The following is a 57,671-nucleotide window of genomic DNA, read 5'->3' as shown; positions in this document are numbered from 1 at the left end:
GATAATTTGGTGAAGAATGGTCGTCTAAGTAAACTAGTTGGCACCGTTGTTGGACTCCTCAATATCCGTATGGTCGGTGAAGCTAGTAAGACAGGTACTCTTGAATTGCTTCAAAAAGCCAGAGGTCAAAAGAAAGCCATCAAAGCTGCCTTTGATGAACTCCTCAAGGCTGGTTATGCTGGAGGCCACATTACGATTGCCCACCGCAACAATGAAAAATTTATCGAGCAATTCTCTGAATTGGTTCGTGAAAAATTTGCCCAAGCAAGCATTGAAGTCCTTCCTACTTCTGGACTCTGTAGCTTTTATGCTGAAGAAGGCGGACTCCTTATGGGGTATGAAATTTAAGACGACATTGAAAAGAGGCTGGACTACATGTTCGGTCTTTTAAAAATCAGATTATGCTATTTGATAATCAGCAGAATAGGATTATAAAACTAAAAATTCTTTCTTGACAATCCAACGTAATCGCTTTCATCACCCCCTTCATTTATGGTAAGATGGAAGTGACGCATTAGTGTCATATTCTTAAAAATTAAAATCCCCTTATTAAACATGGAGATGCTTTATGAAACAGAAACATTCACATTTTCTAATCCCTGGGATCCTTCTTCTAGGGATTGTTTTGCGGGCTCCGTTCACAACCTTGTCCACTGTCTTATCAGACATTGCTTCAGGTCTAGGTGTTGAGGTCAGTTCACTCGGTCTCTTGACAAGTCTGCCTCTCTTGACCTTTGCCATATTCTCGCCTTTTGCGGCTAGCTGGGCCAAACGCTTTGGTATCGAAAGACTCTTCCTCGGTGTTTTAATTGTGATGACACTTGGTTCTGCTCTGCGTACCGTCAATCTCCCTCTTCTTTATGTGGGAACGCTTTTAGTCGGAGCTGGAATTGCCTTTATCAACGTCCTTCTCCCAAGCCTAATTCAGGCTAATGAGCCAAATCAGTTAGGATTCTTAACCACACTTTACATTACAGCCATGGGCTTGTCCACAGCCGTGGCTTCATCAGTAGCCGTTCCAATCACTAAGGCAACCTCATGGCAAGGTTTGGTCTGGGTATTGACAGCAGTCTGTGCCTTGGCTCTTGTGGTTTGGCTCCCCAATGTCCGTCACAATCATTATTTAGAACAAGATACTTCTACTAACGAAAATTCAGGCAGTTGGTATAAGAGCGGCAAAGTTTGGGCCATCATGATTTTCGGTGGATTACAGTCACTCTTCTTCTACACCACTATCAGTTGGCTTCCAACCATGGCCACTCAAGCCGGTGTCGGTGAAGCCAATGCCGGAATTCTAGCTTCCGTTTTCACACTGACGAGTATTCCATTCTCTATGATTGTTCCTAGCCTAATCACTAAACTTTCTAATCGTAACCGCCATTTGATGCTAGTGACTACCGTCCTAGCAGGATTCATCGGAGTTGCCATGCTCCTAGTCAATACAGACAGCTTTGTGTATTGGTTAGTCCTTAACCTCTTAATCGGAAGTTCTGCTAGTGTCCTATTCCCTTACATGATGGTTGCCTTTTCAATGAAGGCTAGCACCCCTGAAAAAACAGCCCAACTATCAGGTTTAGCCCAAACTGGAGGCTATATCTTTGCGGCCCTTGGACCAGTCCTGTTTGGTTCAAGCAAACAACTCTTTAACTCTTGGACCCCTGCCGTTTTAATTCTTCTCATCTTGACCCTAATCATGGGAATAGCCCTCTATAAAGTTGAAAAAACAGATGTTATTTTATAAGTGAAAAAATAATATAAGAAAATGCCCCACAAGTTGTAGCTTGTGGGGTGTTATTTGTGTGTGGCAAATGAATAAATGATTTAGTAAAAGCTTATTCTATTTTCATTTAGAAAGTAGCTAGGGCTAAGCATTAGAGTTTTACTCATGTACAACTTTAATCTTTCTTTTATTCGTGATGAGATAACTCAAAAAACTGATAATGGCGTGGACAGATTATAATGGGGAAAAGCTTTCATTAACTTGTACAAAATTTTGAGTTTGAATTCCTCCTACAAACTGTCTGTTTAACTTGTTGTAAACAAAAAAGAATAATTGTAAAATCACATAAAGAGAACACCAACAAAAAATCATCTGTTGGTGTTCTCTTCATTTTTAGATTTCTGAACAAAACTCTTGTCCATGGATCAGTAGGTACCCTTTATCTCTTTTTTCATGAACATTATTTTATAAACAGCAGATTACATTCTTAATATATATGGAAATATACAACTGTTCTATATCAACTTATATTCATACCGCTCTTCATCTACTTTCTGAAATCCCAAAGCCAAAAACATTCTTTGACTTTGAGTATTAAAAGGATATATTTGTGCAGAGACCTTTACCATATTTTGTTCTTTCGCCAGATGTATCATTTCAGAAACACATCGTCTTCCGATATGTAAATTCTGATACTCTTTGCTGATAACTATAGAAAGTTCCGAGTTATCTAGGAGTGTCACATCTCCAACTAACACTCCTTCATATTGGATATAATAGCAAGAACCATGTGAAGTTAGGTAATCATACATTTTATGAAGTTTTGTTAGATTGTAAATCTGATCAGTATTATCTACTTGTTTGCAAACCTCACTATCTTGATACCAAAGAAGGGAGATGTCATCATTTCTATAATAAGGAATAAGCGTTATCTGATCGTCTACTATTCTATTCATCTTTATTTTTCCTTATTTCTTCTTTAAAAAAGGCTCAACCAAATCAACCCAATCTTGAGGCAGATAAGCTGATAAATAGCCATGATGATAGCCCTTTGCTTCATACAAAATCGTATTTGGATGTAGCTGCTGAAATAATTTCGCCGATGCTTTCACACAGTTTAATTCTTTTTCACCATAGATATACAAAACCTGAGCTTTGCTAGCAGAAATCCTATCTTTCAGTTTGTAACGCCCCATATAGTCTTTGTAAATGGTCACCATTGTTTTGACAGGCGTCCTTGGCAGATCCTCCAAATAATAAGCTTTTATTTCCTCTGGATAAGCCAGTTTAGGATAGAGTTTGTTCATCATGCTTAACTGAAGTTTACAAGAGAATTTATTGAACATCAATTTACCAAATAGAGACACTAGAAAGATGCTGATTTTAGCTAATCTTGGTTGAGGAATACAGAGGCTTCCGTCTATGATGGCCTTCTCAGCAATTTCACTGTCTAAAGACAAAAGCTCCATGGCAATTTGACCACCAAGTGAAACACCACCGATTGCTAACAATTTCCCACCACAGTTTGCTTTGATATAGTCTAGAATCTCCAAAGCAGAATCTTCAGTAGAAACATAATCAAGTTGATATTCCTCGCCGTGGCCATTCAAAGTGGGTAGAATAACACGGTATTCTTCTGACAAGATTCGTGCTTGACGAAGATAATTCCACCAAGAACTGCCACCACCATGTATCAGTAAGATAGAAGGCAAATTCTTATCCCCAAATTCATGGAATTTCATGTTTAGACTCCTTACTTTAGGACTTTCACTTGCTAAATCCTTGTTTAATCAGCTCGTAGAAGCAAAGCTACACACTCCACGTGTCCTGCTTCATGTAATTGAACACTAGTTTCCTTGAACTCTTTGGTATATTTTTGGCTCATTTGGACATCTCCTTTGGTTAGATACTATTCTACCAAAACGTGTCCATAAAGTCATACTAACATCAGTTCACTTACTTTGACAAAGTGGAGGTATCTATCCTCAAGACCCTCAATGCATTCCATACTGCTAGTAGCGTTACACCAACATCTGCAAAGATGGCCTCCCACATATTAGAAATTCCCAATCCACTTAGAACCAAGAAAATTAGTTTAACTACAATAGCCAAGGTCATGTTTTGTTGGGCTATTCTGACTGTCTTTTTTGCCAGTCGAATGACTTGAGGAAGTTTTCCAAGGTCATCATCCATCAGTACAACATCTGCTGATTCAATGGCTGCGTCCGAACCTAGCCCTCCCATAGCAATACCAACATCTGCCCTAGCAAGAACCGGTGCATCATTCACCCCATCTCCAACAAAGGCAACAGCCTGCTGAGACTGAGTCAGAATTTCCTCAAATATACTCACCTTATCCTGAGGCAAGCAATCTCCAAATGCATCATTAAAGGCAAATTGCTGTGCAAATTCATCAACCACTGCCTGGCGATCGCCTGAAAGGAGAACCGTCTTTTTAATTCCGACTGCCTGTAAATCCTTCAAGGCCTCGATGCTCGTCTCCTTCACTTGGTCTGTGATAAGGAAATAGCCTAGAAAATGACTGTCCTCTGCCAAATAGAGAACTGTTCCTGTGCTGTCAATAGCTGGATAAGCAATCCCTTGAACTTCCATTAATCTAGCATTCCCAAGATAGAGCTGTCTGCCATCTACCCTACCGGACATGCCCTGCCCTGGTAGCTCGGTAATCTGACTCACCCTATTCTCGTCCACTTCCTGTCCATAGGCTGTTCGAATAGAGTTTGCGATTGGATGATTGGAATAGCTTTCCAGATGGGCAGCGAGGTACAGAATATCATCCTCGACACCTTCTGCGTTGACAACGGTATCCACCGCAAAGATACCTTTTGTAATTGTCCCCGTCTTATCAAATACGACCGTATCCAACTTGGCAAGAGCCTCTAAATAATTCCCACCTTTCACTAAGACACCTAATTTAGATGCTCCCCCTAGCCCGCCAAAGAAACTCATTGGTACCGAAACCGCAAGAGCACAAGGGCAAGAAATGACTAAAAAGGTAAGTGCCCGATAAAGCCAAGTCGACCACTCCCCTAAACCAAGCAAGGGAGGCAGGCTTGCAAGCAGAAAAGCGATTCCGACAACCACTGGTGTATACACACGCGAAAAACGTGTGATCATCCGTTCCGTCTCCGCTTTTTTATTGCTTGCATTTTCAACTAATTCCAAAATTTTGTTGACCGTTGATTGCGAAAAAGTCTTACTCACTTCAATTACCAATGGACTAGTCAAATTGATCACACCACTTGTAATGTCCTCACCAACGCCAATTTCCCTAGGCAGTGATTCTCCTGTCAAGGCTGACGTATCCAGAATAGAACGACCTTCTCTGACCAGACCATCTAGGGGCACCTTCTCCCCAGGCTTAACTAAAATATGGTCCGCAACCCTTACTGTTTCAGGGTCTACTTGAACGGTTTCTCCCCCCTCTAGTCTCCAAGCCTTATCCGACCGAATATCCATCAATCGTGCAATGGACTGACGAGATTGAGAGGTGGCCTTATCTTGGAAATACTCCCCAATCTGATAAAAAAGCATGACGGCTACTGCCTCTGGAAATTCTCCCAAGAGAAAGGCTCCTAAGGTCGCGATACTCATCAAAAAGTTTTCATCAAAAAGATTACCACGTTGAATATTTTGAACCATCTTGATAAGAACCTTATGGCCGATAATGATATATAGGGTCAGATAATAGACCAGACGAATCCAGAAATACTCCTCTGGCAGGAAAAAGCCGAAGGCAAATAGAATCATAACAGCAAGTAGCAGCTCTTTCGCCCAATCTCGTTTTTCTGGAAGTGCCTCTTCCTTTTTCTCACTGATAACTTCGATTCCAGGTTCAATAGCATCCACCAAGTCAATAATTTCCTTATCTATCCCATCTTCGCTTTTTGTTTCCAAAATCAGCTTTTGAGCTATCAGATTGACAGTGGCAGATTCTACCTGCTCCAATTGATTGACAGCACGTTCAATCTTAGCAGCACAATTGCCACAGTCAATTCCTCGAAGTTCATACTCTTTCTTCATGTTTTTCCTCTTTCAAATGTTTCAGTGTCAAAGACAAGACTGCTGCGACATGATCGTCCGCAAGTTCATAATAGGTCATCCTTCCTTTTTTCTCCCCCTTGACCAATTGGCAGTCCCGCAGATAGCGTAGTTGGTGAGAAATAGCAGACTTGGTCATCTGTAACGCAATCGCTAAGTCTCCGACACAAATTGGATTTTGCCGTACTGCTTGTAAAATCCGCAAACGAGTTGGGTCAGAAATCGCCTTAAAAAAATTGGACATATTTAGCAATGTAACGGTATCAAACTCCGTCTCATGGACCCCTTGAATTAAATCTGGATTACAAGCTGTTAAACACTGTGACATATTTTCTATTCCTCCTATACTAAAGTTGTATCAAGTAACATCATGATTAGAAATCCGGCCATAACCCCACTTGTCGCAATATCGGTATTCTTGTGCTCTTGAGCACCTGGCACAAGTTCTTCCACTGCAACATAAATCATGGCTCCCGCCGCAAATAAGAGAGCATAAGGTAGTAGCTGGGTCATAGACATAACAGCATAGGCCCCTAAAACAGCTGCAATCGACTCAACAATCGCTGACATGGCGCCATAGTAGAAAGCTGATTTCCTACTTCGCCCTTCTACCCGTAGTGGCAAGGACAAGGCAGAGCCTTCTCGAATATTTTGGATGCCAATTCCCAAGGCCAATCCAAGGGCACTCATTCACGTAAAGGAAAGTCTAGTTGCGAGATTTGCCACACTAGCAAATGCCACACCAACTGCTAAGCCCTCTGGTATATTATGAAACACTACCGCCAGATAAAGCAGCATGGTCTTTGATAAGGGTCTTTTGGGATTCAAAATCCCTTCCTTATCACTCATCTGATGATTCAAATGTAGGTCGGGAACCAAATAATTAATAAAGCGGATAAATAAGCCCCCGACAATAGAACCAACAGCCGTCGTCAACCAGTAAAATCTGTTCGTAGCTATTGACTGGCTATAGTCCAAAGAAGGGACAAGCAAAGGCCAGACTGCCGCTGCCGTCATAATGCCCGCTGCCAAGCCCATCATCATATCCATGAATTTTTGATGAATGGTTTTGACAAAAAAGACCAAACTAGCACCGATAAGGGTACAAAACCAGTTGAATAAGCCAGCTAATAAAGCTTGCATTACTGGTGATAGAGAAGAAAAATTACATCTCATACCTCAATAATCGATGATTCAGTTGAACAACCACTCAACTATTATCATTATAGTTGAACACTCGCTCAATTGTCAAGGAAGAAAGTAAAAAAGCTATGAGAAATCCCCATAACTTTGTAAATTATTGAAGCAATCTCGTGTTCTTAGAGAATATCACAATGCCATAAAAAGCCCAAAGGACTATTTGGAATTATCATATCATATAACGCTTCGACACAATTTAACGATTACTATATTGAGAAACAAACTTTACTCCTCAAGAAAGTTAGATGTTCCCAATGCTATCCGTAAGAGTACTTAAAACCTTGAAACATACTGATTTCAAGGTTTTTATAACGTGTTATTGTATCACCTAATTTCTACTGATTTCCATAGATCAAACCTTTCGTGATTTTTTCATATAGGTGGGTACGTTTCTATTCCCTCAAACTCCTTGTCAATGGAAATAAAAACGTACCCACAGTGTAAATGGAAATAGAATTTGAGAATTCCTAACTATCACTTCCACTCACTCCAAAAATTACTTACTCTAATACTTCCCCACCATAAAGCAAAAAGCCTTGCAATCAAGGCTTTTCATTATCCCTTTCGTTCAAAGGTTCTAGGCTTTTACGAGCAAAGCTACACACTCCACGTGTGCTGAGAGCTTTCTTCTATACTAATAGACGAAAGGGTGTGAAAATGATTTTTAAATGATACTGTGGAACGGAACAGTAGCCCTAGTATTGACTACTGTCGTTTCTATTCATATTGGCTATTCTAGGACTGAGATGAAAAAATCTATAAATGCTCAGAATAAAATTGAACCCGCAAATCTCCCCAAAACAATGGTGAGTCATGTACTTGTATTATTCCGAAAAAATACACCTCTGGTGCAGTGAGACAAATTGGTGTATCTTATAGTGGCTTCGTAGATGAAAGCTATACTCTACTATCACTCTTTGATGATGTAGAACAAATTGAAAAAGATAATAGACTTCAGACAGCTATTGATGTTGTCAGAGAACAGTTTGGTTTTTTAGCCATACAAAAAGGAACCGTCCTAACTGAAGGTTCCAGAAATATTGAACGCAGTAAACTTATCGGTGGTCATTCCGCGGGTGGATTGGAGGGATTAAAATGAAACAAGAAAAAAATACAGTACAATTTTCAGAAATCCGTAGCAAAGGATGTAATGATATTGAAATGCTTGAAAGATTTTTACATGGAATCGTTGAAACAGCAACTTCAAAACTTCGTCAGAGAAAACTCAAAACAACTGAAATATCGATACGACTAGTACATGCTAAATCTGAAAACCGATTACCATTGGAATTTACATTTAGCATTAAGCCAACAAGCTCATCTGTGATAATCTATACTGAGGTAATCAATCGCTTTAAAGAATGTTACACAGGTGGGGGAATTCAAGGTTTTACGATTCAATTTGATAAAAATACCCTTGCCTCTGCATAGAAAGGATTTGATATGATTGACCGTTCATATTTACCATTTCAATCAGCAAGAGAGTACCAGGATACAAAGATGCAAAAATGGATGGGCTTTTTCCTATCTGAACATGCATCAGCACTCTCTGATGATACAAACAAAGTAACGTACATGTCTGACTTATCACTAGAGAAGAAATTATTACTCCTCAGTCAAGTATACGCCGGGCAGCTACGCACACGCATTCAAGTGATTGAAAAAAACAAGCGTGTTTCCTACACTGGAACAATACCAAGTCTGACCAAAGATTTCATTTTGATAAAAACTACAACAGGTCACATCAATTTGAAATTAAAAGACATTATTAGTATTGAACTTGTCGAGGAGGTGCTCTATGAATCAGCTTGAGTTTCAGCGTAATCACCTACAAATGGACTATTATAGCGAGAGCTACCAAGATTTTGAACGTGACTTCTACCGCTACTCTAACATGAATATTCCATTGACCTTCCTAACTGATGATATCCTAAAAACAATGGCGACTTCACGTAAGAATTACTTTGTCCTCAATAAGGAAAAGTCCAGAGATAACCGCGATCACTTCTTCATATTTGAAGTAAGTACCGTAGATGAGAATCCGCTAATCTATCATTATACATATAAGAAAACTACAATATATTTAGCAGAAAAATAGGAGCAGTTCAATTGACTGTTCCTATTTTTAATATTCATAAAATCTAAAGTCTTTATACTCTTTAACAATGGAGTCGCCAACCAGAACAGACTATACTGACCAGCGACTACCTTAAATTTAATGTTTCAGATTTATTTTCTTATCTCTAATTTCATAAACTACATCTGCTACATTTTCGAGTAATCGTTTATCGTGGGTGATAAACACGATAGTTCCGGTGTACTCCTTCATTAGTATTTCCAAAGCCTCTAAACTTGGTATGTCAAGGAAGTTACTGGGTTCATCCATTATTAGGATGTTATATCTACCCATGAGCATTTTAGCAAGCAACAATTTTATAATTTCTCCACCGCTTAAAACAGATAAACTTTTTCCAATATCGTTCTGTTTGAACCCCATAGATGCTAGCACTGAACGAATTTCTGATATATTGTAGTCACAATCCTTCTGCATAAACTCCATAACATTCTGATTACTGTTGTACTTGTAACCATTCTGTGCAAAGTAACCTATTTTTGCCTTAGGCGAAATAGAAATTCCTTCTTCATGGTTTAAGATCATTTGGATTAAAGTTGTTTTTCCGATTCCATTACCACCAGTTAACGCCACTTTTGCTCCTAACGGAATTTGAAAAGATGCATTTTCAAACAGAGCCTTATCCCCAAATACTTTATTAATTTCTGCACCGACTATAGGGTATGGATTATGGAGCTCCAATGCTTTACTTTGCCTGAAACGAATTCTGCGAATGCCTTCCGGAGCTTCTACTTTTCCTAAGGCCGCAATCCTGTGCTCTAGGGTTTTAGCAGCATTATACATCTTTTTTTCCTTACTTCCTATTGATTTTTGATGAGCTAAACGCCCTCCGTCTTCAGTACTTTTTTTCTTTGAAGAACCTTTTGCCTTCTGTTCTATTTTACGAGCCTGTTTTCGCTTTTCCTCCGCAGCCCTTTCCAATCGGGCACGTTCCGCAATAAATTGTTCGTATTCTGCAGCTTGGCTCTTACGTTCTTCCTCTTTCTGACGAAGATAATCAGAATAGTTTCCCCAATACTCAGTGATTTTGCCATCTTTCAGTTCCCATATTTTATCTACTATTTCATCAAGAAAATAGCGGTCATGGCTAATAACTAACAGTGCACCTGTAAAATATTTTAGCTGTCCTATTAGAAAATCAATTCCTTCACGGTCTAAATGGCTCGTAGGTTCATCCGCTAAAATACCATGAACCTGTGCCGATAAGGCCTGTGCTATTTTAAGCCTTGTTTCTTCACCACCGCTCATAGTCTGTATATTTAATTGCTCAACACCTAGCTTGCCTACAAGTGCAAAATCTTTTTCCTCCTGCAGAGTTACTTCGTCCAACTGGGGAATATAGGCAAGTTCACCCAGACGATTCATTTTACATCCTGGGGGAGTTAATTCTCCTAAAAGTACCCTGAGTAAAGTGCTTTTTCCAGCACCATTTGCTCCTACTAAACCAATACGGTCATAATCATATACTTCTAATTCATTTATATCTAAAACATCGCGTCCTTTGAATTCCACACGAATGTCTTTTGCTTTTAATATTAATTCCATAACATTTCCTCCTGTCTATAATCGCATGCTTTCATTTGCTTGTATGCAGGGAAAACCCTGCGATTTTAGCAGGAAGAGTTACATGAAAATAAGATACATAAATATTCCTCCAATATTGTTTATTTTAAATCTAATTTTCTAACCTCAGTTATCATTTGGCAAACTATAGCAATGCCAATAATTAAAATACCTGATAGTAAAAACCAATGATTTACACCGATTTTATCAGCAAAGAATCCAGAAAGAATTAACCCAATTGGCATAGCAAGTGACATGATACTTCCGATCAAAGAAAATACACGTCCTAAATATTCAGGCTTAATTTTCTCCTGAAAAAGAGCTGTTTGCACACCGCTATAAAATGGCACCGAAAGCCCCATTATTGCACAGCAAACTACGAATATTACAAATCCATTTGGAGGAAGTATTCCCGAAACGGCTAAACTGGTCCCCATTATAAAAAATGAACTTGTTATTAGTAATACATGCTTTTCGAAGCCCCCTAATCTTCCTAATAATAAGCCTCCTGCTAGCATCCCAAATGCAAAGGAAATTTCCGTAATAGAAATATGCACAGGTGTTCCATTAAAGTGTTCCATGCTTATTAAAGGAAATAGTGCATTGATTGGCATATAAACAAAAGTATATAGTGTTCCTAAGAGTAATAAGGCAAACAATCCTTTGTTTTGTCTCAGAACCACAACTCCTTCTTTCATCTCCCTTATGAAATTTGGTTCTAAACTTTGCACTTGATTACCCAGCTTAGGTATACGTACAATTGCTACCGTAATAGATGCAATCACAGCACCCAATACGTCGATGGCAATAATAGCATTTAAATCCCAAACGGAGTATAAGAGTGCTGCAACTGCCGGACTAACAATATAGCTTATAGACTGCAAAGACTGACTATAGCCTGCGCATTTCGTTAGCTGTTCTTCTGGTACTAAAAGTGGTGTAACCGCATTGAGTGCTGGGGTATGAAAAGCTGTTCCAATGCTACGGATAAACAATACTATCATAATCATCCAGACAGGTAGCTCCATACAGAATGCAACAATAGCAAGCACTGCACCAGCTGCTGCGATAATTAAATCGGCACCAATCATTATCTTCTTCCTATCATGACGATCCACTAGCACACCAATGGCAGGTCCCAAAATCGCATAGGGTAAAAAACCTACTAATGAAGCCATAGACAAGACCATCGCAGATCCTGTTTTTTCTGTAAGGTAAAAAATAATCGCCATTTGCAGGATGGCACTAGTGATTAATGATACTGCTTGCCCTGCCCATATTGCATAAAATTTTCGTTTCCAATTGTTGTATTTTTCCATTTATATTATCTCCTGCATATTATTTTGCTTGAATTTCTATTTTGAATAGCATTCTAGGCAATAAAAAATGCAGGCCAAACCCCACAATGTGGCTTTTGGTCTGCATACATACAATTTGGAAACATTCATATTAAAGACATAGTTAAATAAAGGTATAGTTAAATAACCAATATCCTCACCGTAACTAATGAATGCTCAATATCGTATAAATAAGCACAACAAAAAAGCCTATCATCGGGTATAGATTCTGCTTTTTTTATTGCCAGCTTATCTTAAACGCATTGAGGCTGTCATAGTTTCGGTTCCTCCTACATCTTTGTTTATATCAATTTATAGTATAACACAACAAGATGATATGTTCAATATAAAAGTTATGGAATGAGACTCATACTTCCAATTCGATGCCAGATTTAAAGGATATGACGAAGTTTTCTTCATAGACTGTAACGCTCTGGATTATCTTCCTTAGTAGCAAGCGATTAGCTTTCACAAAATCTTCTGTTTGTAGTTTTAAAAATTCATCAGGATTTTCTAACTCAACCTCAAAATATTTCATTTTACATTCCCTCATTTCATTTATTGATAAATTGAGTTTGCAAAAAAGAGTGGACAATTTTTGTCTACTCTTAACCTTTAAAATAGTTTTTTTTAATCGATTTGAAGTTGCCTAAATTATTACTTATTCGGTAAAATGAAGTATTGCTTTCAACAGATTTCCTTCAACTACACTTCACTTGATTCAAACAAGGTGGGTACATTTCTATTCCCACAAACTCCTTGTCAATGGAAACAAACACGTACCCACAGGGTAAATGGAAATAGAATTTGAGAATTCCTAACTATCACTTCCACTCACTCCAAAAATTACTTACTCTAATACTTCCCCACCATAAAGCAAAAAGCCTTGCAATCAAGGCTTTTCATTATCCCTTTCGTTCAAAGGTTCTAGGCTTTTACGAGCAAAGCTACACACTCCACGTGGTGCGTTTGCGGAAATAAATCAACCGGTTGTACTTTCTTCAATTCATATCCCAATTCTTGGTAGAGTTTGATATCACGCGCCATGGTTGCTGGGTTACATGAGACGTAAGTAATCTTCTCAGGTTGCATGGCAACACTGGCTTTGATGAAGCTTTCAGTCAAGCCCTTACGTGGTGGATCCACAATGATGACGTCTGGTTTGATGCCATTCTTACTCCACTTAGTCATGGCATTTTCAGCTGAATCAGCCACATAGTGGGCATTAGTAATGCCGTTGCGTTCTGCATTTTTCTTAGCATCTTCGACGGCTGTTTCGATGACTTCAACGCCATAGACTTCCTTGACCTGTTTGGCGAACGACAAACCGATTGTCCCGATACCTGAATAGGCATCAATAACAATGCTGTCGCTGTTTAGGTCTGAGAAGTCAATGGCTGTTTGATAGAGTTTCTCAGCCATTTCGGTGTTAACCTGATAGAAAGACTGGGCAGAAATCTCATAGTCATTACCCAACATACTGTCTGTGATGGTGTCTTGACCATAAAGGGTGCGGAACTCCTTGCCAAAGATGGCGTTAGTGTTCTTATCGTTGATGTTTTGGATGATAGAAACAACATTTGGGAAGGCTTCCGTAATCTTAGCAATGACTTGGTCAATACGGAAAATTTTTGGTCTAGTCGTTACAAAGACCAGCATCATCTGACCTGAATAGTGGCCACGACGAACCACCAAATGACGAATTAACCCTGTCTGCTCCTTCTCATCATAAGGTTTGAGGTCATAGCGGCGAAGAAGATCACGGACAAAGACAATGAGTTTATCAATTTCCTTGTCTTGGATGAGGAAATCTTCAATTGGAATCAAGTCGTGAGAATTCTTGCGGTAGAAACCTGTTTCAAGCTGACCTTTAACACGGCGAACGGGCACTTGCGCCTTATTACGGTAGGCGTAAGGCGTCTCCATCCCCAATGTTTCAGCGACCTCTACGTCTGAGATACCTGCTGTCTTATAGAGGTTGTCCACAACTTGTTTACGCTTGAACTTGAGCTGCTCCTCGTAGGTCATATGGCCAAAATCAGCAATCCCTGAACGGAGGTAGGTCGCATCAATATCCTGATTACGATTTGGTGAAAGGGTCACATAATCCTCAACCTTACCAAAGCCGATATTTTTCTTGAGCTTAAGCACGCGCATCTTGATGACTTCACCTGGAAGGGCATTATCCACGAAAAAGACAAAGCCGTCCACCTTGGCAACACCTGCTCCTTCATGTGTCAAATCGACAATTTCAACTTCTACAATATCGTTTTTATTTAACATAATTCAACTTTCTTTACTTTTATGGGGCTTAAACATACCTTCAAAAGCCTTTTACTACCCTCCATTATAGCACATATAAATTAAATTTATGGCTGGCCATAAATAATATAGATTTTTCAGAAAAGTCATACAGTGCTATCATAGGTCCATGACAAAAAATTAAACGACTCAGCAACTTGTCTAGATGTCGTTTCTATATAAAGGAGAATAATCATGCCAGATATTACCATTCATACAATCGAAACTGCACCAGAAGAAGTCAAAGACGTCCTTCAAACAGTCAAAGATGCTAATGGGGGATACATTCCAAACTTGATTGGTCTCCTTGCTAATGCGCCAACTGCGCTTGAAACTTACCGTACTGTCGGTGAAATCAACCGTCGCAATTCATTGACACCAACTGAACGTGAGGTTGTTCAAATTACAGCTGCTGTTACTAACGGATGTGCTTTCTGTGTGGCAGGTCACACAGCCTTTTCAATCAAACAAATCCAAATGACACCTCAACTCTTGGAAGCTCTTCGTAACCGTACACCAATCGAAGACGATCCAAAACTTGATACCCTTGCTAAATTCACTATTGCCGTGATCAATACCAAGGGTGCTGTTGGTGACGAAGCCTACAATGACTTCTTGGAAGCTGGCTACACTGCTCAAAATGCCCTTGATGTTATCTTGGGTGTCAGCCTTGCTAGCTTGTGTAACTACGCTAACAATCTCGCACAAACACCGATCAACCCTGAACTTCAAGAATTCGCTTAATTCAAAACCAAAGGATAAACTAGAGGAGGACCTAAGCCTATGTCACATTTTTCAAAAGAATTCCTTACTTGGTTGGATACCAACGCTGACCATATTGACCAAGAGTCTGGACCCATTGCGGACCAACTTCTTGAAAAAATTGCTGCAAACGACGTCTTTAAAATCGGCGTACCTGCTGAGTTTGATGGCCTAGGTGGTGGTCCTACTCAAGTTGTTGATGTGCTTGATGAATTGGCACAACACTCTTTGACAGCTTCCTTTATTTCTTGGGGACACCGTACTTTCATCGAGTATATCCTAGCTAGCGACAATGCTTATCCTCGTGAAACATGGTTGAAAGAATTGTATACCGGTGAGCGTGCTGGTGGAACTGGCTTGTCAAATGCGGTCAAATTCTTGTCAGATATTGAAGAATTGAATGTTACCATTAGTCAAGAAGGTGATGACTACTATCTTGATGGTCGTTTGCCTTGGGTAACTAACCTACGTTCTGATAAATTCGCTGCTCTCTTTGCTGCTGACTTTAAAGATGGTAGCCAACCTTGGATTATCACCATTCCATCTGAAGCTGAGGGTCTCAGCCGTTCTGAAGATTTGGAATTTGTTTCCCTTCAAGGTGCTAACACTGCCTCTCTTACTTTCGATCACGTTAAGTTAGATCCTAATTGGATCCTTTCAAAAGAAGGTACAGACTATATTGCTAAAACACGTCCGAACTTCCTTGGTTTCCAATTTGGTCTTGCCTTTGGTTTGGCCAAACGTTCTCTTGATGAGGTTGAAGCTAGTCTAAACAGTAACCGTAGCGTTCTTCGTGAGGAATTTGAAGCTACACGTGAAAATCTTCTCGCTATCCAAGACCAACTCTTTGCAGGTCTTAATGATGCCGATTATTTCATTGACAAACCACGTGAACTTTTCCAATTGCGTATCGATATTGTCGACGTCGTAGCCAACAGCCTGCTCCTCGAACTTCAGGCTAGTGGTGGTCGTGGCTATTTGAAAGAATCAGAGTCAAGCTTTATCCGTCGTTGGAATGAAGGCGTCTTCCTTCCAATTGTATCTCCGAGTGCGGTGCAGCTTCGTCACATTCTTGCAGCTAGCTAGAAAGGCCGGTGGACCAATGATGGTATTTTTTAAGAAAATTCCCTTGGCCCTATCTAGTCTAGTTCTTGCCCTCTTTAGTTTATCCAATCAAATAAGCCACTATACCCTGATTGCTCAGGGTATTTGGTGTTTAGCCAGTATAGGTTTTATACTTATACTGGGACGCTTGATTCTTGGATTTGAACAAATAAGAGAAGATTTGCGAAATCCAGTCATTGCTTCGGCCTTTGCTAGTTTCTTTATGGCTGCCTTTCTATTTGCCAGCCGCCTCCCACTAGCTCAAACAGGATTGAGTGTGACTTGGCTTGGACTCCTTGGACTTTATATTGCCTATATTATTTTTTTCAGTCTGCGTTTTTTACGCCCATTTTCTTTGAATCAAGTCTATCCAAGCTGGTTCGTGGTCTATGTTGGCCCTGCTATCAGTCTTGTGACAGTACCGGCTAGTGTTCCAACTAGCATCAAGGGACTTATTCTGGGAGTAACGGGATTTGCGACTCTAGCCCTCTTTCCACTTGTTTTATGGAGAATGAGACAGATAGCCATACCTCACCTATATCAGCCTATACTTGCTATTTTAGCAGCACCTCTGGCCCTTCTCATTACCAGCTCAATCAAGAGTAATCAAAGACCTGCAACTATCATTTTACTTGCCCTACTTTTATTCTCACAAGTATTCTTTTTCTATGCTCTTAATCTCTTTGTAAAACTGGTTAGAAAAGGCTTTATACCACTTTTTGCAGCTTTTAGCTTTCCCTTGGTCAATAGTGTCAATGCTTTTAAGGCAGCTACCACCAGTCTTGGTTTAGTCAATCTTGCTACCCAATTGATTTATAAGGTAGAGTTCGTCATTATTCTTCTTATCATGACCTATTTGCTCTATCATTTTCTAAAACTCTTATACAAGGCGCTTATACAAGCTCTTAATACCAAAAAAGAAGCAGGTTCAGTGTGAACCTGCTTCTTTTCTTATCTAAATCCTAGTTCTTTTAATTTTGCCTGGTAAGTGTCAAAATCAATTTCGATTCCTTGACCGCCATACAAATCATAGCTGTCAATCCAATCACCATCTGAAGGAATGGTTTGCGAATTAATACCTTTTTTGAAACTACCGGCATTTGAAAGTCCCAAGTCCAACATGTCTGTCATACTCATATTGGTTGAGGTTAGAGAGTAGACCTTCCCCAAAGCCTCAGGCCCTTTGAAGAGGCTAAGTGGATTCTTAAGCTGCTTCATGACAGCCTGCATCACTTGTTGCTGGCGCTTGGTACGGCCATAATCTCCCTCGTCATCCTTACGGAAACGGGCATAATTCAGAAGGGTGCGGCCATCCATATCTTGCTTACCAACTTTAATGGTTTGATTTGGCACGTGACCGTTCTTGTCCATCTTCAAATCATCTGGAACTTGAACCGAAGATACTTTTTTACCATCGATGGTCGCAAACTTCGCATTGATTTCTACACCATTTGGAAACAGGGTATCAACCCCTGTCGCAAAGGTTTCAAAGTCAACCATGGCATAGTACTTGATATCAATATCAAAGTTGCGTTTGAGCGTCTCACGCATGAGCTCTGCCCCTTGATGATTATTTTGCTCACCAATATTGAAAGCCGTATTGAGTTTCAAGTCCTGAGAATAGTCGGTTTCTGAAGCCCCCTTGATATTGACCAAGGTGTCTCGCATAAAGCTAACCATCTTAACCTTACCTTCTTTATTGCCCACATTGACTACCATAATGGAGTCTGTTCTGGCATCGGTAGATTCTTGGCTAACACGTTGGTCAGAACCAAGAATAAGGATATTAACCCCATCCTTGCTATCCTTACCATTAAAGGTCTCAACTATGGCAGGCTGGTAGGATTTACCATTATTACCTGCAGCAGAAAGGTCTGTTCCCTTGTAAAATTGATAAGCCATGGCTATCACTAGGAACACAACTCCTAGACTCAAGCAACTAAGTACTAGCTTGACAACCTTCTTGAGCCTTCTCTTTTTCTTTGGCCGCTTCTTCTGGGCTACTTGCGACTTGGACTTTGGAGCCGACGTTGATGAAGGTGCTGCTTGTCTTTGAACCTTTTTACGTTTAGGTTTACTTTGAGCAACTTCCTCTCGATAGACGGGTAGCCCTTCCTCAGTTAGCTGATTGGCAGCCTCATAATCACGCTCTTGATAATAGTCAGAACGATTGTCATAAGGCTGGTGCCATGCTGTTTGATAGTCCTCTCTTTGCGCTTGATACCTCCGCTCAGCTTCATAGGCATCTAACTTTCCTTGGAGATAATTGAATTCTGAAGCCTGCTGTCCATTCAGGTGAGCAAGATTTTTTAAAAGATAGCTGTAACGTAACCGTTCATGATGCGTAAACGGCCCATTGTTAGATTTGGTCATAAGATTTCCCTTTAAATTTCATAGACTTGGTAAGCACCCAAGATTTTATATCCAATTCCAACTGCAGTCAGCTCTTCAAGAGCGAACTGAGCCAACTTTTCCTTTGTATAATCACAGTCAATAATAAAGAAATACTCGCCAAGTACCGTCTTCAAAGGACGACTTTCTATCTTGGTCAAGTCAATGCCTCGCCAGGCAAAGGTCGATAAGGCCTTGTAAAGTGCCCCTGGCATATTGTCAGGCAGGGTCAAGGCCAGCGTTAATTTGCAATCAATCTGATTGAGCGGAATCTCAGGAACGGTGTTCCCCAACACCCAAAAGCGGGTATAATTCTTTTCAATCTCCTGAATATCCTTAGCCAAGATTTGAAGACCGTATTCCTTAGCAGCTGCATGCGGAGCGATGGCCGCATATGGCTGATCTGGATTATCAGCGACAAAACGCGCCGCAAAGGCTGTACTGGCTGTTGTCTCAATCTTGGCATGTGGAAAATGCTGTTTAATATACTTTTTCCCTTGGGCAATAGCCTGTGGGTGTGAGAAGATTTTCTCAATTTTCTCATGATGTTTCGTCGCCATCAACTGCTGCTTGATGGGCTGAACAATCTCTGCCACAGCACGAATATCGGCCTGATGGAAGAGATAGTCTAAACTCTCATGAACAGAGCCCTCAATGGAATTTTCCACCGGAATGACCGCATAATCCACACGTCCCTCTTCATAAGACTTGATAACCTCGGTAATGGTACCTAGAGAAACCAATTCTGCCTCAGGAAAAGCCTTTAAGGCTGCATTATGCGTAAACGACCCACTAGGGCCCAAATAACCTACATACATTTGATAAACCTTGCTACTTCTTCTGGCGTTCGGTTATCAACTGTGACAACCAAATCTGCTAAATCTTGATAGAGTGCCATTCGACCGTCATAAATAGCCTTAAAAACCTCTTTGGAATGATTGAGAAAGAGTGGGCGCTGATTCTTGGTATCCTTTTCAATGCGATTATAGACCACATCGAAAGAAGCATGGAGCCAAACGTTATGCTTACGATTTTTCGTCAAGAGCTGACGATTGCGCTCCGTCACAACGACACCACCTCCAGTAGAGATGATGACGTCATCTCCCTCTTGAAGGAGTTCCTCCAAAGTCTCAGACTCAATCTGACGAAAGGCTGCTTCACCTTCTTTTGCAAAAAAATCAGCAATGGACATGCCGATTTTCTCCTCGATGACCTGATCCATATCCACGAAACGACCATCCAGGTATGGGGCGACGGAACTCTTACCAACTCCCATAAAGCCCAATAAAACCTTAGCCATGGAGCAATCCTTCCAAGTCACTAAAGAAACTTGGGTAACTTGTATTGATAGCTTCCGCACGTTGCAAGTCAACCTCACCATCTTGAACCAAAAGGGCAGCAATAGCTGTCATCATACCAATACGGTGGTCACCCAAGGTATTAACCTCTGCCCCATGAAGAGCCGTCTTACCAGTGATAATCATACCATCCTCAGTTGGTACAATATCAGCACCCATAGCATTCAAGGCATCCGCTACCACCTGAATACGGTCAGTCTCTTTGACCTTAAGTTCTTCAGCATCACGAATCACAGTCTTACCTTGGGCTTGTGTCGCCAAGAGTGTAATAATTGGAAGTTCATCAATCAAACGTGGAATGATATCTCCACCAATTTCAGTTCCTTTAAGTTCTGAAGTTTCAACCGTAATGGTCGCAGATTTAGCAACCTGGTCAATATCTGAAAGGGTAATCTTACCACCCATGTCTTTGATCACATCAATGATACCCGTACGCGTCTCGTTGATACCAACATTTTCCAAGACAATCTTAGAGTTAGGTACCACAAGCCCTGCTACCAACCAAAAGGCAGCTGAAGAAATGTCACCTGGAACCACAACTTCTTGAGCAGTGAAAGTTTGGCCACCAGAAATACGAATTTCCTTGCCATCTACCTGAAGCTGACCACCAAACTGCTGAATCATATCTTCCGTATGGTTACGTGTTTTTTCCTTCTCGATGATAACAGATTCGCCATCAGCTTGAAGAGCTGCAAAAATAAGGGCAGATTTAACCTGAGCAGAGGCCACAGGCAATAGGTAATGAATAGGTTTAAGAGACTTGCTACCATGCATTTTCAAAGGTGGCAAATCGCGGTCCGTCTGACCTGATACCTCTACACCCATCTGACGCAAGGGAATGGTCACACGGTCCATAGGGCGTTTTGAAAGGGAATCATCCCCAAACATCTCTACATCAAAATCTTGACCAGCGAGCACACCTGAAATCAAGCGAATGGATGTTCCAGAGTTACCCATGTCCAATTTGTTTTGAGGAGCCTTGAGACCATCAAAACCAACACCGTGAATGCGAACCACATCACCGTCATCCTCGATAGTCACACCCAGATCACGAAAGACCTGCATGGTTGAGAGGACATCCTCACCTCGTAAAATATCACGAACAGTTGTCACACCTTTAGCAAGACTTCCGAACATAATCGAACGGTGACTGATTGACTTGTCACCAGGGATACGCAAGCTGCCATGAAGACCTTGTGCCTTGGTTTCTAGTTTCATAGGTTACTCCTGAAAATTTTATAGTTGCTCTCATTATACCATAATTAAAAGCCTAACCATAGACTGAATTGTCAAAATATTCACTCTCTAGTATTAGTATACTTTTCTCTTAGAAAGGCAACTGCCTCTTGAACACGGTTCCGAATTAAGTTAGCAGACTCCTCCAAAAGACGATCTTCCTCAGCCGACAAAGACAAGTGAACAGGAGCAACCACCCCTTGACGTCCTAAAATAACTGGATAGCCAAGGTAGGTCTGATAGGCTGCTTGATAGCTAGATACCGCCACTTCTTCTTGAGCATCAGAAAGGATAATGTCCACTAAACGAAGAGCAGCACTGGCAATGCCGTATGAAGTATAGCCCTTACCATAAAAGACCTTGTGGCCACCCTTCATAGAAGCCATAAAAAGATTTTGACGCTCTTCTTCACTGGTCAATGCTGTAATATCTTGACCTTTGACCTTGACTTGACTCCAGGCTGTAAATTGGGAATTCCCATGTTCGCCAAGATTGTAGCCGGATACTGATTTTGGATTGACTGATAAATCATCTCCTACCGCTGCCTTCATTCTAGCTGTATCGAGTAGAGTCCCTGTCCCAATCACACGTTCTCTTGGCCAACCTGTGAACTCTTGATAGAGGGCTGATACGGCATCTACAGGGTTTGAGATAACCAAGAGTATGCCTTTAAAATCCAATTTTTTGAGTTCCTGAGAAACCTGATAAACAGCTTCTCGGGTAAATGGAAATTCAGCAAAACGGTCCTCACCGGCATTATGCTGTAACTGAATATTTCCAAGGGATGAAATAATCACATCAGCATCTTCAAGTGCTGCATAATCATTAACCACGATGTTGGCATAGCTAGGCAGATTGGCCATAGCATCTTTAAAATCCTGGGCATCCGCCTCAGCCTTTTTCTCATTGATATCTATAAAGACATAACTATCAGCTAAACCTTGAGCAATAGCTCCATGAGCTACCGCAGCTCCAACATTTCCCATACCAATAATTCCAATTTTACGAGCCATCATTTTCCTCCTTAATATTTGATCTTCATTCTTAGACAATCTCTTTTGAATGCAGAAAAGGGCCTGTCAACTGACACACCCTCTCTGATTAGCTATTCAATTCTTGCAAAGGTTTGAAGATGATACGTTCAATATCATTCAAATAAACAGACAAGCCTTGTTGTGCAGCCAAGTATTCTTTCAAAAGGGCATTAGCTTCCACTTTTTGCCCCAATTCTTGAACAGCTGCTTGTTCTTCTGCTGTTGGCATTGTACCAGCTTGCATTTTAGCATAGAAATCCTCTTGGAAATCAGTGAACTCTTTGAAAAGAGCACTAGCCTCAGCATCAGCTGCGATAGCTTCTTTTTTCTCTACCAAAGTTTTGTACTCAGGAAGGGCACGAATGCCACGTTCCAACTCATTTGCTAAATCATAAATATTTGTCATTTTATTCTCCTAGGCGATCACCACATGATAGTCTGTATTGGCTTCAATAACAGTCTTAGCATGTGTACGATCTTTTTCATTTTTAAAAGTAATTTGAAGGATACCATGAATATCCTCGCGATTTTCTTCATTGATACGAAGGTTAACCAAAGACGTTCCTCGCAACAATTCCATAATGCTAAGGATAACGTCCTCACGGTCGGGCACATCCACGAAAATATCGAAGGCACTTTCCACGCCACCCTTTTTGTGGATTTCCATCTCTTTACGCTTCTTACGACCATTGTCAAAGAACTCCCAAATGGCATTCTCATCCTCAGCCTTAATCAAGTCAGCCACATGGTCCAAACGTTTTTTGAAATCTTCAATACGATCCAAGACAGCAGGCCCATTAGTCATGAGAATGGAAGCCCACATACCCGGTTCACTCTCAGCAATACGGGTCATATCTCGGAACCCCCCAGCCGCAAAGTGATTGGTCATCTCATGGGCCTGAGCATAATCAGCCGCCTGTTCCATAAGACCAGAAGCTAAAAGGTGGGGAAAATGACTGATTTGACTGGTTACACGGTCGTGTTCAGCCGCATCAATCTCCACAAAACGTGACTTAAGCCCAGACAAGATGTCCTTAAGCTCTGGGATAGTTGTCTCTCTTGTCAGACTTGTCGGTGTGAAAATATAATAGGCATTTTCAAAAAGCGTCACGTCGGCTGCAATAGCCCCTGATTTATGGGAACCAGCCATAGGGTGGGAACCTACAAACTGAACATTTTTACCTGTTAGGTAACGTTCAGCTGCCTCAACGATATCCAACTTAGTAGACCCTGCATCTGTGATGATGACATTATCTTTGAGATCCAAGTCAGCCAATTCGTGCAAGTAGGCCACAGTTTGCTTAATTGGCACTGCAAGGATAATCACATCAGCAAGTGGGGCAAACTCTTTGAAATCACTGGTTGCACGGTCAACGATACCACGCTCAAGCGCAATATTTCGAGAATAGTCAGAGCGATTATATCCAAGAATCTCATAATCAGGGTGGTCTCTTTTAATCCCTAAAGCCAAGGAACCACCAATTAAGCCCAATCCTGCGATATAAATTGTTTTCTTACTCATTACTACTCCCATCTATTGTCTGATGCTGCTTAAAAGTTTTTCACATAGTCACGATGACGTGCTACCGCTTCTTTCAATTCTTCCATGTTATCGGAAGAGAATTTGTCCAAGATTTCATTAGCTAGGACTGTAGCAACTACGGATTCCATAACAACACCTGCTGCCGGCAAGGCCGTTGGATCTGAACGCTCAACTGTTGCCTTGTAAGGTTCGTGTGTTTCGATATCTACTGACATCAAAGGCTTGTAAAGGGTTGGTATGGGTTTCATAACCCCACGCACCACAATCGGTTGTCCATTGGTCATACCACCTTCGAAACCACCAAGATTGTTAGTGCGACGTGTATAACCATCCTCTTCATTCCAGAGAATCTCGTCCATCACTTGGGAGCCCTTGAGGTAGCCATCTTTGAAACCAAGACCAAATTCCACACCCTTGAAGGCATTGATGGATACAACTGCTTGAGCAATCTTAGCATCAAGTTTTGTATCCCATTGCACATAAGAACCAAGACCAACAGGAACGCCACCAACGACAGTTTCAACGACACCACCGATTGTGTCTCCCTCTTTTTTGATTTGATCAATGTAGTCTTTAATCTCTTGTTCACGTTCTTGGTTAACAACTGAAATCTCTGATTGTTGAGCCAATTCCTTGATTTGAGCTACCGTCAAATTCTCAGGCACATCAATTTCCTTACCACCAAAGACAACAACATGGTTAGCAATTTCAATATCGAGCTCAGCCAAGATACGTTTAGCGACAGCACCTACTGCCACACGCATAGTTGTTTCACGCGCACTAGAACGCTCCAAGGAATTACGCAAATCATCGAAACGGTATTTCATTCCACCAACCAAGTCAGCATGTCCTGGACGTGGGTGAGTGATTTTACGTTTGGTTTTCAAACGGTCTTCAATGTCTTCCACAGCCATGATGTCCAACCATTTTTGATGGTCCTTATTGATAACATGAAGGGTGATTGGAGCCCCTGTTGTTTTCCCATGACGCACACCAGAAGTGATTTCAACCTTATCAGACTCAATTTTCATACGGCCACCACGACCATAACCACCTTGGCGACGTTTCAAATCATCATTGATATCTTCAGCCGTCAAGGGAAGACCAGCTGGAACACCTTCGATAATTGCTGTTAAACGTGGGCCGTGAGACTCACCTGCTGTTAAATATCTCATTTATTTCTCCAAGTACTCTTTCATTTCGACTAAAGGAATCTGATTGATAGCTGCCTTACCAATCTCTGGAACGATAACTGTCTTAATGCTATTGCCACGAGCTTTTTTGTCATGTGTGAGGGCTGTATAGAGCTCTTCAACACGCCATGGCTCATAGTCTACTGGCAAGCCAAATTTGACACACATCTCAGCGATTTGACGTGTGATCCCCTTAGGCATCAGACCTTTTTCCTCAGCAACTCGTGAAATCTGAACCATTCCGATAGCTACCGCTTCACCGTGCATGACTTTACCGTAACCAGCTGTTTGTTCAACGGCATGCCCAATCGTATGACCAAAGTTTAGGTACATACGGACACCACCTTCAAACTCATCTTCAACCACAATTTTACGCTTAACGTTACATGAACGGTAAATAATGGTTTCTGAGTTTTCTAGGATACTGTGAACCGAACCATCAATGCTTTCAAGAAGCTGCCAAAGCTCAGGATCATCAATCAAACCGTATTTGACAACCTCACCCATACCTTCGATCAATTCACGTTTACCAAGTGTTTCAAGGACATTAGGGTCAATCAAAACCCCATCAGGCTGAGCAAAAGTTCCCACGATATTTTTAGCAAATGGTGTGTTCACACCCGTCTTACCACCAATAGATGAATCCACTTGGGCAGTTAGACTGGTTGGAACCTGAACGAAGTGAATGCCACGCATATAAGTTGAAGCAACAAAGCCTGCTAAGTCTCCAACAACGCCACCACCAAGAGCAACAATGCCATCACTACGAGTCATGCCATTCTTAATCAAAAACTCATAAGCCTTGTTAACAGTCTTAAGATTTTTACTCGCTTCACCTTCTAGGAAATCAAAAACGACAACCTCAAAACCTTCGTGCTCCAGGCTAAGCTTAACTTTTTCTGCATATAGAGCTCCCACATGATTGTCCGTAATAAGGGCAATCTTTTGTGGTTCCCAAAGTGACTTCACCCATTGACCGACAGTCTTAAGGGCTCCTTTTTCAATAATAATGTCATAAGGGTTATGTGTTAAATTTACCTCTAGTTTCATAGTCGTCCCCTCCTAGCTATTGTATATATTTTCTAATTCCTGCCAAATGGCGTCTGTTGGCATGTCCTTGCCTGTCCACAATTTAAAGGCACCTGCTGCTTGATGAAGCAACATGCCAAGTCCGTTCACAGCCTCTATTCCCTGTTTTCTAGCCAAGGCCAAGAAAGGTGTTTCAAAAGGCTGATAAATGATATCAGCAACCAAGAGTCCCTTAGGAAATTTTGTATCTGTAGGAATAGGCAAGGATGCACCATCCATACCTACACTCGTCGCATTCACCAATAAACTAGCCTGGCCTAGTTCCTCTTGAAAATACTTAAGATCATTTAAAGCATGAAACTCCAAGTGGCAAGTTGCCTGTTCAAGTAAGGCTTTAAAGCTCTCTTTTGCCTTATCCAATGACTGAGGGCGAACATAGACACTAACTTTTTTGGCACCATCAAGAACTGCCTGCGTCACAATAGCTTTAGCCGCACCACCAGCACCCAAAATCATCAGATGGGCATCTTTAGGGCTAAAGTTCTTTAGACTAGCAAAAAAGCCAAAACCGTCCGTATTATGACCAATCAAACGCCCATCACAATTAACAACTGTATTGACAGCACCAATCAGTTGAGCTGCAGGACTAATCTCATCCAAAAAAGGAATAACTGCTTCCTTATATGGCATGGACAAATTGATACCGAACATGTCGTAACGTCTAATATTTTCAACTGTCTCGGCTAGGTCTGATTCCGGAATCTCCCAGGCCACATAAATACCATTAACTTGTGTCTTCTCAAAGGCCGAATTATGAATGAATGGCGAAATCGAATGCTTGATAGGATTGGCAACAACAGCTGCTAGGCGTGTGTGTCCATCAATCTGCATCCAAAAACTCCCTGATTCTACGCATGTCTGCTAAACTAATTTGTCCTGGAGCACTTGCATTATCAAGACTGGCAAAGGTCCATGATGACCCTATCAAGTCGCCCGCAAAACGTGACAAACGACCTAGTTTACCCATTGACATGGTCACAAACTCCTGCTCAGGATTAAAGGCCTTAAAGCCACGTGTGAAGTTCATAAGGTCGAGAACATCCTGCTCATGCTTAGGCATAACTGCCACCTTAACCACTCGTGGTGTCAAGTTTGCCATCTCAGACAAAAGTTCCATAAGGTTTTCAGGTGTCTCCTCAAAGTTATGATAAGACAAAACCAAGTTTGAAAATTCGAGCATTTGATCAAAGACAGCCTTACGTGTGAAATACTCAAAATCAATATAATCTGGCGAATAAATCGCAGCTACATCCTTAATCAGTGCGACATATTCTGCATCCGTTAACTCAAGCCTACCACCCTCACGCGTTGTACGGATGGTAAAGACAATCTCAAAGCCTGCGAATTTCTCGAAAATAGCCGGAGCAACCGTTAAGATACTATCCTTATCTAAAAAATCTGCACGCCATTCAATAATGTCTGCCCCCTCAAAACGAGACAGTTCAAGCGCTTGTGCCTCCTCTAAACTAGTTGGCATAATCGGAACTACAATTTTCATTTATTTACCTTTATTGTGTATACTTTCAAATAATTTGATGTTGGATCATTAGGATTGACGGTAAAATCCGCTGGTAATTGTTGCAGGTTAACGAAGTCCGCTGAAACATCTCCCAAGCCCTTACGTAGTTGTTTCTTAAACTGTTGCACTGTCATATTAGCAGCATTGGTACTTGCGATGATTGTCCCATGCTCTGATAAAATATCAAGACTTTGTGCAATTAACTTGTGGTAATCCTTATTTGCTGAGAAAGTACGTTTCTTATTTCGAGCAAAGCTTGGCGGATCGATGACGATAAGGTCATAAGATAAGCCTTTTTTCTTGGCATATTTGAAATAATCGAAGACATCCATCACGACCAAGCGATGATTTTCCATACTGAAGCCATTAGCTTCAAAATGAGCCGTCGATAATTCACGTGAACGCTTAGCCAAATCAACCGATGTCGTTTCAACCGCTCCTCCCATAGCTGCAGCCACTGAAAAAGCTGCCGTATAGGAGAACATATTCAAAACTGATTTCCCCAAAGCTAAGCCATTAACTAAACCATCACGCACTTCATGCTGATCAAGGAAAATCCCCGTCATTAGCCCATCATTGAGGAAAACTTCATAAGTTACCCCATTTTCTAAAATGGTGAAGGTATCAGTCGCCTCTTGCCCAAAAAGATGGTCTGATTCGAAATCAAGACCCTTGAAGCGGATTTTCTCATAGCCTCCCAAGACCTCAGGAAAGACCATTTGGAAAGCCTCTACAATATCATTTTTCAAGGAATAAACAAAGGCATTGTACCATGAAAAGAGGGCATAATCCCCATATAAATCAATTGTGAGACCACCAAAATCATCACCATCTTGGTTGAAAAGACGAAAAGCTGTCGTCAACTCATTATCATAATAGGATTGACGTTTGGCCTTAGCCCTTTCAAAAAGTCCTTGAAAATAAGTCACTGTCAATTGTTGTTTTTTAGGGGACAGAAACCATCCTATCCCCTTATTTTGACTTGACAAATAGCCCGTTCCTAAAAAGTCTTTGGATCGGCTATACAGATAAACCAACTGATTATTTTCAGTTATATTTGGAAAATCTTCGGCTAAAAGAAGCTGTTTTCCTTGTTTGATTTTTTTCTCCGCAAAGGGACTTACCGTCAATATACTCATGTTACTATTATACCAAAAAAATGCTATTATTTCTGTTTCGTGACTAGATTTTATCAATTATATGTCAAGGAATATCACACTCAATGGCAGTAAATTTTTGAGAGTCATTATCTTATTTGGTATAATGATTAAGATAATATAGAATCAAAGGAAGTATTACTTTGAAAAAAATTACTGAAGCCTTTTGGAAAGGAGTTTCATCAAGACTTGGATTTATCCTCTTGTTACTCTTCTTTTACTGGCTAAAAACCATATTCGCTTATTACGTCAACATTAATCTTGAGTTGGAAAGCAGATATCAGGTTATGCTTTCGCTGATCAACCCTATTCCACTAGGATTAATGCTTCTGGGTTTAGGACTATACTTCAAGAAACGACGTTTCTTTTACAGCATTACCATTGCTATCTATGTCATCCTTAACCTCTTACTTATTGCTAATGTGATATACTTTGGAGAGTTTACAGACTTCATCACTGTAAATACCATCCTAGCAAGTTCTAGTTCGGCAGCAGGACTAGGAGACTCAGCCAAGAACCTTCTTGAGCCAAGCTATCTTTTCTACCTGATTGATGTTCCTTTCTTCATCTATGCTGGTTTCAGGAAAAAGCTTAAAATGGACAGCAAGCCATTTAACAAACGAGCTAGTTTTGCCGTTACTGCACTGTCGACACTCCTTCTCTCAGTTAACCTCTTTTTAGCGGAAGTTAACCGTGGCGAGTTGTTGACACGTGGTTTCTCAAATAACTATATTGTTCGTGCTATGGGGCTCCCCTTCTTCACAGCCTATTCTGGTAACTTAACTTATCAGGCCTCACAGGCTCGTTCATCTGCAACAGCTGAGGATATGAAAAAGGTTGAAGCTTACGTTAAAGAGCATTACGCAGCACCTGATCCTAAGTATTACGGAATTGCTAAAGGAAGAAACGTCATCGTTATTCACCTGGAAAGCTTCCAACAGTTCCTCATTGACTACAAGCTCAAAGTAGACGGTCAAGACTATGAGGTTACACCATTCATCAATTCCATTTATCACTCAAATGAAACTCTAGCCTTTTCAAACTTCTTCCACCAAGTTAAATCAGGTAAAACTTCTGATGCTGAAACCTTGATGGAAACGTCTCTCTTTGGACTAAGCACAGGCTCATACATGGTAAACTATGGCGGTACCAATACAGCCTATGCTGCACCATCTATCCTAGCTCAAACAGGCGATTATACATCAGCTGTTTTCCATGGAAACACTGGATCCTTCTGGAATCGTAATAATACCTATAAACAATGGGGGTATAATTACTTCTTTGACTCATCAGCCTTCACTGAAAAAACTGATGAAAACTCCTTCCAGTATGGTCTAAATGACAAGTACATGTTCCCAGATTCCATCAAATATCTGGAACAAATGCAACAACCTTTCTACGTTAAATACCTTACAGTATCTAACCACTACCCATATACTTCTCTCTCAGGCGATGAAAAGGAACAAGGTTTCCCACTTGCCGAAACAAAAGACGAGACAGTCAACGGATATTTTGCAACAGCTAACTATCTTGACTCAGCAATCAAAGACTTCTTTGATTACCTCAAGGAAACCGGTCTTTACGATAACTCGATTATTGTCATGTACGGTGACCACTATGGTATCTCTGATACACGAAGCAGCAATCTTGCTGAACTTCTCGGTAAGAACCCTGAAACTTGGTCAAACTATGATAAAGCCATGCTTCAACGTGTTCCTTACATGATTCATATTCCAGGCTATACTGGTGGTGGTATCTCTAACACCTTTGGTGGTGAGGTTGATGCCCTTCCAACTCTCCTTCACGTTCTTGGAGTTGACACTAGCTCTTATATCCAGATGGGACAAGACCTCCTATCTCCCGATAATAAGCAAACCGTCGCATTTAGAACCTCAGGTCAATATGTTACTCCTCAATACACCAGCTACTCTGGTCGACTTTATAACACTCAAACAGGGGAAGAAATTACCAACCCTGATGAGACAACTAAAAAAGATAACGAAGCCATTCGTAAGGCAGTAGCAACTCAGCTTTCGATGAGTGACGCTGTTCAAACAGGTGACCTTCTTCGTTTCTATACGCCAAACGGTTTGAAGCATGTTGATTCTAGCAAGATTTCCTACACTAAACAGATGGATCAACTAAAAGAAATCAATAAAAAGCTGAAAGATAAATCAACCAGCCTCTACAAACAAAAAGGCAATAAATCAACAGCTGATCTATTCAAGACCCCATCTTACAAGGAACTACATCCTGCAGAATCTGAATCGAGCTCAAGTTCAAGTGAATCAGAGTCAAGTAGTTCTTCAACGGAACAACAATAAGCCTTAAAAGCAGTCCTGTTTGGACTGCCTTTTTTAGATTAAACAATTATCAATCGTACTTAACTGGAAAATCATAATCCTCATAGCACTCGCCTCAAACATATTTCTTGCTAGTTTGCTATAAGCGTGATTAAATAGTTTTTGTAAAAAAACTTATAAAGGAGAACAGATATGAATCCAATGGACCTATTTAACCAAGTAAAAGAAATGATCGAAAAGAAAGATTTCGAAGCTGCTAAAAAGTTTGTCGATGACAATAAAGATGATTTGGGCGAATACTTTGACCAAGCTAAGTCACTTGTTTCAGGTAACGAAATGGTTAGTGGAGCTTTAGACAAGATTAAAGGTCTATTCTAAGACGAAGTCCCCTAAATCAATAGGATTGAGGGGGCTTTTTATGTTTAGAGTTTCTATTTAGAGACAATGCATAACACAATCTAAGATTCTTTAGAAACACAAAAAAGAGATTCCTAAGGAACCTCTTTTTATTCTATATGACTATAGAATTATTTTTTCAAGTTGTAGAATGATTTCAAACCACGGTATTCTGCAACTTCACCAAGTTGGTCTTCGATACGAAGCAATTGGTTGTATTTAGCGATACGGTCAGTACGTGACAATGAACCTGTCTTGATTTGACCAGCGTTAGTTGCAACTGCGATATCAGCGATTGTTGAATCTTCAGTTTCACCTGAACGGTGTGATACTACTGCTGTGTATCCAGCTTCTTTCGCCATTTCGATAGCGTCGAAAGTTTCAGTCAAAGTACCGATTTGGTTAACTTTGATAAGGATTGAGTTAGCAGCGTGTTCTGCAATACCTTTTTCAAGGTAAGCTGTGTTAGTTACGAAGAAGTCGTCACCAACCAATTGAACTTTACCACCAAGACGTTCAGTAAGAGCTTTCCAACCGTCCCAGTCGTTTTCGTCCATACCATCTTCGATAGTGATGATTGGGTATTTGTTAACCAATTCTTCAAGGTAGTCGATTTGTTCTGCAGCAGTACGAACAGCAGCGCCTTCACCTTCAAATTTAGTGTAGTCGTAAACTTTACGTTCTGCATCGTAGAATTCAGATGATGCACAGTCAAATCCGATAAATACGTCTTTACCTGGTACATATCCAGCAGCTTCGATAGCTTTGATGATAGTTTCAACACCATCTTCAGTTCCGTCGAAACGAGGTGCAAAACCACCTTCGTCACCTACGGCTGTTTCAAGTCCACGTTCTTTAAGGATTTTCTTAAGTGCGTGGAAGATTTCAGCACCCCAACGAAGAGCTTCTTTGAATGTTGGTGCACCAGCAGGTACAATCATGAATTCTTGGAAAGCGATTGGAGCGTCTGAGTGAGAACCACCGTTGATGATGTTCATCATTGGAGTTGGAAGAACTTTAGTGTTGAATCCGCCAAGGTAGCTGTAAAGTGGAACTTCAAGGTAGTCAGCAGCTGCGCGTGCTACAGCGATAGACACACCAAGAATAGCGTTGGCACCAAGTTTACCTTTGTTTGGAGTACCGTCAAGAGCGATCATTGCGCGGTCAATACCTTGTTGATCACGTACGTCGAATCCGATGATGTGTTCAGCAATAACGTTGTTTACGTTATCAACTGCTTTTTGAGTACCAAGACCACCGTAACGAGCTTTGTCACCATCACGAAGTTCTACTGCTTCGTGTTCACCAGTTGAAGCTCCTGAAGGAACCATACCGCGACCGAATGCACCAGATTCAGTGTAAACTTCTACTTCAAGTGTTGGGTTACCGCGTGAGTCAAGGACTTCGCGTGCGTAAACATCAGTAATAATTGACATTACAATACTCTCCTTATGAGTTAAAATTTTTTACACCTATATATTACCATAATATCAAGGCTTAAGCAAATTAAAACCAGAATTTTCTAGCGATTTTCTATTTTTTAATATTTTCAATTGTTTTTGAAAATCTCAGAAAGCAACTCAAATGAAAAGGAATTCAAAATATTGTATAATACAAGTAGAAAACTAAGAGGAGATTCCTATGACTTCACTTGAAAACAAAGTGCTCCAATGCGCTAGTGGTGAAAAACGCCTAAATCCCGATGAACTTCGTCAGTATTTTGGAACCTATGCGGAACGTGTAGTCCTAGCTGTTCTATTGGAAAATGCCGAAAAGAAAACTGTAATTGACAATTTTCCGCAAATATTAAAAGACTTATTAGCCGTTTACCCTAATCTTAGTCTCAAACTTTCGCCAAAATTAGCCGACCAGACACAATTTACCTATATCAAGACCGCTCAAGCACTAAATATTTCTGCAACTATCGTTGACGAGGCCAAGGCCCACTCACCATACGGTCTTATCGTACATAGTAATCAAGCAGAGAATCTTGATAAAGTGTTATTTTCAGAACTCTATCCTGATATCCTTGCTCCTAGTGAAACTGAACCTATCCTTGAAAAAAAGGGATTTTTTGCTAAACTATTCGGAAAATAAAAGCTGATGCAAAGTCAGCTTTTTCTTATATCACAATGTTTTACTGAGCTTGATGACATTCCCAATATTGAGTCCTGTGCGATAGAGATTCTCCTTAGCGGTAGCTAAAACTTGGTCTAACTCTAATACTTGTCCAATGATAGGGAAAGCAGCTGTGATACCTGCTACTGGAAAATCAGGCAAGTCATCCTTCAAACTACCACAGATAGCAATGACGGGAATAGCTGATGGTGTCCGCCTAGCCACCCCGACCGGTGCTTTACCAGACAAGGACTGGCTATCCATACGTCCTTCACCAACTATGACCAAATCAACTTCCTTCACACGTTGATCAAAATCAACGCAATCAAGTACAAAGTCAATCCCTGATTTAATTTCTGCACCTGCAAAAGCTACTAAACCCGCTGCCATGCCTCCTCCGGCTCCTGAACCAGCCAGTTTTAAAACCTCAGGAGCAAAGTTTTCGTAGAATTGTGTCATGTCTTGGTCAACCTTTTTAAATTGTGAAGGAGCTAGGCCTTTTTGTCCACCAAAAATATAGGTCGCTCCATCTTGACCACACAAGGGATTATCTACGTCAGTAATCAGATGAATAGTAACACCAGACAAATCAATCTTATTTTTAGAGGATACCTTTTTAATAAGACCAAGATTAGCACCTATTGGCTCAAGCTCCTGTCCCTGAGAGTCATAAAAACGATAACCCAATCCATATGCCATACCAATACCACCATCATTGGTAGCAGACCCACCTACGCCTATGATAAAATCTCGGATGCCAGATTGAACCAAATGAACAATTAGTTCACCCACGCCTTGTGTCGTTAGAGCTAGAGGATTTCGTTTATCCTTAGGAATCTGTTCCAAGCCACAAATCGCAGCCATTTCAAAAACGGCAGTCTGGCCATTGCTGGCAAAAGAAACACTTCCATCACTTGTATAGGCATGAGGAATCTCGATACTTTTCTTCTCAAGATTTAGATTTTCAGCAAGAGCATCTAAGGTGCCCTCGCCACCATCACCTATTGGCATGAGGTCAAAATCAGCGTCGGGTAAGGCATTTTCAAAGCCCGATTTGAGAGCTAAGGCGACCTCTTTTGCAGACAAACTTTCCTTAAAGGAATCAGGTGCAATCAAAATTCGCATGATGTCCTCCTTCTATTTTTCTTTTAGGTAAGGGGATAAGGCCTGAACTAACTCATCCGTCATATGTCTTGGACCTCGCACAGTTTTGATACCTAAACTCTTTAGCCTATCACTGTCAAATTCGGTGTCATTAAAGGTGTATAAGGGTTTAATCCGCATCAACTCCTTAATACTCGCCTCTTCACGATAACCTTGATTAGGGATATTCGCTTCTAAAACCTGACAGAGGTAACGTATGGTCTTGGTAGGTGCCGTAATATAGATAGCCACCAAATCTCCCTTTTGCATACTAGCTTTCTGTGTCCAAAGGATCTCCTCATTTGCGGAGAACTCCTCTCCAATATCGTAGTATTTCAAATTTACCGGGATAATCCAATAATGAGGCTCAAAAGCCTTTCTAAGATGTTTTGGGGCCACTAGGGAGCGACTGTCACTAAGAAACTCAATAATGGTTTGGTCCGACAATGTCTCGTCTAAAACAAGACTAATCCAGGTCTTCTTGGACATATGGTAGCTAGGAAAAACCCCATCCATTTCCAAGAGCTTATCCATTTGCTTTGGATTAACCTTCAGGTTAACCACATCATAAATTAAATCCGCCTTTTCTCCATCAAGCCCTAGTTTTTCTCCCTTAAGAGGAAAAAACAAGGCATACCATTTACCATCAACCCTAAAGGACAAATAGCTTGGTTCCTTTTCGAAAGGATGGTCTGCTTGGTCTGAAAATTCTTGAACTAAAAACTGAACTAGGCGATTAGCTTGTGGAGATGAGAACAATTGATTTTCATAACAAGAATCAGCTAGCTGTGAGAGAAGTTCTCCATAAGCTTCTCTGACTTGACCAACGTAAGTTCCAGTGGCCTGAGGACTCCTGAAGATATCATAAGGCTCATCAAGATCGATATCAACAACCTGTCCCGTCAACTTACCTTCTAAATCAATAAGCAATCGAGCTTCAAGTTCATCCGCCATCAGTGTTTTTCTGAACTCGTAACCTTGCTCAGTAGTTGTAAAACCAAAAGGCTCTAGGCTATCCTGTTTTAGGATCTTCTGTTTAAAATAAGCATCCTCAAAAGTCATTGGTTCTCCCTTTTTCTAAAAAAGAGAAGTTGAGACAAACTTATGTCCCAACTCCTTTTTTATTTTGTTGACTGACGTAAGGTAAGACCGTGATTAAGAATAACATCTTTTTCTTCGAGCTCTTCCTTATTCATGATTTTAGTCAACATACGCATGCTAACTGCCCCTAAATCATAGAGAGGATGATTAATACTAGAAAGGTTTGGACGTGTGTAGCTTGTAATTGGTGAGTCATTGCTTGTGATGATTTCGAAGTCTTCTGGAACTGATTTACCTGCAGCAAAGAGGCCATTCAAGAGACCTGCAGCCAATTCATCTTCTCCAACATAGGCAGCAGTGGCACCAGAGTTCAAAACACGTTGTGCTAAATCAAAGCCATCTCTATAGCTATATTTGGCTTCAAAGACAAGACCTTCATTGTAACGCAAATTATTCTTTTCAAGTCCAGCCTTATAACCAGCTAGACGGAGTTTGCCATTAATATCATCAATTAGTGGTCCTGATACAAAGGCAACCTTTTCATTATTCTTGGCAAGTTGCGTTACAGAATCCTCAACGGCAACTTTATAGTCGATATTAACGCTCGGTAATTGGTGCTCGAGGTCCACTGTTCCTGCTAGGACAATCGGAGTACGGGTACGAGAAAATTCTGCACGAATTTTTTCCGTCAAGTGGTAACCCATGAAGATGATACCATCTACTTGTTTGGCAAATAGAGAGTTAATCACGGTAACTTCGTGATCGTCATTTTCATCACTAGAAGCAAGGACAATATTGTACTTGTACATCGTTGCAATATCATCAATCCCCCTTGCTAAAGTAGCAAAATAGCTATTTGCAATATTTGGGATGACAACTCCTACAGTAGTGGTTTTCTTACTCGCCAAGCCACGCGCAACCGCATTTGGACGATAATCCAAACGATCAATGACCTCAAGCACTTTTTTTCGGGTGTTTTCTTTTACATTTTTATTTCCATTTACCACACGAGACACAGTCGCCATCGAAACGCCTGCCTCACGCGCAACGTCATAAATAGTGATTGTTTCATCAGTATTCATAAAAACACTTCCTTTCTCATTTTACGCTCACTCTTTCACGCTAATTGTATCAGATTCTGAAAACACTTTCAATTATTTTGACTGATTTTTTACAAAAAAATGAAAGGGATTCCTTCTTTGTGGTTATGAGGAAGAAAGCCATTTCAGAAAAAGGCCTCTCATTTCGTGTTTCCAAGACTATCCATCGCTTACAAAACTAGCCTAAAAAAGTCTCAATGAAAGTAAATGATTTAATGAAAAGCCAAAAAAACAGCTTGCATTTTCCTTATAAAAGTGACAGAATGAGTGTAAGAAATACAAAGGAGTTTTTTTCTATGTCTAAACTTGATCGCATTCGTCATTTTTTGAATGAAAATAAAGCAGGGCTAGCTATTGTTTCAGATCCTGTAACTGTCAATTATCTTACTGGTTTTGATTGTGACCCACATGAACGCCAAATGTTCCTCTTCGTCTATGAAAATCGTGAGCCTGCCCTATTTGTACCTGCTCTTGAGGTTGCACGTGCCTCTGCTGTACTCGACTTCCCAGTCTTTGGTTATGTAGACTCTGAAAATCCATGGCAAAAAATCAAAGCTGGCCTAGCAAGCACAGACAGCCCTATTATTTATGCAGAGTTTGACAATCTTAATGTGACCAAGTTCCAAGGATTGCAATCGGTCTTTGAAGGTCGCTTTGAAAACCTGACACCATTCATTCAAAAAATGCGCGTTATCAAGTCAGCTGATGAAATTCAAAAAATGCTTGTTGCCGGTGATTATGCTGATAAAGCTGTTAATATCGGTTTCGACAATATTTCTCTCGATGTTACTGAAACAGACATCATTGCTCAAATCGAATTTGGCATCAAACGCTTGGGCTATGAAATGAGCTTTGAAACTATGGTCTTGACTGGTAACAATGCAGCCAACCCACACGGCATTCCTGGAAGCAACAAAATTGAAAAAGATGCTCTTCTTCTCTTCGACTTGGGCTGTATGGTGAATGGCTATGCTTCAGATATGACGCGAACAGTCGCTGTTGGAAAACCCGATGATTTCAAAAAAGAAATCTACCACTTGACTTTAGAAGCTCAACAGGCTGCCCTAGATATGATTAAACCAGGTGTAACTGCCAGCGAAGTCGATGCTGCAGCACGTAATGTTATTGAAAAAGCTGGTTACGGCGAATACTTCAACCACCGCCTCGGACACGGTATCGGAATGGATGTGCATGAATTCCCTTCTATCATGGAAGGAAATGACATGGTCATTGAAGAAGGAATGTGCTTCTCAGTTGAACCAGGTATCTACATTCCTGAAAAAGTTGGTGTTCGTATCGAGGACTGTGGTTATGTTACAAAAGACGGCTTTGAAGTCTTCACACACACACCAAAAGAATTGCTCTATTTTGATGTTTAATTAATCCAGAAGGGTCTTCAATTAAGTTGAGGACCTTTTCGTTTGCACTCAAATTCAATAGCCATATAAAAAGCTGACTCATCGTGAGTCAGCTTTTGCTATTTCTCCTCATGCTCTTGTCTAAGATAGTCAAGTCCTTCTTCAATCCATCCTGGCATTGCTTCTGCCAAAGGTTTAAAGCCATAGTTCAAACGACTATCAGAAAAACGATGACGATGAGGGATTTTATTTTTTTCTTCCTCAAGGGTTCTCAAAGAAAGACTGGCCTTTTGTGTAAATTCATCAAAATCAACAACTTGAACTAAGACCTCCTGGTCTACCTTTAAGGTATTGTAGATATTGTCGATATAACCTGTCTTAATCTCTGAGATGTGAATCAAGCCTGTGGTACCATTTTCCAATGAAACAAAGGCACCGTAAGGCTTGATGCCTGTGATAACACCCCTAAGCTTGTCTCCAATCTTCATCTTAGTCTGCTACCTCAACTGTTTCAATTACAACATCCTCAAGTGGCTTATCTTGAGCCCCAACCTCAACATTGGCAATTTCATCAAGCACCTTGTAAGAGTCTTCATCCACCAATTGACCGAAGACTGTGTGACGACGGTCTAGATGAGGTGTTCCCCCATTTTCAGCATAAGCTTCTGCGATTGGTGCTGGCCATCCACCACGTTCGAGTTCCTTTTTAGCATAAGGAATTTCAGACGTTTGAACGATGAAGAATTGGCTACCATTTGTATCTGGTCCAGCATTAGCCATAGAAAGCGCACCACGGAGGTTATAGAGCTCTTCAGAAAATTCGTCCTGGAAGCTACCACCAAAGCTTGACTCACCACCCATACCAGTACCAGTTGGGTCACCACCTTGAATCATAAAGTCCTTGATAATTCTGTGGAAAATCACACCATCATAGTAGCCACTCTTGGCCAAATTGACAAAGTTAGTAACTGTTAATGGTGCATGATCAGGGAAGAGTTTGATGACCAAATTACCATGATTTGTTTTAATTGTTGCGACTGGACCTTCTACTGTATCCAAGTCAAGTTGTGGGAAATGAAGTTCTTTTTCTACCAATCCGAGTTCCTCCAAGGCATTGAAAATGCCATCTTCTTCTATTGTTCCTGTAACGTAATCTGCTTTTTCTTTCAATTCTGGTGTGGCATTACCCATCGCAATCTTAAGTCCAACATAGTCAAAGATTTCCATATCGTTTGGACCATCACCAAACATCATGGCATTGACTGGTTTAAGATTTTCATGCTCCAAGACATGCTCGACACCAGAGGCCTTTGAGATACCATTTGCTACGACGTCAGAGGAATGTTCGTGCCAGGGTACCATACGGACATGGGATGCGAGTTCTTCTGGTAATTCAAGGTCACCATCATTTTCCGCAAAAGTCCACATATGGTAAACATCATTCGACAAGTGAAAGTCTGGCTCCACATCACAAAGACCATAGACTGGTTTCATAGCATTATCAATCAAATCTGAACGCTCTGAGACAACTGGCTTATCCTTACCAGCAAAGCCCCAAGCAATCCCAATCTCTTTGCACCAAGCAACAAAGGCTTCTGTAACCTCACGAGCGAGGGGTTGGTTATAAATTTCTTCCCCTTTTCGATTAATCACATAAGTTCCATTGATGGTTACAAAATAATCGGGCTCTAGGTCTCGAATGTCCTCAACGACACCATAGTAGCCACGTCCTGTGGCAATCCCCGTCAAGATTCCTTTTTCTTTAAGCCCTTTGAAAACAGCCTTAATAGATTCAGGAATGTAGCCTGTCTTTTTAACACGAAGGGTGTCGTCAATGTCAAAGAAAACAATCTTAGTCTTCTTGGCCTTGTATTTTGTTTTAGCATCTACTGGCATCGCTAATCTCCTTTACAGTATCACAGCTAGAGTCAGGTATAGCTAGTATCCTAACTAAAGACCGCATGGTACTCTCATTATATCATGTCTTAAAGCCAAAAACAAAAAATCATCTAAGACTATAGTAGTCTTAGATGATAGGCAGTTTAACGATTAACACTCTTGATAATACGTTTAATATCACGCTCTTGTTCACGACGCTTGATAGACTCACGTTTATCGTAATCGTGTTTCCCTTTGGCAATACCGAGCAATACCTTGGCAAAACCGTTTTTTAGGTAGACCTTAAGAGGAACTAGGGTCATTCCTGTACCCTTAAGATCATTTTGAAGTTTGGTGATCTGTTTTTTCTTAAGCAACAACTTTCTCGTACGGTCTGGATCTTGATTCCAAATATTTCCTTGCTCAAAAGGAGCAATATGGACATTGATTAACCAGGCCTCACCATTCTTGATTTGGGCATAGCCATCTTTTAGTTGGATGCGGGCCGCACGAACAGATTTAATCTCTGTTCCTGTCAGCACGATACCTGCTTCAATAGTATCAACGATACTATAGTCATGTCTAGCCTTTTTATTCTGAGCAACAACATTGCCTTCACCCTTTGGCATAGCAGTCCCTCCATTCTCATCCTATTTTCGTTTTTTAGCAACGTCCTTGTAAAAAGGTTTGTTCCCTTTTTTCTTACGACGACCACTCTCACGTCCCTTGTTATCATTATGAGGACGGTTTTGATTTTTACGTTTGTCTGGTTTCTTAGATGACTTACGTTTTTCGTCATAAGAGCCTTTACGACCATTACCATCTTGACGGTTACGGTTATCCCCACGTTTACCACGATGTTCGAAGTCTCCATTTTGACGGTCACGACGTGGACCTCTATTGCGGAAGGTTTTCGCCTTCTCTTCACGTTCCTGACGTGCCTTGTGGTCTACTTTTTCAGTGATGTCATACTCACTTGGAAGGTATTGGAAGTCAATGTCTCCTGTTTCCTTATCCGCACGTGTTAATTTAACACGGATAGGCTGACCAACTCGGAAAGTCTTACCAGTTTTTTCACCCTGAAGTGTCATGGTACGTTCATTGTAATTGTAAAATTCTGGAAGGGTGGTGATGTGAACCAAACCTTCGATGGTGTTTGGCAATTCCACAAACATACCGAATTTAACCACACTTCCAACAATACCGTCGAATTCTTGACCAACAAACTCTTCCATGTATTCCGCTTTTTTCATAGCTTCAACGACACGTTCGGCATCAATGGCACGACGTTCAAGAGTTGAAGATGATGTCGCTAACTCAGGAATAACCTCTTCAAAATGTTCACGTGTTTCTTGAGACATATTGTTAGTGTACTCACGAATCATTCGGTGAACCAAGAGGTCTGGGTAACGACGGATTGGACTAGTAAAGTGGGTATAATACTGAGCCGCAAGTCCATAGTGTCCGTGGTTGTGTTCTGAATAGCGGGCTTGTTGCATTGAACGAAGCAGCATCATGTTCATGACCTCTGCTCCAGGTTTTCCCTGAACTTTGGCCATAAACTCTTGCAAGTCTAGCTGATCCATCTTATTGGCAGTTCCTTTGATTTGAACACCAAAAATAGAGGCATAATCCATGAAGCGTTGCAATTTCTCAGCTTTTGGCTCTTCGTGGATACGGTAGATAAATGGCAACTTAGCCTTAGCGAAATGCTCTGCCACACATTCATTGGCAGCCAACATGAAGGATTCAATCATTCGCTCGGCTGTTCCACGTTCACGCACCACGATATCCACTGGCATCCCCTTCTCATTTACCAAGATACGAGCTTCAGATGTATCAAAGTTAAGGGCACCACGACGCTCACGCATGTCTTCTAAAATCTTATGCAGTTCTGCCATGGCTGATACAGACTCCATGATTGGCTTAAACTGCTCAATCTTTTCTGGATTTCCAGCCAACATCTCATTGACATCACTGTAGGTCATACGGAAGGTTGTATTAATCACAGATTGGCAAATCTTATGATTAACCACCTTACCTTTTGGAGTAATCTCCATAATGGCTGACTGAGTCAAGCGATCAACATTGGGATTTAGTGAACAAATACCATTTGAAAGACGCTCAGGCAACATTGGCACCACACGGTCTGTCACATAAACCGAAGTCCCACGTGCTACGGCCTCACGGTTAAGAGCTGAACCTTCAGTGACATAGTAGGACACATCGGCAATATGAACACCAAGCTCAAAATTACCATTTGGCAAACGTTTAATATGGACCGCATCATCCAAGTCCTTCGCATCAGCTCCATCAATAGTAAAGGTTACCTCTTGACGAAGGTCAACACGACCAAGGAGGTCTTCCTGACTAGGTGCATCTGGTACAGCTTCTGCTTCCGCCATGACATCCTCTGGGAACTCTGAAACAATATCCATTGATTCTAAGACTTCCAAGACATCAATACCAGCATCCCCTTGATGACCAATAATGTCACGAACACTTCCTACGAAATAATCATAGTGACGGTTAGGGTATTTTTCAATATCAACCTTGATAATTTCAGTACCGTCTAGGGCAACTGGTTCTTTCTTAATATAAATTGGCTGCTGAATTTTTTGATTTTTAGACTTAATGTAACCAGCATAAGGTTCTTTCTCGTCGCTAAGGATAAATTTCCCTACAACAGTCTTAAGCGAACGTTCTACAATTTCAACAACCCGTGCTTCTGCTGCCGTCCCACGCAAACGATCCGCTGGCTTCTTGATAACAACAGCAACAGTATCACCGTCAATAGCATGGCCAACATCATTACGACCAATGAACATATCATCTTCACTGTCATCGACATGCAAGAAACCAAAACCGTTCTTATTGGCACGGAAAACACCTTCAACAGTCACCTGATTTGGATTTTCTTTCTTAGGACGCAAGGAAACAGAGCCATCTCGATTAAAACGCAACTGCCCCTTACTTTCCATGGCTGATATGGCCTTGATGAGCTGAGGAAACTTTTCTCCCCCAGCATGATTAAGAGCCTGGGCAATGTCGTTTACACTGGATTTCCCATGCTCCTTCAAATAATTTATAATAGATTCTTTCATGATTTCCTTTTCTTTTATTTATTGACTATAACGCAAAAAATGAGCCAACCTCAGTCAGCTCATTACTTACTTGAGAGAATGGAAAGGACGATTGCATCTACAATCCATAGAAAAACCATGATTCCTGTAAAGCGTTGCATAAAGGCTTCAAAACCACGTGGTTTACTACGTTCAAATAGTGCTTCTGACCCACCACCATCAAAGACATTGCTACTTGGATTCTTTTGTGGCTGCATGAATACCGCAATCACAATAATAGCTGACATCACCAAGAGCAGCGTTAATAATAAGTCGTACATAGTTATTCCTCCGAAAAAGTCCTTTTTATTCTACCATAGAACCCTTTAAGATTCAACATGTAAGGTTACTTTTCTATCCTTGGGGCAGAATTTGGGTACCTGAATTTTCTCAGGATGATTTTGTTTATTTTTACTTGTGAGATAGTTGATGCTCCCACATTCACTACACTTTAAATTAATTTTAACTCTCACCTATATTCTTGACTCCTAGCAATTTTCTAAAGATGATTAAGGACCAGACAAAATTTCCAAAGACAATCATTGCGGTCACAAAGAAGACCCAGCGATAACCTAGTCCAGTCGCAACTGCTGAACCAACAAAAGGACCTAAAACTTGTCCAATGTATGAAAAGCTTTGATTAAAGCTAAATATTCTTGAGATTCCTTCCTTGGGTGTCATCTTGGTCAATAAAGAATTGACACTAGGCATAAGGGCACCCACACCGAAGCCATAGGCAAAACGTAAGATACCCAATTGCAAGGCTGAACCGGCAAAACCACAGAGGAAATACAAGAGGAAGCTATAAAATAGTCCTATTAAAAGCAAGCGATGATTCCCAATACGGTCTCCTAATTTTCCCAGAAAAGGGGTACTCAAGAGACTAGAGAAGCCCATAGCAGAAACAATTAAACCTGAGTAAAACAGGATATTGTCCCTCTGACCTAAATAACGAATATAGAGGGCCAACATAGGCGCAATCGATTGGGCAGAAATCTGGATAATCATACTGGTCACAAAAAGGCCAATTAAGATAGATTTGCTGGGAATTTTCGCAAAAACCTGAGAAAGGGTCATCATCTCTCCCTTTTCGATAGGTTGAAAATCCTCTCGCAAACCAAAGACAGTTAAGAGGCAACAGATAAATAGAATGAGGCCCACCAAAAAAAAGGTCCCTCTCATACCAAACGCCTCAGACAGGGTACCACCTAACAAAGGGCCAATCAGAACACCTGCCGTTAGGCCCGTAGATAAGGTCCCCAGGGCATAGCCAGAACGGTTCTGAGGAACCTGACTAGCAATTAAAGCTGTGGCATTTGGAACATACCCCGCAAACAAACCATTCAGCGTTCTTAAGAAAAGCAGCCAGAAAACATTTGGGACTAAGGCAAGACCTCCCATTGTAAAAGTCATCACCATGCTGGCTCTAATCATCATGGGCTTTCGGCCATAACGGTCAGCTAAGCGTCCCCAAACAGGAGAAACCAGAGCTGAGGCTAAAGCAGAGACGGCAACAGACAAACCAGTATACCATTCAACCATGTCTCCTTTAACACCTAGTTCCTCAATGTAGAGGGCCATGAAAGGCATAACAATGGAGAAACTAGCTCCAGTAAAAAAGGTTCCTATCCATGCAATTTTAAGGTTACGTTGCCAATCAGTACTTTTAAGCTCTTCTTGGCGCAAATAATCATCTTCTTTCTAAAATTCACTATCCATTATATCACAATGACTAGCTATGAGGAGCTAGGTAAATCATTTATTGCGCTCTTCACTTTCTCCTTCAAATCATCGAGACTAGCATTATTATCAAGAACCAAGCTGGCATAAGGCTTTTTCTCTTCTAAAGACATTTGGCTATCAATACGCATCTTAGCTTCCTCAAAACTTAAGTGATTACGTTTCATCAAGCGTTGGCGCTGGACCTCAGGTAACACTGCCACCAACCAAATCTGGTCAAACCAGTCCTGATACCCATTCTCAATAAGTAAGGGAATATCCATGAAAAAAACATCTTCTTTCTTAGCCAAACAATCCCTTTGAGTTGCTAGTTCCTCTCGAATAATTGTCCCTTGAATCTCAGCAGACCGATGTCTCATCTCCTCATTCGAAAAAATCAGTTGCCCTAGTTTAGGACGATTCAATTCTCCATTAGGAAGGAGAATCCCCTCTCCCAACCAATCAAGCAAGGCACGATACAAACGGCCTCCTTTGGCCTGCATATCGTGGACAAGCTGATCAGCATCAATGACCTTGTAACCTGCCTCTTTAATCATTTCAACAACCGTTGATTTTCCTGAAGCAATACCACCTGTTAACCCAATAATCATCGTTTCTGACAATGAGGACACAAATGTGTCCCTCTCCCTCCTAACTTGATTTTCTCAATTGTGCTTGCGCAGCGTGGACAAGGCTGTCCCGTTTTTCCGTAAACCTGCAAATAGTTCTGCATGGTTCCGTCCTCACCAAGGGCATTACGATAGGTCCTTATGGTTGAGCCGCCTTTTTCAATGCCAAGCTGTAAAATGGCAATCGTTTGATCATGGACCCGCTTCATGGCTGCCTTGCTGAGTTCCTTTGCTGGCGTTTCAGGATGAACCTTGGCCGCCCAAAGCACCTCATCAACATAGATATTTCCTAGACCAGCCACCAATTTTTGCTCCAAGAGGAGACTTTTAATGGGCTTTGCAGAACTCATCAAGGCTCTCTCAAATAGAGCGTATTTAAAGGCCTTCTTAGTAGGCTCAGGACCAAGCTTTTTCCTTGTAAAATAAGCCTCCTCTTGACTTTTAGCCAATAAATCAAAGGTCCCAAACTTGCGGATATCTTGATAGACGAGGGTGGAGCCATCATCTAACTTAAAAAATAAGTGAAAATGCTTGTTGCTAGGAACTTGATCTGTAAACAGCAGGTATTTTCCCTCCATACGCAAGTGGGAAATCATAATCAACTGTCCAAAGTCAAAAATCAAGTACTTGCCTCTTCGTCGCAGGGCTTGAATGGCTTGACCAGGTAAATCAGTCAAAAAACTATCGTAGGAGGTCTTAATCATTTTTGGAACCTTGACCTCAAGCGACAAAATAGTCCGACCTACTACTAACCTTTCTAAACCTCGTCTAACAGTTTCTACCTCAGGTAACTCAGGCATCTGCTCCTCCTTCTAGCAAGAAAGCCGAGCAAGTGCCCAGCTTTTTAATATTCTTTTTCATTGTAACCAAAATCGGCCAAATCAAGTTTTTTATCACGCCAATTTTTCTTAACCTTAACCCAGGTTTCAAGGAAGACCTTGTCCCCGAGCATGACTTCAATATCTTTACGAGCAAGGGTACCAATTTTCTTGAGCATGGAACCTTGTTTACCAATAACAATCCCTTTTTGGCTGTCACGCTCAACCATGATTGTCGCACGAATATGAATCTTATCCGTGTCTTCATCACGCTTCATCTCATCAATGACAACCGCAACAGAGTGTGGAATTTCTTCACGTGTCAACTGAAGGACTTTTTCACGAATCATCTCTGATACCAAGAAACGCTCAGGGTGATCGGTGATTTGGTCCGCTGGGAAATATTGGAACCCTTCCTCAAGGTTATCACTCAAGACATCCACAAGGTGGGAAACATTGTTCCCTTGGAGGGCAGATATCGGAATAATCTCCTTGAAATCCATTTGTGTACGGAAATCGTCAATCTGCTCTAGGAGCTGATCTGGATGGACCTTGTCAATCTTATTGATTACCAAGATAACTGGAACTTTAGCTTGTTTGAGGCGTTCGATAATCATATTATCACCCTTACCACGAGGCTCATCCGCTGGTACCATAAAGAGGACTGTATCAACCTCACGAAGGGTTGAATAAGCAGATTCCACCATGAAATCCCCAAGAGCCGTCTTAGGCTTGTGAATCCCTGGGGTATCGATAAAGACAATCTGTTCCTTATCGGTTGTGTAAATTCCCATAATTTTATTGCGGGTTGTTTGAGCCTTATCACTCATGATAGCAATCTTTTGCCCCATAACATGGTTCAAAAACGTTGATTTTCCTACATTAGGACGGCCGAGAATAGCCACAAATCCTGATTTAAATGTCATATAACTTCTTTCCTATTTCGTTTTAATTGAAAATTAAGTGCCAAATTTTAGGTATGAAAACAATCATCCCCGTAATAACTGCATAACAAGAAACCACTAAAACAGCTCCAGCGGCCATATCCTTGGCATTTTTTGCTAGCATTGAAAAGTGATAATTACTAGCTAAATCGACAACATTTTCAATGGCAGAATTAACAATCTCTAGGGCAATTACGAGAAAAACTGCCATCAAAAGAAAGAGCCATTCTGTCGCAGACACACGGAAAATCAAGCCAGCCAATACCACCAAGATAGCTGAAACCAAGTGCTTGCGCATATTGCGTTCTTCTTTAAAAGCCGTTATTATTCCTGTCAGAGCAAACTCAAAACTAGCTGTAAATTCTCTATTTTTCCACTTTTTTTGTGGATTATTGTCGCGTAAGTCCATAAGCAGTCAAAATTTCTTCCTGTAATCCAAACATTTCCGCTTCTTCTTCTGGGGTGTAATGGTCATAGCCATTGATATGGAGAAAACCGTGAACAGCCAAGAAACCCATCTCACGTTCAAAACTATGTCCATAATCCTCAGCTTGTTCATGAGCCTTATCAACGGAAATAAAGAGTTCACCGATATAACTATCAAACTCTCCCATCATTTCAGCTAATTCAGGATTTTCAGCCAACTCTTCCTCATCAAAGCTAATATCTAACTCAGGCTTATACTCCAAACTAATGACATCCGTTGGACGGTCTGTATCACGATATTCCAAGTTTAGTTCGTGGCTGCGTTCGTTGGTTACAAATGTAACAGCCATTTCCTTGTCTTCCTTGCCAAGTTTTTGTGCTGCAAAATCTAGCAACTCCAAAGTTTGTTCTTTTAATTTCTCAGAGACTTGTCCAGTCTCGTCAATCATTTCAATATACATAAGATTCTTTAGGAACGGCTATGCTCACTCCAAGCACAGAACCGCTCGCTTCCTTTCACTAACTCATTAGCTTTTTATAGAAATACTCAAATACATAGAATCCTAACTTTGAGTATTTTTAGTTTAATATTAATCACCTCATTATACCATAAGGACACAGAAAAAGCAGACTTAAGTCTAATTGTCTGCTTTTTGTATGGCCTCTCCGTGAATCGCTTACTTATCCAAACTATCCTTAAGACGTTGAATATGAATGGTTAAATAGACCTGTTCGTCCAAACTCAATTCAAAAGTGTAACCTGTCTTAATATAGTTAGCAATCTTTTGGGTACAGATAAAGGATTCTGGATAATTTACCCTAACCTGCTCGTAAAGAAAAGCATCATTTTTACCACCACTAACCCCACTCACAATCCGTTGGGCTAGGTATTGGAGATGGGTCATAAAACGGTTATACGAGAAACTATCCTCATCCAAATCATAACCAAAATGAAGACGGACAATGTCACTAATCCCAACCACAATTTGAGTCATCTGTCGGTCTTTTTCATGGAGACCCGCATCCTTTTGTGCATTGACAAAATGTAAAGCGACAGAGGCAGCCTCATCATCTGCCAATTTAACTTCTAAATCCTTGGCAATCAAACAAAGAGCTTGTTTTCCAATCTCATACTCCCGAGGGTAAAATTTTCGAACCTCCCAAGCCAAGGGATTCTGCAGAGAAATACCTTCTCCACTTCTTTCAATGGCGTAATGTAGGTGGTCAGCTAGGGCGATGAAAAAAGAGGGGTCAAACTTGGTTTGTAAGACAGCTTCAGCAAAAGTAAGGATATTCAAAAAGACCTGCATTTCACCTTCAGGCAAATTGACATAAACACGAGACCATTCATCTACTGCCTCTGTATTTTCTAAAACAAAAGTCTTTTCAATCTTTTCCTTATCAACAAAGTCTCCGACCTTCTTTTGAAAGCCCAGTCCCTTGCCCATGACAATGTATTCCACATTATTATCCAAAGCCTGAACAACATTGTTGTTTAAAATCTTTTCAATCTGCATCATGATCCCTCGTCATTAAAGCGTTTACTTTATTTTACCAAATTTTTAATGAGAAACCTACTTACTGCAAACGAAAAGCGCTGGACTTACCAACACTTTTCCTAAAGTTCTGTTCGATTTTCGATAGCTCTTAGCAAGGTCACTTCATCAGCATACTCGATGTCAGAACCAACAGCCAAACCACGCGCTAAACGAGTCACTTTGATTCCCGCAGGTTTGAGGACACGTGAAATATACATAGATGTTGCCTCACCATCTGCTGTTGCATTAGTAGCAATGATAACTTCGTCAACCTCGCTATCCATAAGACGAGTAATCAAACTTTTCAAGTTAATATCATCTGGTCCAACACCATTCATAGGGGAAATAAGCCCTTGAAGCACATGGTAGAGACCACGGTATTCCTGAATCTTTTCCATAGCTGAAACATCTTTGGAGTCTTCAACAACCAAAATCTTAGTACGATCTCTCGTTTCATCTGTACAAATGTTACAGGGATCATCATCTGTCAAACGACCACAGACCGAACAATAAGTCAATTCACGTTTGGCTGCTAAGAGGTTTTTTGCGAAATCATTGACATCTTCATCAGACATGCTAATAGTATAAAAAGCTAGGCGTGTCGCTGTTTTAGCCCCAATTCCAGGGAGTTTTGAAAAACTATCAATCAGCTTCGCAATTGGAGTAGGATAAAGCATGAAGGTCTCCTGTTCTTTATATGATTTTATTCATCTCTTATCTTTTGTCACTGTCATGGATATGTCTTTACCCAAGAACAAATACTCAAACACTATATCACAGAAAAATCCCTCGTGCAAGGCACAAGAGATTTTCATATTTAGTGAGTATTTTGATAAAGTTCCATGATAGCTTTGACCGCATTTTGATGAGCCTTACTCTTCCAGTCTAGAGCATGTGGATACATAATCCCAACTGCCAACTTAGTACCATCTTTGGCAGTCGCATAGGCCACTGCATTAAGGTTAACCGTTGTTACAGAGTTACCGGAAGCATCCGTTGCATAAGTTTCGGCTGTCCCTGTTTTACCACTAATTGGAATAATAGAACTTGCCATAGCTTTACCAGTCGCAAGGCTAGAACCGGAATTAACGACATCATTAAAGCCTTGTTGGATAATCCCCATCTGCTCAGAATCAAGAGGTAAGGTATTTAATACACGTGTATCTACCGTTGAAGCTAGAGTTCCTAAGCTACCATTAGTACCAGCATCATAGATACCTCCCACAATATGAGGTGCTACACGTTTACCACCATTTGCAATTGAAGCAACATATTGAGCCAATTGAATAGTTGTATAAGAGTCGTACTGACCAAAAGCTTCTGTCAAGACGTTGGCTACATTGTAATTCTTAGAAATATAACCTTCTGATTCTCCAGGCAAATCAAGCCCTGTAGATACCCCCATACCAAAATCAGCGTAGGTATCACGAAGTGTCGTCATGGCCTTATCCATATTGTCAGTCGACAAGGCCATGCCTGGAACATATTGTTGGCCAAGTAGTTTGATTGCAATCTGCACCATATAGGTATTTGATGAATATTCTAGAGCCTGTGTCGCGGTAATAGGACGGCTACCTTGATCTGTAAACCAAGACGTAATCGAGGCTGAACCAGCAATGTTGATTGGTTGGTCAGTCAAGACCTGATTTCCATAGATGGCACCTGAACGCCAACCAGCAGTTAGGGTCGCTCCCTTAACAACAGATCCTGGAATAAAGACATCAGTGATTGTTCCTAAGGCATTTGCTTTAAAATCTTGTGCTCCTTGTTCATGTTTTTGCCCCGCCATGGCAAGTACAGCACCAGTGTCAGCATTCATAACAACGGCATACATTCCTTCAGAATAGGTAGCTTTGTTCTCTGAAATCTCTGAAGAAAGCTGTTGACCTAAGATATCTTCAACTCCCTTTTGGAAATCAAGGTCGATGGTCAACTGCAGATTGTTACCCTTACTTCCCTTTTGAGTGATTTTATCACTAGCAACTTCGCCTTCCTTGTCTACTGTAATCTCACGAACAGTATGTTTCCCTTGTAGTTTCTCCTCGTATTCTTTTTCTAGATAAGAAGTTCCTACACGGTCATTAAGGGCATAACCTTTTTTGAGGTATTCCTTGGCATCTTCTTGTGGCAAACCTGCTTCTGAACTTGAGACTTTCCCGATGAGAGGAGACAAGGCTGAATCAACCGTATGACGCTCCCAATCCTTAGCAACCGTAATACCATTAAGTTCCTTCTGTTTAGCTGCTACAATCGCAATTTGTTCAGGCGTCAAGTCTCCTGTTTTCAATGTGACTGTTGAGAAATTAGAAACAGCATTCATCTGTGAGTAAATGTAGACAATCTTAAGCTCATCCTCAGTGTAATCCACTGCTTCATCAGGAACGGCATCAACAGCATTGTTGTAAATAGTAGCTTCAGCTAATTTATTACCAAACTTATCTGTTTTCTTGTCCTTTGGAAGGTCATTAACCACACGTTTGTAGGTGGCAGAATCCGCTAGATAGAAATCGCGTTTCTGGCGTGCTGTTACCTTCGTCTCCGTTAGTGTTACCATGGTCGCTAACTTTTCAGCGACCTTCTTCATAGTATCTGATGACACCAAATTGCTACGTGTAAAGGTAATAACGTCCTTACTCTGGTTGGTTGTAAGAGCAACCCCTTTAGCATCAAAGATTTGCCCACGCTCGCTTGCAATTCTAACCGTATACTTGGAGTTATCCTCTAATTTCTTAGTATAAAACGATTTGTTATAAACCTGCATATAGGTCAAACGTGCAAAAAGCAACAAAAAAAGGACAAAGACTACACCAAAAAGCAAGTAAACACGACGTGAAATGTTTACTGGCTTTCTAGGCTTATTCGCTCGTTTTTCTTTTTGTTTTTGGCGCCGTTTTTCCCATTTTTGACTGAGTTTTTTCGAAAATGATGTCACTTTTTTTCCTCTATGTTCTCATAAAAATTCTCTTTTATTTTATCACAAATAAGCTTTAGCAAACTTAAAAAAATGTCGAAATCTAAAAAAACTTGCCTCAATACAAGACACGTTTTTTAGATTATAATGACAACTTTTTCATCCAGCTAGGAATGGCTTTACTGATAAGAGTCGGCAAAACCACATAGGCATTTTTAGCCAGATCATCAGCGATAGCTGAGTGAAGCCAGGTAGCTACTGTAACAGCCTTATAGCGATCAATTGAAGCGAACTGGGCCAGAAAACCAGTAATCATACCAGCTAAGGTATCTCCCATTCCTCCTGTGGCTTGATAAGGCCCACCAACTTCTAAATGAGCTACTTTTTCACCCTGATAGACAGCCGTCTTATGACTCTTGGCAACCAGGATTGTCCCAGCTCGGAACTCTCCCAAGGCTTTTTGAGTGTTGGAAACTGTCTGCTCTGGAATCCTTAAACCAGATAAGCGTTCCCATTCTTTTTGATGTGGGGTGAGAGTAAGATGACAATCTGGTAGGTTCTTCTTATTTTTCTTAGCCAAAAGATTGAGAGCTGAACCATCAACAACCAAATTTTGATCTGCCCTAATATTTGCCAGAACCAAGCCCATAGCCTGACTAGCTGCACCATCTTCACCTAGGCCAGAACCGATTAATACCACATCAGCTGCCCTAAGATTCTCAAGAAATCTTTCAGTCTCTCTAAGGTCAAAAGCCATGGCTTCAGGGAGATGAGCATGAAGGGCTGTGATATTTTCACGATCCGTAGCCACTGTGACCAAGCCTGCCCCACTATTGACACAAGCTATGGCAGCCATAATGATGGCACCACCATAAGGATAAAGCCCACCAACTAAAAGCACTCGACCGTAAGAACCCTTGTGAGACTCTCTCAAGCGAGGTGTTATCACTTGCCTAGCTAAATCGTCATCAACTTTCATAAACTATCCTTTCGCACTACGAAGAGCAGCTTGATAGGTCTGTTCCATCAACATAGTAATAGTCATAGGGCCTACACCACCTGGAACAGGCGTGATCATGCCAACCTTATCTTTCACTTGATCAAAATCAACGTCACCACAAAGTTTGCCTTCTTCATCACGGTTGATTCCTACATCAATGACAACAGCACCCTCTTTGACATATTCTTCCGTTACAAATTTTGCACGTCCAATAGCTACAATCAAGACATCTGCCTTGCTACAAACCTTAGCCAAATGCGGTGTTCGTGAGTGGGTCAAGGTAACTGTAGCATTCTTTTCTAGAAGAAGCTGAGCCATAGGTTTACCAACAATATTACTACGTCCGATAATAACTGCTGTCTTACCTTCCAATTCAACATTGTACTCACGAAGGATTTCCATAATCCCAGCCGGTGTACAAGGCACCATTTGACGGCGACCATTCCAGAGATTACCAGTATTCATAGGATGAAAACCATCAACATCTTTTTTAGGATCAATAGCCAAAAGAATACGCATTTCATTAATATGATTAGGCAGTGGCAATTGAACCAAGATACCATGGAAAAGCGGATCCTGATTATAGCGCTCAATAACTTCAATCAACTCTTCCTCACTAATACTCTCAGAAAGATTGACCGTCTGACTATGGAAGCCAGCCTTTTTAGCAGCACGTTCCTTATTACGCACATAAACCTGACTGGCAGGGTTATCACCGACCATGATTACCACGAGTCCTGGCACAATCCATTCCTTTTCTTTTAGACGTGCTACCTTATCATGCAATTGATCCTGCATTTTAGCAGCTAGGGCCTTACCATCCATTATTATCGCCATGGGTGTTCTCCAATACATACTTTTTTTCAATTATACCATAGTGAGGACTCTTTGTGACTAAATTTTCTAAATTTTCAAAAAGACGTCTCAAATGAAAGCTAAAAAAGCTGGAATTGCCTTCCAACTTCTTTTGATTATGTTTCGTGACTAATCCACAAAACCATTTTGCTGACTCCAACCCTTAATAACCTTCAAGGTCTTCTGCTGGTATTTGCCACTTTCATACATGTGATCTGCACCTGTTAAGGAAACGAGAACAGAATCACGGTAGTTCTTAGCTGTTCTTCTAGCAATATTAGGATGAGTCATCTTATCCTTGGTTCCTGAAATGACGAGAACAGGACATAAAATGTTACTAAAGTCCACATAAGCTGCCTTTGTCTTATCAAACCAATGAAGAGCCATCTGAGTATAAACTTTTCCTGATTCAGGAACCAGATTAGCAAAAACTTCCTCTTTCAAAGCTTCCTCTTGTTCATTCATGCAATACTTGAAAAACTCCTTTTTATAAGGGGGCATGGCTTTTTTCCAAAAACCCCAGCGTAAAAAGTGTTTGCCAAAACAAGCTAACATGGTTGGATAAAAGGCATAAATATCTGCTGTCGGAGCAGGTCCCATGAGAATCATACCAGCAACTTCTGTCTTTTCAGCAACCATTTGAGCCACCAGACAGCCTAAAGAGTGCCCTAAAATAAGTGGTGGTTGGTCTAGACTTTCAATCAAAGCCACTAAATCATCTCGATAGTCCTGCAAAGTAACAGTCCCAACTTTAGCTAGGCACTCTTGATAAGGTAGGTCATGGTAACGAAAGCTAGGTGTATGCACCTTGTATCCCATTTGACGTAGACCTGTCGCAAATTCTCCCCAAACATTGCCATCGCACCAGGTCCCATGAATTAGGACAATCTCCCTGTTCAAAACCATTCCTTATACATCTCCCTTTTTTGTTAAAAAATTAGATTATTTATCTATCCTATAGTATCATACTTCCAACCTACATACCTTTATACATTTCTTACAATCGTAAGAAAATGGTCTCTTATTCATTTAAGAGACCATTTTTCTATATATTATTAGCGATTAGCCTTATGCATTTCTTCCTTAACCGGACAAGAACACTCACAATCGCCACAAGAACCTTTTCCTTTGATATAGTGACGGATGCCAAGACCAGCCAAAGCAAAAATAATGAAGGCAATGATAAACGTTGACATAACAATTCCTCCTAAACCTAAATATGGGCTTCTTGAAGATTATCCAAGCTAATGATTTGATCCTTAATCTGACGTGGTTTACGAACCACAAAATAAATCATGGTCACTAACAGCAAGAAGGCAACAAAAGTCCAAATTGTCATTGACTTGCCGTATACGACAACTTGGCCAAACTGATAAAGAATTAAACTCACACAATAAGCTAGGCCTGTTTGAAAACCGATAGCACCAATTGTCCATTTAAGATTGGCCATTTCACGCTTAATAGCTCCAATAGCCGCAAAACATGGAGCACAAAGTAAATTAAAGACTAAGAAGGAATATGCTGCTAGGGAAGAATAATCTCCTCGTAAAGCCGCAGCTAAACCAGCTTCACTGCTATTATGATAGAGAATACCAAAGGTGGCAACAACAGTCTCCTTGGCAGCTAAGCCTGTAAGAGCCGCAACTGTTGCCTTCCAATTTCCAAATCCAAGTGGATCAAAAATCCAAGACAAACTCCTACCGAGAGTCGCCAAAATACTGGCTTCCGTATCTACCGTATGTAGCGTAAAGTTGTAGTTAGACATAAACCAGATAAGAACTGTCAAACTGAAAATGATGGTTCCCGCACGTTTGACAAAACTCATAGCCTTACCAAAGGCATAGCGCAAAACTGACATGGCTTTAGGCCAATGGTAAGCAGGCAATTCCATTATAAACGGACTGGTTAGGCCACCCAAAAAACTCGTCTTTTTGAGGGCAATACCTGATAAGATAATGGCAGCCATCCCAATAAAATAAGTACTTGGTGCTACTAATGAGTTACTAGGGAAGAAAGCTCCAGCAATCAAGGCAATTACTTCCAACTTGGCCGAACAAGGCATGAAGGTTGCCGTCATAATGGTAATGCGACGGTCCCTTTCATTTTCAATGGTTCGACTAGACATAACCGCTGGCACCCCACAACCTGTAGAAATCAACATGGGAATAAAGGATTTCCCAGAAAGACCAAAACGACGGAAAATACGGTCCATAACAAAGGCAATACGACTCATATATCCAATGTCCTCAAGCACGCCCAAACAGATAAAGAGCACAAAAATTTGAGGAAGGAATCCTAGTACTGTCCCAATCCCAGCGACAATCCCATCAACAATCAAAGACTTAAGCCAGTCCTGAACTTGAAGATAGTCAAGACCAGAAGTTACCAAATCTGGAACATACTTACCAAAAAGCACATCGTTAGCCCAGTCTGTCCACATGGTTCCAACAGTTTGGATAGATAAGAAATAAACCAAATACATAACTGCTGCGAAAATTGGCAAGGCCAAAATACGGTTGGTGACAATCCTATCAATCTTATCCGACAAGGTCAGGGCAAAATCTTCTGTATGACTTTGAGCCATCTGACAAACTCGTTCGATAAAGGCATAACGCTCATTAATGACAATTGACTCCGCATCTTCGGTGAAAACTTCCTCAGTGATTCGAATGATGTCTTTGATTTCTTTTCGTTGGAATGGGGACAAGTCTAGCTCAGCCTCAACTAAAGCATCGTGTTCAAAGAGTTTAATGGCGTAAAAACGCGCAGACCTTTGCGGCACCGAATTTCCCAAGACTTCCAAAATTTGTGAGATGGCAGCTTCTAATTTATCGTCATAAATTGGAAAGGCAATGTCACCGACTGTAGAAGTCGTTGTATGAGCTGCCTTCCTCACTACCTGATCCACACCAGTTTGTTTGAGAGCACTAGTAGCTACTACTGGGACGCCTAGATGATAAGATAATTTATCAACATTAATCTGTTTTCCCTGAGCCTCCAAAACATCACTCATGTTAAGTGCTAAAGTGACTGGTATACCTGTCTCAATCAACTGCGTCGTCAGATAAAGGTTACGCTCCAAATTAGTCGCGTCAACCACATTTAGAATGCTGTCAGCTCTTTGGCTCAACAAATAGTCACGCGCTACCTTTTCTTCAGGGCTATAGGGCGACATTGAGTAAATCCCTGGTAAATCCTGGATTTCTAAATCCTTATTTTTTTTTACCAGACCACTTTTTCGTTCTACAGTTACACCCGGCCAGTTACCAACACGCTGATTGGTCCCTGTTATCAGGTTGAATAAACTGGTTTTACCACTATTAGGATTACCTATTAATGCAATTTCTGTCACTTTTCCTCTCCCTCGTCCAGCATGACCACACTAATCATTTGCGCTTCCGACTTGCGTAAGGTTAATTCATACCCTCTCAAGCTAATTTCTAGAGGATCTCCCAAAGGGGCTACCTTACGCAACAACACTCGAGTACGCTTTGTAATTCCCATATCCATAAGACGCCGTTTGGTCTCATTTGCTGAAAAAATATCAGTAACGATAGCCGAACGTCCAACTGGTAATTCAGAAAGAGGTATCTTTTCCTGATTTTCCTCCGCAGGTGCCAAATCAATCTTATCTAGAATCGAAGCATCAAAGGCTAAGCGACTCCCTTT

Annotated in this window: 58 protein-coding genes and 1 pseudogene (2 of these 59 cut by a window edge); 13 read left to right on the top strand and 46 right to left on the bottom strand. The window is 40.9% G+C overall.

The window, feature by feature from the left end:
* Both H7U04_RS05390 and H7U04_RS05385 read left to right on the top strand, forming a co-directional pair.
* Positions 1-348 carry the final stretch of a DegV family protein gene (locus H7U04_RS05390; RefSeq protein ID WP_004182868.1) on the top strand. Its footprint begins 495 nt before the window's first position, so only the last 348 of its 843 coding nucleotides appear in the window; the start codon falls outside the window, past its left edge; the stop codon is at positions 346-348.
* 220 nt (positions 349-568) lie between these two features.
* Positions 569-1,741: an MFS transporter gene (locus H7U04_RS05385; RefSeq protein ID WP_201059391.1), complete on the top strand. Its 1,173-nt coding sequence runs from the start codon at positions 569-571 to the stop codon at positions 1,739-1,741.
* A gap of 494 nt (positions 1,742-2,235) precedes the next feature.
* Here H7U04_RS05385 and H7U04_RS05380 read toward each other — a convergent pair whose 3' ends face one another.
* From H7U04_RS05380 to H7U04_RS11380, 5 genes and pseudogenes are all read right to left on the bottom strand, one after another.
* On the bottom strand, positions 2,236-2,676 hold the full coding sequence (locus H7U04_RS05380) for a GNAT family N-acetyltransferase (RefSeq protein ID WP_004182871.1): 441 nt from the start codon (positions 2,674-2,676) through the stop codon (positions 2,236-2,238).
* Between the two features lie 12 nt (positions 2,677-2,688).
* A complete protein-coding gene (locus H7U04_RS05375; RefSeq protein WP_002890514.1) occupies positions 2,689-3,462 on the bottom strand; it encodes an alpha/beta fold hydrolase in 774 nt (257 codons plus the stop codon).
* Between the two features lie 214 nt (positions 3,463-3,676).
* Positions 3,677-5,764: a heavy metal translocating P-type ATPase gene (locus tag H7U04_RS05370; protein WP_201059389.1), complete on the bottom strand. Its 2,088-nt coding sequence runs from the start codon at positions 5,762-5,764 to the stop codon at positions 3,677-3,679.
* Entirely contained in the window at positions 5,748-6,110 is a 363-nt protein-coding gene (locus H7U04_RS05365) for an ArsR/SmtB family transcription factor (protein ID WP_002890511.1), read from the bottom strand. The genes H7U04_RS05370 and H7U04_RS05365 overlap by 17 nt, the downstream gene beginning before the upstream one ends.
* Before the next feature lie 14 nt (positions 6,111-6,124).
* Positions 6,125-6,958, bottom strand: a pseudogene (locus tag H7U04_RS11380) (ZIP family metal transporter).
* 877 nt (positions 6,959-7,835) lie between these two features.
* Here H7U04_RS11380 and H7U04_RS05350 point away from each other — a divergent pair.
* Genes H7U04_RS05350 through H7U04_RS05335 form a run of 4 tightly spaced genes read left to right on the top strand, consistent with a single transcriptional unit; the run spans position 7,836 to position 9,080 of the window.
* On the top strand, positions 7,836-8,081 hold the full coding sequence (locus tag H7U04_RS05350; RefSeq protein WP_001813542.1) for a hypothetical protein: 246 nt from the start codon (positions 7,836-7,838) through the stop codon (positions 8,079-8,081).
* The gene (locus tag H7U04_RS05345; RefSeq protein ID WP_000806926.1) at positions 8,078-8,413 is read left to right on the top strand and encodes a hypothetical protein; all 336 of its coding nucleotides are present in this window, start codon (positions 8,078-8,080) and stop codon (positions 8,411-8,413) included. The genes H7U04_RS05350 and H7U04_RS05345 overlap by 4 nt, the downstream gene beginning before the upstream one ends.
* A 12-nt stretch (positions 8,414-8,425) precedes the next feature.
* Complete coding sequence (locus H7U04_RS05340) at positions 8,426-8,794, top strand: hypothetical protein (RefSeq protein WP_000567222.1); 369 nt, start codon at positions 8,426-8,428, stop codon at positions 8,792-8,794.
* Positions 8,781-9,080, top strand: a complete 300-nt coding sequence (locus H7U04_RS05335) for a DUF5960 family protein (RefSeq protein WP_001072467.1) — start codon at positions 8,781-8,783, stop codon at positions 9,078-9,080. Before H7U04_RS05340 ends, H7U04_RS05335 begins: the two co-directional genes overlap by 14 nt.
* A 117-nt stretch (positions 9,081-9,197) precedes the next feature.
* On the opposite strand, the gene msr(D) is transcribed toward H7U04_RS05335, so the two are convergent.
* The 4 genes from msr(D) to rlmD all read right to left on the bottom strand — a co-directional run bounded on the left by msr(D) (position 9,198) and on the right by rlmD (position 14,299).
* A complete protein-coding gene (gene msr(D), locus H7U04_RS05330) occupies positions 9,198-10,661 on the bottom strand; it encodes an ABC-F type ribosomal protection protein Msr(D) (protein ID WP_000420313.1) in 1,464 nt (487 codons plus the stop codon).
* Positions 10,662-10,780: 119 nt separating this feature from the next.
* Positions 10,781-11,998, bottom strand: coding sequence for a macrolide efflux MFS transporter Mef(A) (gene mef(A), locus H7U04_RS05325; protein ID WP_000417519.1), 1,218 nt, complete (start codon positions 11,996-11,998; stop codon positions 10,781-10,783).
* Between the two features lie 385 nt (positions 11,999-12,383).
* Positions 12,384-12,554: a hypothetical protein gene (locus H7U04_RS05320; protein WP_000873143.1), complete on the bottom strand. Its 171-nt coding sequence runs from the start codon at positions 12,552-12,554 to the stop codon at positions 12,384-12,386.
* Positions 12,555-12,943: 389 nt separating this feature from the next.
* A complete protein-coding gene (gene rlmD, locus H7U04_RS05315; protein ID WP_201059387.1) occupies positions 12,944-14,299 on the bottom strand; it encodes a 23S rRNA (uracil(1939)-C(5))-methyltransferase RlmD in 1,356 nt (451 codons plus the stop codon).
* A 213-nt stretch (positions 14,300-14,512) separates the two neighbouring features.
* Here rlmD and H7U04_RS05310 point away from each other — a divergent pair, with 213 nt between their 5' ends.
* Genes H7U04_RS05310 through H7U04_RS05300 form a run of 3 tightly spaced genes read left to right on the top strand, consistent with a single transcriptional unit; the run spans position 14,513 to position 17,120 of the window.
* Positions 14,513-15,061 (top strand): carboxymuconolactone decarboxylase family protein, encoded by a 549-nt coding sequence (locus H7U04_RS05310; RefSeq protein ID WP_002885920.1) that lies wholly within the window; start codon positions 14,513-14,515, stop codon positions 15,059-15,061.
* Positions 15,062-15,100: 39 nt separating this feature from the next.
* On the top strand, positions 15,101-16,165 hold the full coding sequence (locus H7U04_RS05305; RefSeq protein ID WP_037603965.1) for an acyl-CoA dehydrogenase family protein: 1,065 nt from the start codon (positions 15,101-15,103) through the stop codon (positions 16,163-16,165).
* 16 nt (positions 16,166-16,181) lie between these two features.
* Positions 16,182-17,120, top strand: coding sequence for an ethanolamine utilization protein EutJ (locus H7U04_RS05300; protein WP_110980858.1), 939 nt, complete (start codon positions 16,182-16,184; stop codon positions 17,118-17,120).
* A 14-nt stretch (positions 17,121-17,134) separates the two neighbouring features.
* Here the strand turns inward: H7U04_RS05300 and H7U04_RS05295 are convergent, their stop codons facing one another.
* The 12 genes from H7U04_RS05295 to H7U04_RS05240 all read right to left on the bottom strand — a co-directional run bounded on the left by H7U04_RS05295 (position 17,135) and on the right by H7U04_RS05240 (position 28,685).
* Positions 17,135-18,556 carry an LCP family protein gene (locus H7U04_RS05295; protein ID WP_156685474.1) on the bottom strand — a complete coding sequence of 474 codons (1,422 nt, stop codon included), beginning with the start codon at positions 18,554-18,556 and terminating at the stop codon, positions 17,135-17,137.
* An 11-nt stretch (positions 18,557-18,567) separates the two neighbouring features.
* Positions 18,568-19,392, bottom strand: coding sequence for a prephenate dehydratase (gene pheA, locus H7U04_RS05290; protein WP_002890467.1), 825 nt, complete (start codon positions 19,390-19,392; stop codon positions 18,568-18,570).
* Positions 19,383-19,874: a shikimate kinase gene (locus H7U04_RS05285; RefSeq protein WP_201059385.1), complete on the bottom strand. Its 492-nt coding sequence runs from the start codon at positions 19,872-19,874 to the stop codon at positions 19,383-19,385. Before H7U04_RS05285 ends, pheA begins: the two co-directional genes overlap by 10 nt.
* Complete coding sequence (aroA, locus tag H7U04_RS05280) at positions 19,867-21,150, bottom strand: 3-phosphoshikimate 1-carboxyvinyltransferase (protein WP_110980861.1); 1,284 nt, start codon at positions 21,148-21,150, stop codon at positions 19,867-19,869. Before aroA ends, H7U04_RS05285 begins: the two co-directional genes overlap by 8 nt.
* Before the next feature lie 80 nt (positions 21,151-21,230).
* On the bottom strand, positions 21,231-22,181 hold the full coding sequence (locus H7U04_RS05275) for an L-lactate dehydrogenase (protein WP_110980862.1): 951 nt from the start codon (positions 22,179-22,181) through the stop codon (positions 21,231-21,233).
* An 88-nt stretch (positions 22,182-22,269) separates the two neighbouring features.
* Positions 22,270-22,608: a YlbF/YmcA family competence regulator gene (locus H7U04_RS05270; protein WP_002890462.1), complete on the bottom strand. Its 339-nt coding sequence runs from the start codon at positions 22,606-22,608 to the stop codon at positions 22,270-22,272.
* A gap of 9 nt (positions 22,609-22,617) precedes the next feature.
* Positions 22,618-23,724: a prephenate dehydrogenase gene (locus tag H7U04_RS05265; protein WP_003094644.1), complete on the bottom strand. Its 1,107-nt coding sequence runs from the start codon at positions 23,722-23,724 to the stop codon at positions 22,618-22,620.
* A 29-nt stretch (positions 23,725-23,753) separates the two neighbouring features.
* Positions 23,754-24,920 (bottom strand): chorismate synthase, encoded by a 1,167-nt coding sequence (gene aroC, locus H7U04_RS05260; RefSeq protein WP_175062806.1) that lies wholly within the window; start codon positions 24,918-24,920, stop codon positions 23,754-23,756.
* The gene (aroB, locus tag H7U04_RS05255; RefSeq protein WP_073689757.1) at positions 24,921-25,988 is read right to left on the bottom strand and encodes a 3-dehydroquinate synthase; all 1,068 of its coding nucleotides are present in this window, start codon (positions 25,986-25,988) and stop codon (positions 24,921-24,923) included. It lies immediately after the preceding gene.
* Between the two features lie 12 nt (positions 25,989-26,000).
* On the bottom strand, positions 26,001-26,858 hold the full coding sequence (locus tag H7U04_RS05250; RefSeq protein ID WP_201059383.1) for a shikimate dehydrogenase: 858 nt from the start codon (positions 26,856-26,858) through the stop codon (positions 26,001-26,003).
* Positions 26,848-27,525 carry a type I 3-dehydroquinate dehydratase gene (gene aroD / locus H7U04_RS05245; RefSeq protein ID WP_201059381.1) on the bottom strand — a complete coding sequence of 226 codons (678 nt, stop codon included), beginning with the start codon at positions 27,523-27,525 and terminating at the stop codon, positions 26,848-26,850. The genes H7U04_RS05250 and aroD overlap by 11 nt, the downstream gene beginning before the upstream one ends.
* A complete protein-coding gene (locus H7U04_RS05240) occupies positions 27,522-28,685 on the bottom strand; it encodes a class I SAM-dependent rRNA methyltransferase (protein WP_110980865.1) in 1,164 nt (387 codons plus the stop codon). The genes aroD and H7U04_RS05240 overlap by 4 nt, the downstream gene beginning before the upstream one ends.
* A gap of 161 nt (positions 28,686-28,846) precedes the next feature.
* Between H7U04_RS05240 and H7U04_RS05235 the strand changes: the two genes are divergently transcribed.
* Both H7U04_RS05235 and H7U04_RS05230 read left to right on the top strand, forming a co-directional pair.
* Positions 28,847-31,027 (top strand): LTA synthase family protein, encoded by a 2,181-nt coding sequence (locus tag H7U04_RS05235; RefSeq protein WP_064523272.1) that lies wholly within the window; start codon positions 28,847-28,849, stop codon positions 31,025-31,027.
* A 171-nt stretch (positions 31,028-31,198) separates the two neighbouring features.
* Positions 31,199-31,384, top strand: a complete 186-nt coding sequence (locus H7U04_RS05230; RefSeq protein ID WP_002890454.1) for a hypothetical protein — start codon at positions 31,199-31,201, stop codon at positions 31,382-31,384.
* A gap of 149 nt (positions 31,385-31,533) precedes the next feature.
* Here H7U04_RS05230 and eno read toward each other — a convergent pair whose 3' ends face one another.
* Entirely contained in the window at positions 31,534-32,838 is a 1,305-nt protein-coding gene (gene eno / locus H7U04_RS05225) for a surface-displayed alpha-enolase (protein WP_002886048.1), read from the bottom strand.
* A 205-nt stretch (positions 32,839-33,043) separates the two neighbouring features.
* On the opposite strand from eno, the gene H7U04_RS05220 reads away from it, so the two are divergent.
* Positions 33,044-33,499 carry a YueI family protein gene (locus tag H7U04_RS05220; RefSeq protein ID WP_048675120.1) on the top strand — a complete coding sequence of 152 codons (456 nt, stop codon included), beginning with the start codon at positions 33,044-33,046 and terminating at the stop codon, positions 33,497-33,499.
* Positions 33,500-33,529: 30 nt separating this feature from the next.
* Here the strand turns inward: H7U04_RS05220 and H7U04_RS05215 are convergent, their stop codons facing one another.
* The 3 genes from H7U04_RS05215 to ccpA are packed head-to-tail and all read right to left on the bottom strand — an operon-like array spanning position 33,530 to position 36,786.
* Positions 33,530-34,645, bottom strand: a complete 1,116-nt coding sequence (locus H7U04_RS05215; RefSeq protein ID WP_110980866.1) for a glycerate kinase — start codon at positions 34,643-34,645, stop codon at positions 33,530-33,532.
* Positions 34,646-34,657: 12 nt separating this feature from the next.
* Complete coding sequence (locus tag H7U04_RS05210; RefSeq protein WP_110980867.1) at positions 34,658-35,725, bottom strand: MmcQ/YjbR family DNA-binding protein; 1,068 nt, start codon at positions 35,723-35,725, stop codon at positions 34,658-34,660.
* 59 nt (positions 35,726-35,784) lie between these two features.
* Positions 35,785-36,786 (bottom strand): catabolite control protein A, encoded by a 1,002-nt coding sequence (ccpA, locus tag H7U04_RS05205; protein WP_070576321.1) that lies wholly within the window; start codon positions 36,784-36,786, stop codon positions 35,785-35,787.
* 314 nt (positions 36,787-37,100) lie between these two features.
* Between ccpA and H7U04_RS05200 the strand changes: the two genes are divergently transcribed.
* A complete protein-coding gene (locus H7U04_RS05200; protein ID WP_201042709.1) occupies positions 37,101-38,183 on the top strand; it encodes a M24 family metallopeptidase in 1,083 nt (360 codons plus the stop codon).
* Positions 38,184-38,281: 98 nt separating this feature from the next.
* Here H7U04_RS05200 and H7U04_RS05195 read toward each other — a convergent pair whose 3' ends face one another.
* The 21 genes from H7U04_RS05195 to H7U04_RS05095 form a co-directional block, all read right to left on the bottom strand.
* The gene (locus tag H7U04_RS05195) at positions 38,282-38,650 is read right to left on the bottom strand and encodes a S1 RNA-binding domain-containing protein (protein WP_002886108.1); all 369 of its coding nucleotides are present in this window, start codon (positions 38,648-38,650) and stop codon (positions 38,282-38,284) included.
* A 1-nt stretch (position 38,651) separates the two neighbouring features.
* Positions 38,652-40,058, bottom strand: coding sequence for a Cof-type HAD-IIB family hydrolase (locus H7U04_RS05190; protein ID WP_037599247.1), 1,407 nt, complete (start codon positions 40,056-40,058; stop codon positions 38,652-38,654).
* Positions 40,059-40,204: 146 nt separating this feature from the next.
* Positions 40,205-40,669 carry an SsrA-binding protein SmpB gene (gene smpB / locus H7U04_RS05185; RefSeq protein WP_002885905.1) on the bottom strand — a complete coding sequence of 155 codons (465 nt, stop codon included), beginning with the start codon at positions 40,667-40,669 and terminating at the stop codon, positions 40,205-40,207.
* Between the two features lie 21 nt (positions 40,670-40,690).
* The gene (rnr, locus tag H7U04_RS05180) at positions 40,691-43,144 is read right to left on the bottom strand and encodes a ribonuclease R (protein ID WP_110980869.1); all 2,454 of its coding nucleotides are present in this window, start codon (positions 43,142-43,144) and stop codon (positions 40,691-40,693) included.
* A gap of 62 nt (positions 43,145-43,206) precedes the next feature.
* Positions 43,207-43,443 carry a preprotein translocase subunit SecG gene (gene secG, locus H7U04_RS05175; protein ID WP_002886135.1) on the bottom strand — a complete coding sequence of 79 codons (237 nt, stop codon included), beginning with the start codon at positions 43,441-43,443 and terminating at the stop codon, positions 43,207-43,209.
* 45 nt (positions 43,444-43,488) lie between these two features.
* Positions 43,489-43,635: a 50S ribosomal protein L33 gene (gene rpmG, locus H7U04_RS05170; RefSeq protein WP_002890443.1), complete on the bottom strand. Its 147-nt coding sequence runs from the start codon at positions 43,633-43,635 to the stop codon at positions 43,489-43,491.
* Positions 43,625-44,848: a multidrug efflux MFS transporter gene (locus H7U04_RS05165; RefSeq protein WP_156685472.1), complete on the bottom strand. Its 1,224-nt coding sequence runs from the start codon at positions 44,846-44,848 to the stop codon at positions 43,625-43,627. The genes rpmG and H7U04_RS05165 overlap by 11 nt, the downstream gene beginning before the upstream one ends.
* Before the next feature lie 50 nt (positions 44,849-44,898).
* On the bottom strand, positions 44,899-45,492 hold the full coding sequence (gene coaE / locus H7U04_RS05160; RefSeq protein ID WP_064520750.1) for a dephospho-CoA kinase: 594 nt from the start codon (positions 45,490-45,492) through the stop codon (positions 44,899-44,901).
* Positions 45,489-46,310, bottom strand: a complete 822-nt coding sequence (gene mutM / locus H7U04_RS05155) for a DNA-formamidopyrimidine glycosylase (protein WP_156685471.1) — start codon at positions 46,308-46,310, stop codon at positions 45,489-45,491. The genes coaE and mutM overlap by 4 nt, the downstream gene beginning before the upstream one ends.
* A gap of 44 nt (positions 46,311-46,354) precedes the next feature.
* Positions 46,355-47,254: a GTPase Era gene (gene era, locus H7U04_RS05150; RefSeq protein ID WP_013990908.1), complete on the bottom strand. Its 900-nt coding sequence runs from the start codon at positions 47,252-47,254 to the stop codon at positions 46,355-46,357.
* Between the two features lie 22 nt (positions 47,255-47,276).
* On the bottom strand, positions 47,277-47,681 hold the full coding sequence (locus H7U04_RS05145; protein WP_002890438.1) for a diacylglycerol kinase family protein: 405 nt from the start codon (positions 47,679-47,681) through the stop codon (positions 47,277-47,279).
* Positions 47,662-48,159, bottom strand: coding sequence for an rRNA maturation RNase YbeY (ybeY, locus tag H7U04_RS05140; protein WP_002890437.1), 498 nt, complete (start codon positions 48,157-48,159; stop codon positions 47,662-47,664). Before ybeY ends, H7U04_RS05145 begins: the two co-directional genes overlap by 20 nt.
* Before the next feature lie 216 nt (positions 48,160-48,375).
* Entirely contained in the window at positions 48,376-49,215 is an 840-nt protein-coding gene (gene licT, locus H7U04_RS05135; RefSeq protein WP_181419166.1) for a BglG family transcription antiterminator LicT, read from the bottom strand.
* Between the two features lie 101 nt (positions 49,216-49,316).
* Positions 49,317-49,913: a recombination mediator RecR gene (gene recR, locus H7U04_RS05130; protein ID WP_002889030.1), complete on the bottom strand. Its 597-nt coding sequence runs from the start codon at positions 49,911-49,913 to the stop codon at positions 49,317-49,319.
* 140 nt (positions 49,914-50,053) lie between these two features.
* The gene (gene pbp2b, locus H7U04_RS05125; protein WP_073950818.1) at positions 50,054-52,168 is read right to left on the bottom strand and encodes a penicillin-binding protein PBP2B; all 2,115 of its coding nucleotides are present in this window, start codon (positions 52,166-52,168) and stop codon (positions 50,054-50,056) included.
* A 121-nt stretch (positions 52,169-52,289) separates the two neighbouring features.
* On the bottom strand, positions 52,290-53,126 hold the full coding sequence (locus H7U04_RS05120) for an NAD(P)H-hydrate dehydratase (RefSeq protein ID WP_080611475.1): 837 nt from the start codon (positions 53,124-53,126) through the stop codon (positions 52,290-52,292).
* 3 nt (positions 53,127-53,129) lie between these two features.
* Entirely contained in the window at positions 53,130-53,984 is an 855-nt protein-coding gene (locus H7U04_RS05115) for a bifunctional methylenetetrahydrofolate dehydrogenase/methenyltetrahydrofolate cyclohydrolase (RefSeq protein ID WP_022496003.1), read from the bottom strand.
* Between the two features lie 147 nt (positions 53,985-54,131).
* On the bottom strand, positions 54,132-54,908 hold the full coding sequence (locus tag H7U04_RS05110; protein ID WP_048790527.1) for an alpha/beta fold hydrolase: 777 nt from the start codon (positions 54,906-54,908) through the stop codon (positions 54,132-54,134).
* Between the two features lie 149 nt (positions 54,909-55,057).
* The gene (locus H7U04_RS05105) at positions 55,058-55,198 is read right to left on the bottom strand and encodes a FeoB-associated Cys-rich membrane protein (protein ID WP_002890392.1); all 141 of its coding nucleotides are present in this window, start codon (positions 55,196-55,198) and stop codon (positions 55,058-55,060) included.
* Between the two features lie 17 nt (positions 55,199-55,215).
* Positions 55,216-57,354: a ferrous iron transport protein B gene (gene feoB, locus H7U04_RS05100; RefSeq protein WP_201059378.1), complete on the bottom strand. Its 2,139-nt coding sequence runs from the start codon at positions 57,352-57,354 to the stop codon at positions 55,216-55,218.
* Positions 57,351-57,671 carry the 3' portion of a ferrous iron transport protein A gene (locus H7U04_RS05095; RefSeq protein ID WP_073688455.1) on the bottom strand. 156 nt of this gene lie beyond the right edge of the window, so 321 of the gene's 477 nt are visible here — the last part of the coding sequence; its start codon lies off the right edge, out of view — the gene reads right to left on this strand; it ends in the stop codon at positions 57,351-57,353. Before H7U04_RS05095 ends, feoB begins: the two co-directional genes overlap by 4 nt.

The sequence above is a fragment of the Streptococcus sp. 22.1 genome (assembly GCF_016648645.1).
Lineage (GTDB): Bacteria > Bacillota > Bacilli > Lactobacillales > Streptococcaceae > Streptococcus.
Note: the sequence above shows the minus strand (reverse complement) of the source record. Positions and strands in the feature narration are given on the sequence as shown.

Coding starts and splice junctions, on each gene's coding strand:
- H7U04_RS05385 (WP_201059391.1), top strand. CDS start 569: ATGAAACAGAAACATTCACATTTTCTAATCCCTGGGATCCTTCTTCTA.
- H7U04_RS05380 (WP_004182871.1), bottom strand. CDS start 2,676: ATGAATAGAATAGTAGACGATCAGATAACGCTTATTCCTTATTATAGA.
- H7U04_RS05375 (WP_002890514.1), bottom strand. CDS start 3,462: ATGAAATTCCATGAATTTGGGGATAAGAATTTGCCTTCTATCTTACTG.
- H7U04_RS05370 (WP_201059389.1), bottom strand. CDS start 5,764: ATGAAGAAAGAGTATGAACTTCGAGGAATTGACTGTGGCAATTGTGCT.
- H7U04_RS05365 (WP_002890511.1), bottom strand. CDS start 6,110: ATGTCACAGTGTTTAACAGCTTGTAATCCAGATTTAATTCAAGGGGTC.
- H7U04_RS05345 (WP_000806926.1), top strand. CDS start 8,078: ATGAAACAAGAAAAAAATACAGTACAATTTTCAGAAATCCGTAGCAAA.
- H7U04_RS05340 (WP_000567222.1), top strand. CDS start 8,426: ATGATTGACCGTTCATATTTACCATTTCAATCAGCAAGAGAGTACCAG.
- H7U04_RS05335 (WP_001072467.1), top strand. CDS start 8,781: ATGAATCAGCTTGAGTTTCAGCGTAATCACCTACAAATGGACTATTAT.
- H7U04_RS05320 (WP_000873143.1), bottom strand. CDS start 12,554: ATGAAATATTTTGAGGTTGAGTTAGAAAATCCTGATGAATTTTTAAAA.
- rlmD (WP_201059387.1), bottom strand. CDS start 14,299: ATGTTAAATAAAAACGATATTGTAGAAGTTGAAATTGTCGATTTGACA.
- H7U04_RS05310 (WP_002885920.1), top strand. CDS start 14,513: ATGCCAGATATTACCATTCATACAATCGAAACTGCACCAGAAGAAGTC.
- H7U04_RS05305 (WP_037603965.1), top strand. CDS start 15,101: ATGTCACATTTTTCAAAAGAATTCCTTACTTGGTTGGATACCAACGCT.
- H7U04_RS05300 (WP_110980858.1), top strand. CDS start 16,182: ATGATGGTATTTTTTAAGAAAATTCCCTTGGCCCTATCTAGTCTAGTT.
- H7U04_RS05295 (WP_156685474.1), bottom strand. CDS start 18,556: ATGACCAAATCTAACAATGGGCCGTTTACGCATCATGAACGGTTACGT.
- pheA (WP_002890467.1), bottom strand. CDS start 19,392: ATGTATGTAGGTTATTTGGGCCCTAGTGGGTCGTTTACGCATAATGCA.
- H7U04_RS05285 (WP_201059385.1), bottom strand. CDS start 19,874: ATGGCTAAGGTTTTATTGGGCTTTATGGGAGTTGGTAAGAGTTCCGTC.
- aroA (WP_110980861.1), bottom strand. CDS start 21,150: ATGAAACTAGAAACCAAGGCACAAGGTCTTCATGGCAGCTTGCGTATC.
- H7U04_RS05275 (WP_110980862.1), bottom strand. CDS start 22,181: ATGGCTCGTAAAATTGGAATTATTGGTATGGGAAATGTTGGAGCTGCG.
- H7U04_RS05270 (WP_002890462.1), bottom strand. CDS start 22,608: ATGACAAATATTTATGATTTAGCAAATGAGTTGGAACGTGGCATTCGT.
- H7U04_RS05265 (WP_003094644.1), bottom strand. CDS start 23,724: ATGAGTAAGAAAACAATTTATATCGCAGGATTGGGCTTAATTGGTGGT.
- aroC (WP_175062806.1), bottom strand. CDS start 24,920: ATGAGATATTTAACAGCAGGTGAGTCTCACGGCCCACGTTTAACAGCA.
- aroB (WP_073689757.1), bottom strand. CDS start 25,988: ATGAAACTAGAGGTAAATTTAACACATAACCCTTATGACATTATTATT.
- H7U04_RS05250 (WP_201059383.1), bottom strand. CDS start 26,858: ATGCAGATTGATGGACACACACGCCTAGCAGCTGTTGTTGCCAATCCT.
- aroD (WP_201059381.1), bottom strand. CDS start 27,525: ATGAAAATTGTAGTTCCGATTATGCCAACTAGTTTAGAGGAGGCACAA.
- H7U04_RS05240 (WP_110980865.1), bottom strand. CDS start 28,685: ATGAGTATATTGACGGTAAGTCCCTTTGCGGAGAAAAAAATCAAACAA.
- H7U04_RS05230 (WP_002890454.1), top strand. CDS start 31,199: ATGAATCCAATGGACCTATTTAACCAAGTAAAAGAAATGATCGAAAAG.
- eno (WP_002886048.1), bottom strand. CDS start 32,838: ATGTCAATTATTACTGATGTTTACGCACGCGAAGTCCTTGACTCACGC.
- H7U04_RS05220 (WP_048675120.1), top strand. CDS start 33,044: ATGACTTCACTTGAAAACAAAGTGCTCCAATGCGCTAGTGGTGAAAAA.
- H7U04_RS05215 (WP_110980866.1), bottom strand. CDS start 34,645: ATGCGAATTTTGATTGCACCTGATTCCTTTAAGGAAAGTTTGTCTGCA.
- H7U04_RS05210 (WP_110980867.1), bottom strand. CDS start 35,725: ATGACTTTTGAGGATGCTTATTTTAAACAGAAGATCCTAAAACAGGAT.
- ccpA (WP_070576321.1), bottom strand. CDS start 36,786: ATGAATACTGATGAAACAATCACTATTTATGACGTTGCGCGTGAGGCA.
- H7U04_RS05200 (WP_201042709.1), top strand. CDS start 37,101: ATGTCTAAACTTGATCGCATTCGTCATTTTTTGAATGAAAATAAAGCA.
- H7U04_RS05195 (WP_002886108.1), bottom strand. CDS start 38,650: ATGAAGATTGGAGACAAGCTTAGGGGTGTTATCACAGGCATCAAGCCT.
- H7U04_RS05190 (WP_037599247.1), bottom strand. CDS start 40,058: ATGCCAGTAGATGCTAAAACAAAATACAAGGCCAAGAAGACTAAGATT.
- smpB (WP_002885905.1), bottom strand. CDS start 40,669: ATGCCAAAGGGTGAAGGCAATGTTGTTGCTCAGAATAAAAAGGCTAGA.
- rnr (WP_110980869.1), bottom strand. CDS start 43,144: ATGAAAGAATCTATTATAAATTATTTGAAGGAGCATGGGAAATCCAGT.
- secG (WP_002886135.1), bottom strand. CDS start 43,443: ATGTACGACTTATTATTAACGCTGCTCTTGGTGATGTCAGCTATTATT.
- coaE (WP_064520750.1), bottom strand. CDS start 45,492: ATGATTATTGGGTTAACAGGTGGTATTGCTTCAGGAAAATCAACGGTT.
- mutM (WP_156685471.1), bottom strand. CDS start 46,310: ATGCCTGAGTTACCTGAGGTAGAAACTGTTAGACGAGGTTTAGAAAGG.
- era (WP_013990908.1), bottom strand. CDS start 47,254: ATGACATTTAAATCAGGATTTGTGGCTATTCTCGGCCGTCCTAATGTA.
- H7U04_RS05145 (WP_002890438.1), bottom strand. CDS start 47,681: ATGGACTTACGCGACAATAATCCACAAAAAAAGTGGAAAAATAGAGAA.
- ybeY (WP_002890437.1), bottom strand. CDS start 48,159: ATGTATATTGAAATGATTGACGAGACTGGACAAGTCTCTGAGAAATTA.
- licT (WP_181419166.1), bottom strand. CDS start 49,215: ATGCAGATTGAAAAGATTTTAAACAACAATGTTGTTCAGGCTTTGGAT.
- recR (WP_002889030.1), bottom strand. CDS start 49,913: ATGCTTTATCCTACTCCAATTGCGAAGCTGATTGATAGTTTTTCAAAA.
- H7U04_RS05120 (WP_080611475.1), bottom strand. CDS start 53,126: ATGAAAGTTGATGACGATTTAGCTAGGCAAGTGATAACACCTCGCTTG.
- H7U04_RS05115 (WP_022496003.1), bottom strand. CDS start 53,984: ATGGCGATAATAATGGATGGTAAGGCCCTAGCTGCTAAAATGCAGGAT.
- H7U04_RS05110 (WP_048790527.1), bottom strand. CDS start 54,908: ATGGTTTTGAACAGGGAGATTGTCCTAATTCATGGGACCTGGTGCGAT.
- H7U04_RS05105 (WP_002890392.1), bottom strand. CDS start 55,198: ATGTCAACGTTTATCATTGCCTTCATTATTTTTGCTTTGGCTGGTCTT.